Genomic DNA, 57671 nt, shown 5'->3' on the forward strand with positions numbered 1-57671 from the left:
CAACTACGCGCTGGTCGAAGGCGTACGCCAGACCCTGAAAGAGAAAGGCGTGAAACTGGTCATGGCGATCGTGCCGGCCAAGGTTCGCCTGTACCCGGAACACCTCGGTGATGTGAAACCGGCGAGCATCCACGCCAACCTCTATCAGGATTTCCACCACCGCGTAGCGGCCGACAAGATCCTCGCTCCCGACCTGCTCACGCCGTTCCAACAGGCCAAACAAAACGGTCAGCAAGTGTTCCTGCGCACCGACACCCACTGGACACCGGAAGGTGCCGAGATCGCCGCCAACACCCTGGCGAAAACCATCGCCGACAAGTTCCCGCTCAGCGGCGAACCGCAACGCTTCGTCACCACGCCAGCAGAGAAGGTCACCCACAAAGGCGATCTGCGTCTGTTCCTGCCGCTCGATCCGCTGTTCGAAAACCTGATGCCGGCGCAAGAGCCGCTGCAAAAGCGCAACACCGTCGCGGCTGGCGATCAGCCTGCCGGTGACGACGCACTGTTCGCCAGCAATGAAGTGCCGGTGGCACTGGTCGGCACCAGCTACAGCGCCAACCCCAACTGGAACTTCGTCGGTGCACTGAAACAAGCGCTGCACAGCGACGTGGTGAGCTACGCCGAAGACGGCCACGGCCCGATCCTGCCGATGCTCAGCTACCTGAAAAGCGATGACTTCAAGAACAGCCCGCCACAGGTGCTGATCTGGGAGTTTCCTGAACGATATCTGCCTGTGAACAACGAAATCGGCGACGCCGACCCGCAGTGGGTCGCAGAGCTTAAACAAGCCGGCGCACGCTCCGGGCTGGGTAGAAGCGTCGCGAGCGAAGACAAGACAAGGCAAAAACAGGCGAGGACGCGGAGTTTACGAGCTGTAAATGAGCAGTCCGAGCCTGTTTTTAACGCTGGATTGTCGAGCGCAGCAGCTTCTACACAGTCCGGCCAACAAAACGTAGCAAGCAACACTAACTCCGAGACGCCCGATCGGGCGCAAAACTGAAAGAGAGGTACACCATGACTTTCACTATTACTACTCCTCGTCGTCTCGCTAAAAGCTTCGCTCTGGTTGCTGGCCTCAGCGTGCTTTCCGTGCCTGCCTTTGCCGGTGGCGACGCCGCGCTCTACGGCCCGACCGCACCGAAAGGCTCGACCTTCGTCCGTGTCTACAACGCCAGCAACGCTGAAATCAGCGCCACCGTGGGCAGCACCAACCTGAGCGACGTTGCGCCACTGGCCAGCAGCGACTTCAGCTTCATGCCGGGCGGTGATTACAGCGCCAAGGTCGGCAGCCAGACCCTGCCGGTCAAACTCGCCGGTGACCACTACTACACCCTGGTCAACAACGCTTCCGGCGCGCCGCAACTGATCGAAGAGCCACCGTTCAAGAACAAGCAAAAGTCCTTGGTGCGCGTGCAGAACCTCAGCGACAAGCCGCTGACCCTGAAGACTGCAGACGGCAAGACCGACGTGGTGCCGAACGTCGCAGCCAAGGGCCGTGGCGAACGCGAAATCAACCCGGTGAAAGTCAGCCTGGCGCTGTACGAAGGCGACAAGAAAGTCGGCGACGTCAAGCCGGTTGCCCTGGAGCGCGGTGAAGCAGCAGTGCTGTACGTCACCGGTTCCGGCAGCAGCCTGTCGCCAGTCTGGGTGAAACGCCCGGTGTCGACGCGCTAACAAATTTCCCGAACTGACCCGGTTCCCTGTGGGAGCTGGCTTGCCAGCGATGCAGACACCTCGGTTCTGCAGATACACCGAGGTGATGCCATCGCTGGCAAGCCAGGCTCCCACAGGGACCGAGGTGAGCGTTCGGATACGAGACAAAAACAAGAGTGAAACGACACAGCGTTCGTGCCTCTAACCAATCGATTTTATGGAGTAAACAATATGATTCCGGTGATCTTGTCAGGTGGTAGCGGTTCACGTCTTTGGCCGCTTTCGCGTAAGCAGTTCCCTAAACAATTCCTCGCCCTGACCGGCGAACACACGCTGTTCCAGCAAACCCTGGAGCGCCTGGTGTTCGAAGGCATGGACACCCCAATCGTGGTCTGCAACAAGGATCACCGTTTTATCGTCAACGAGCAGTTGGCCAATCGTAACCTCGACTGCCAGCGCATCCTGATGGAACCGTTCGGCCGCAACACTGCGCCGGCCGTGGCGTTGACCGCGATGATGCTGGTCAATGAAGGTCGCGATGAGCTGATGCTGGTGCTGCCGGCCGACCACGTGCTGGAAGATCAGAAAGCCCTGCAACGCGCCCTCGCGCTGGCCACCGTCGCCGCCGAAAACGGCGAAATGGTGCTGTTCGGCGTACCGGCAACCAAACCGGAAACCGGTTACGGTTACATCAAATCCACCGCTGATTCGCTGCTGCCCGAAGGCGTCAGCCGCGTCTCGCACTTCGTCGAAAAACCCGACGTCAAACGCGCCACCGAGTACGTGCAATCCGGCGGTTATTTCTGGAACAGCGGCATGTTCCTGTTCCGCGCCAGCCGCTTCCTCGAAGAGCTGAAAAAGCACGATCCGGACATTTACGACACCTGCCTGCTGACCCTGGAGCGCAGCGAGCAGGATAACGACACCATCACCTTTGACGAAGCCACCTTCGCCTGCTGCCCGGACAACTCCATCGACTATTCCGTCATGGAAAAAACCCAGCGCGCCTGCGTCGTGCCACTGAGCGCCGGCTGGAGCGATGTCGGTTGCTGGTCGTCGCTGTGGGAAGTCAACGAGAAGGACGCCAACGGCAACGTCAGCAAAGGCGATGTGGTCATCCAGGACAGCAAGAACTGCATGATCCACGGCAACGGCAAACTGGTGTCGGTGATCGGTCTGGAAAACATTGTGGTGGTCGAAACCAAGGACGCCATGATGATCGCCCACAAGGACAAGGTTCAGGGCGTCAAGCAGATGGTCGCCACCCTCAACGAACAGGGCCGCAGCGAAACCCAGAACCACTGCGAGGTCTATCGTCCGTGGGGTTCCTACGACTCGGTGGACATGGGCGGGCGCTTCCAGGTCAAGCACATCTCGGTGAAACCCGGCGCATGCCTGTCACTGCAGATGCACCACCACCGCGCCGAACACTGGATCGTGGTCAGCGGCACCGCTGAGGTGACTTGCGACGAAAACGTGTTCCTGCTCTGCGAAAATCAGTCGACCTACATCCCGATTGCCTCGGTGCATCGCCTGCGCAACCCGGGCAAGATCCCGCTGGAAATCATCGAAGTGCAGTCGGGTTCGTACCTGGGCGAAGACGATATCGAGCGCTTTGAAGATATCTACGGCCGCTCCACCCCGATCGAACGCGGCGTGTCGGTGAAGACCATCGCGCAGTGATCGCTCTGCAATAAGTAGTCCCCGTCCAGCCCGCTGCGTCTCCCATCCGCAGCGGGTTGGGCGGTTTTTTTTCCATCAGAAGGGCTCCCATTTATCTGAATTACTGGGCCTGTATGCAACGATGTATTGGTTCGGAATCGGAGTAATGAATGTCATTTCCACAGTCATTGGTGGAATCATTACGACGAATCCAGACTGATCCAGAGTATCGCCACTCATCATCAAGCGGGCATCCAGCCTTCCTTTAGGGGTGAATTGAAAAGGAGCGTTCAACCCTAAGGTCTGCGCATTGATCTCTCGTTCCTTGAGATCCGGAATAGCCATCCGATACAGGTACGCCCTGGAGTCGCCATATCCTCCAGAAGCCTCATCCATGCCTGTCGACACGTAACCCGGGACAGGACTTCGTACGTGTTCGTTGGCCACGGTATTGATTTTTTTGCTGACTACGCCTTGCCGAAACTCCTCTTTGATTTTATCCCCTCTGTTGTCTCTGGGATAAAAACCGCCTGCCTCCCGGATCTTATCGGGTGGACGGTTATCTCCTCTCATGACCACAATCGCGCCATCATTATTGACCAGCAAAGAATGCGAGCCCACTTTCATCGTGCCAGTCGCGTATGACGGGAGCGGACCTGACGATTGCGAATCCAAACCCAGGTCAACCTGAGGCTTAGGTGGAGGAGGACGAGGAGGTGCCATGTTTCCCGACCCGGCGGCCTTTGGCAACGACGTAGCAGGCTGAGCCGGTATTAGAGCGGGCCGTGGAGGGACCAGGGGGCGTGCGGGAGCCGACATTGCGCCGGGTTTTGGTGGAATCGCCGGGCGAGTAGGTGGAGTAACGTTGGTTGCGTTACTCAAAACGCCTCTCTGACCCGAGCCAACTCCCGGTTTTTTATCTTCCGGTTTGAGCCCGTTTGCGTCCGTCAGCCTTATTGGATTGTTGCGCACCATACGGTACAGATTAAGGCCGTCTATAGCCCCCGCCGGGTCCGGATTAAGCCAGCGCTGCAACCACGGCATGTAATAGCGGTAACCGTAGTAGTACAGCCCCGTCGCATCCTGCTCCTTGCCCGAATAACGAATGGTTTTGTAACTGACTTCGGTGTCCTTGCTCCACGCCGTCTCACCAAACGGGTGAAATGTTTCCTGACTGATGATCCGGGCATCTTCGCCCAATTCCAGACTGGTCGATCCCAAATGATCAGTGAAGCTGTACCGATAGTGGTCATTGGAACCGCTCGGCGGTGCGCTTTCCCAATGCAGCACGCGCACACTGTTGAGCCCGCCATCGGCGATGATCACCTGCAGTTGTTCTGCAGTGCCGGTGTCGCTGCGCAGTTCAAGTCCTGGCAAATAACGCACGTCGGTAACCAGGCCACGGGCGTTTGTCTGCAACGAACGAGTCTTGCGCACCCGCAGACCCGCTCCGTCATAGACATACTGTTCAACGTCATTGCGGCCGCTGCCCCGTTCAACTGGAGTCACCGACCGCAGTTGATTACGCAGACTCCACGTCAGTGGCTGCCCTGCCTCCAACGCCCGCAAATTGCCGTGAGGATCGAATGCCGCTGCGATTGCCTCTTCAGTGGGCGGTACATCATCTTTGTAGGGCAGACAGCGATTGCTGAATCGAGCGGCTTTCAGCTTGCGGCCATTACGCGCGCCCACATGAGTCAACTCCAGCAGATTGCCAGACTCATCGTAGCGGTAGATCTGCCGGTAGTTGCTCAGCGCCGCCGGATCGACACGATCAATGGACGCTGGCCCCTGGCTTGCAGTACCCGCCTCCCAACCGGTCGCCTCACGCAATTGGTAGCGACTGTCGTAAATAAACCGGCTGATCGGATCGATGCGTTGATTGCCGAAATAGCGGATCGGCAGGGCCTTGTCCTCGATGCTCAGCACGTTGCCCATCGGGTCATAGTCATAGAGCAAATGCTGTAATGCTTCACCACCGTATCTGGCGGCGCAGCGCGTCAGCAAGCGCCCGTCTTCGGCTCGATAAGTCAGCGTCGTCACTACGCCATTGTCCGCGACTTGCTGCGTTACTTGTCCGTCGGCGTTGTAACGGATATCACTGAACAGCGTTCGGGATTCGGATTGATGCCTCAGTTGCAGGTGAGTAGCCCGCAAACGCCCATCGAGCGTCAACTCACTGCCTTGACGATTGCCCCGCGCATCGACTTGATCGAGCACCTGACCCACTGGCCCGAAGCGCCACCGGCTTGTAGCGCCCTCGCCGGCTTCAAGCAACCGTGTACGGTCTTCAATCAGTTCAGGCCAGTCCGGGGAAACCAGGTCCTCGGTGAAGTGCCGGGTGTTTTCGACGCATTGGCCACTGATCGCAAAGGTTTCGAACAACACACTGCCCGCAGGATCGTCATGACGGACCAACTGGCCGAGCTGATTTTTGCTCGGATCACCGGCACCGGGCCGGCCATACATAAAACGCTCGACGCACCGCTTCGGCGTTGATAAGCCCTCTTCGAACATCGCCACCGGGCGCAGCAACGAGTCATGCTCAATCTCGCGAAGGGTTTCCCGACTGTCCCAATCAAGCAGCACTTGCGACCCCATACCGTACAACGCGACTTGCATGCCGGCATCAACACTGTCCGAGCTCACCACCTGGCCGCTCAACGTGTAAACCGTGGCCAGATTGGCTGGGGTCAGTGGATCGGTCTTTTGCAGCGCCCACAAACGCGGATCCCACTGCGCGACGGCACGCCCGGCCGAGTCATGCAAGGTACGGTGGACGCGGGTTTGAGCGGGGCAACTATCATCGTCGCGCCAATAATCGACCGTGCGAATCGACAGCCCACGCGGGTCGCTCGCCAAAAGCGTTGGTGTGTTGTGATGTACGCCCATAAGTCTCGCTCCCTATGACAGCCCCATTGGGTCCCTGCGAAGACATCAAACAGCTCGAACCTCTGGTTGCCAACTGTCAGAAATTACAGTTCCGACCAGCGGTGCATTCGCATGACACGCGAATGTCCATTCCGGCAGCCCTTCGGTAGGATGGTGGCCACGTGTTCAAGGAGCGTACAAACATGTTCATCGGCGTCCTGCTGGTCATCACCTGGTTGATTCTGTTGTTGCGCTATCCGGCCAAGGCTTTGCCGGTGTCGGTCGCAGCCGCCATCGGTCTCGGTCTGGTGGCTGTCTGGGTGGTGTGGCTGGACAACCGCGAGATCAAGCAACTGGCGCGCCTCGAGATGCGCATTGTTTATGCACCCGAGCAATGCCCGGCCGATCGGCCGCTGCAACTGAAAATGAACAACGGCAACAGTGTGCCGCTGACCGAACTGCGCTGGCGCATCGCGGCCTATGCGCCGGGCGATACAGTCAATCTGGCCGACAACCAATACACCGCGCCACGCTATCGCGGCCCCGGCGAATTGCAGGCCGGCGGCAGTTGGGAAGACTGCTTGCCGATGCCGCCGCTGCGTCCCGGTTATCGCCCGCAGACGCTGGAGTTTCGCGCCGAGCGATTGCAGGGTAGTTTCTCCGACTGATCTCCCTCCTACTCTTTTTGCACAAGGAATGCGCCATGCCCGTTGCGTTGATTACCGGATGTTCCAGCGGCATCGGCCGCGCCCTTGCCGACGTATTCAAAAGCGCCGGTTTCGAAGTCTGGGCCACGGCGCGCAAGGCTGAAGACGTGGCGGCGTTGAGTGCGGCCGGATTCACCGCAGTGCAGCTCGACGTCAATGACGGCGCGGCGCTGGAACAACTGGGCGAACGAATCAACCAGCAGCATGGCGGCCTCGATGTGCTGATCAACAACGCCGGTTACGGGGCCATGGGCCCGTTGCTCGACGGCGGCGTACCGGCCATGCAACGCCAGTTCGAAACCAATGTGTTCTCGATTGTCGGTGTCACCCGCGCACTGTTCCCGGTACTGCGCCGTGCCAAGGGCCTGGTGGTGAATATCGGCAGTGTTTCCGGTGTGTTGGTCACCCCGTTTGCCGGTGCCTACTGCGCGTCTAAAGCGGCCGTGCATGCCTTGAGCGATGCGTTGCGCATGGAACTGGCGCCGTTCGGCATTCGCGTGATGGAAGTCCAACCCGGCGCCATCCAGTCGAGCTTCGCGAAAAACGCCGGCCACGAAGCCGAGCAACTGATCAATGAAAGCTCACCGTGGTTTCCCCTGCGTGAAGGCATTCGCGCGCGGGCCAAGGCTTCGCAGGACAAGCCGACTCCGGCCAGTGAATTTGCAACTGAACTGCTGAAAGCCGTGCAGCAGAGCAAACCGCCACGGTTGATCCGCATTGGCAATGGCTGCCGGGCGCTGCCGTTGTTGGCAGCGTTGTTGCCAAAGGGTTTGCTGGAGTCGACGTTAATGAAGCGGTTCGGTTTGCGCGGCAAACTCTGAGACCGGGTCGACGCCATCGCGAGCAGGCTCGCTCCTACAGGGGATCTCAGATCCAATGTCGGAGTGAGCCTGTTCGCGATGCAGACGACTCGGTCCATCAGTTATCCACAGCACTCTGCTTTACGACGACCGTGCAAGTAATCCCCGCCGCCAGCAACACCCCTTCCGGCACTTCATCAATGTGAATGCGCACCGGCACTCGCTGAGCCAACCGCACCCAGTTAAAGGTCGGGTTCACATCGGCGATCAGCTCGCGGCTCTCCGGATTGTCACGGTCGTAAATGCCACGGGAAATGCTTTCCACGTGCCCCTTCAAGACTTCACCGCTCATCAATTGCATATCGGCTTTATCCCCCACGCGAACGTGCGGCAGCTTGGTCTCTTCGAAAAAGCCATAAACCCAGAACGAGTTCATGTCGACCACGGCCATTTTCGCTTCGCCGATGCGTGCGTAGTCGCCGCGATGCACGTTGAGGTTGGTCACGTAGCCGTCGACCGCTGCACGGACTTCGGTGCGTTTGAGGTTGAGTTCGGCCGCCTCCAGTTGCGCCTGGGCATGTTGATAGTCGGCCAGCGCGGCGTCGGCGATGTTGCTGGCGTCGTCGCGGTTTTCCTTGGAGATCACCAGGTTATCCAGATCGGCGCGGCGATGGGCGTTGACCTTGCGCATCTCCCAGGTCGACTTGCGCGAAGCGACCAGCGACTGCGCCTGTTTCACCGCGATGCGGTAATGCTCCGGATCGATCTGCATCAACAGATCGCCCTTCTTCACCAACTGGTTGTCACGCACCGGTACATCGACCACTTCACCGGTGACGTCGGCAGCGACGTTGATGATGTCGGCGCGCACCCGCCCGTCGCGGGTCCACGGCGTGTTCATGTAATGCACCCACAAGGTCCGGCCGATCCACAGCGCCAGGGCCAGCACCAGCAGGGTCGCGAGCAGGCTGAAAAACTTTTTCATCAGATCGTTCTCAACGGTAGACAGTCAGCGCCATCGCGCCGAACAGACAGGTAAACAGACTCAGGCGCAGCAGCGCCGGGTGCCAGAAAAAGCGGTACAGATCGAACCCCGAGAGAAACCGGTCCACCGCCCAGGCCAGCGCCGCAGCGATGAAAAACATCAGGGTCATGGTCGGCATGTACACGCCGTGGAAAGCGATTTCACGAGGCATGGGCAAGTCCTTCGGGCTTGGCTGGAGCAAGAACGGCGAGCGGCGATTGCGGGTCGAGCAACGAGGTGCGGATAAAGTGCAGATAGCTCTTCACCCGACGCAACGCCGAGGTATCGAAATGCGGCGCGAACGGCTCGTCGGTCGCCGCCACACGGCTGATCGCGTGATCGACTGCCACCAATGCGCGCTCGAGATTGCTCGGGTTCGGTTGCAGAAACAGCCGCACCAGCGCGCGGCCCATCACCCGGATCGCCTGACGCCATGGCTGCGATTCGGCATAGGCCGGATGCACTGGCAAGATCGCCTGCTCCTTGCGCAACTCGATGATCGCGTGACCGACTTCGAGCACCACGAACATCCAGCGCAGCAGGTTCTTTTGCACCTTCGGTTCACCGGCCGCCAGACCGTAAGCCTGATGCAGCAAGTCGCGGGTGCGACTCTCGAAACTCGACGCCAGCCCTTTGAGTTTGCCGCTGATCGCATAGACCACCTGCCCGCGCAGATCCTGCTCCAGTCGGCGCCACAACCAGCGGCTGTTCGGCGGCAGAATAATTGCGCCCGCAGCTGCGCAGACCAGCATGCCCATGACCATGGCGATGTAGTCGTTGATGAAGGTGTACGGGTTGTAAATGGTCAGGTTGTCCGGCACCGAACCGGTGCTGAAGAAGATCAGCAAACCGAGGCCGACACCGGCATATTGCGGCCGTGAAGTGAGGAACGAACCGAGCACGATCACCGGCGCGAGCATCACGCACAGCAGGGGAAAACCATCGATCCACGGGAAGATGAAAAACATCTCGACGAAGCCGATCAACGCCCCGAGAAACGTGCCGCAAGCCATCTGAAACGCCATGCGTTTCGGGTTCGGCGTAGCAGCGGAAAGGCCCACGGTCGCGGCGGCAATCAGGGTCATCGTCGCGCCGCTCGGCCACGCGGTGGCGACCCAGTAACTGCCCAGCACAATGAGGATGAACGAGGCGCGAATCCCCGAGGCCGCCGCTGCCCACCAGTTGGTTTGCGGGGTGAACGGTTCGTCCCAGCGTTCGCGTTCGTGGCGGTGATCAGCCAGTGAGGCGTGAGTCTGTGCATAACTGTGCAGATCATCGACGAAGCGATAGAGCAACTCGTACGCCGTGTGGAAATCCAGTTGCTCGGCGTCGCTGGGTTCGCTCTCCTGGAAGATCGCGCGCAGGCTGCGCACCCGCGCCGGCAGACCATCCTTGTAAGTGGCCAGCGCTGTCGCCAGTCGCGCTGCATCGGGGCTGGTCAGGGCGCGGCCACTGAAGCCGTCGAGCACTTCAGCGAGGTCCTGCAAGCCCGGTCTGATCGCTGCAACGACGTGCTCCTCGCCATTTCCGCGCAAGCGTTCAAGCAACTGATGCAGCGCGTTGAAGCGCGTGGTGATGCCCATGAACTCGCTGTTCAATCGGCTGAGTCGACCGTTACGCCGACGCATGTGCGGGTCTTCGAACACCGTCACGCTGCGCAGCCCTTCCAGGCCCACGGCTTCGGCGATGAACCGCACGTTGCTCGCTTCGAAGGATTCGGTTTTGCTGCGCCCGCGCAAGCCATCGGTCACGAATAGCGCGAACACGCCGAAGCGCTGGTACAAGGCATTGCGCATGGCGGCACTGGCGGTTTGCGGCAGAATCGCCGCGCTGATCACGGTGGAGCAGAGAATCCCCAAGGAGATTTCCAGCACCCGCCACACCGCCGCCATAAACGCACCGTCCGGATGCGCCAGCGCCGGCAGTCCGACCATCGCGGCGGTGTAGCCGGCGAGGACAAAACCGTAGGCACGGAAGTTACGGCAACGCGCGGCACCGGCCGAACAGATACCGACCCAGATCGCCAGCGAGCCGAGGAACAGCTCGGTGTTTTGCGCGAACAAGGCGATCAGCGTGACCATCATCGCCGACCCAGCCAACGTGCCGAGGAAGCGATAGAAACTCTTGGCAAACACCTGACCGCTTTGCGGCTGCATGACGATGAACACGGTGATCATCGCCGTACGCGGTTGCGGCAACTCCAGACGCATGGCCAGCCAAAGGGTGAGGAATGCGGCGATCAACACCTTGAAAATGTAGACCCAGGTCACGCCATCGCTGCGCGCCCAGTCAAAGAAACCCCGACGCCATTCCAGGGAATAGAGCCAGCGCAGAGGTGCGGGCAAGGGAGTCATTTGGTCTTGCTCAATGATTGAGGACTGAAGAGTTTTCTGTGGTCACTGCAAAACCTGTGGTGAGGGGATTTATCCCCGACCGGCGGCGCAGCCGTCGTGAAACCAGTGAATGCGGTGAGCCTGAAAAAATGCGGTGGATGGTTTTGGGGCTGCTCCGCAGCCCATCGGGGATAAATCCCCTCGCCACAGGAACTCACCCTCCTCAGGTTTGGGTTCACCGCAGCAGCGCCGGGGTTTTCGGGGCTGCGGTTTTCTCGGCCGTCGGCACATCGTTACCGGCACCGAGGCCGCCACCCAGCGCCGTCACCAACTCGGCATGTGCACTCAACCGCGCCGCCTGCACCTGCTGCTGCACCTGCTGCTGCTTGAACAACAGCGTCTGCGCATTCAGCACGTTGAGGTAATCGGTGAGGCCGCGTTGATAGGCGATCATCGCGATGTCGTAAGTCTTCTGCGCCGTGGCCACGGACTCGGCGGCAAAGCCTTGCTGCTTGTCCATCGACTCACGACGGATCAACTGGTCAGAGATGTTCTTCAGCGCATTGACCAGCGTCTGGTTGTAATGCGCGACAGCGATGTCATAACCCGCCGACGCTTCACCCAACTCGGCACGCAGTCGGCCACCGTCGAAGATCGGCAACGAGATCGCCGGCCCGACGTTGTAGTTGAGTTTCTTGCCGGTCAGAAACTCCAGCGCGCCGCCCCCGGTCGCCATGTAACCGAGGCTGCCGACCAGATCGACGTTGGGATAAAAACCGGCATGCGCCACATCGATCCCGCGAGCCTGCGCCGCCACTTGCCAGCGACTGGCAACCACGTCCGGGCGTTGGCCGAGCAGTTCGGCCGGTAACGCTGACGGCAACTTCAGCGCCGCACCAAGGGACAGCGTCGGACGCTGCAATTGCGCGCCGGCTCCCGGTCCCTTGCCGGCAAGCGCGGCGATCTGGTTACGGCTGAGGGCAATTTCTTCATCCAGCGCATCCAGTTGCCGATGGGTTTCCGGCAACGGCGTCTCAGCCTGGCTGACTTCGAAATGCGTGCCGATCCCGCCGTTCAAACGCTTCTGCGCCAGATCAAGAATCTGCTGTTGCTGCGCAAGCGTCGCGGCGACGATGTCGCGCTGGGCGTAATGCAACGACAACTCGATGTAGGCGCGCACGATGTTGTTCTGCAATTCGAGCTGGGCCAATCGCGCTTCGGCGGCGCTCATGTGCGCCAGATCCACCGCGCGTTCGCTGGTATTGCTTTCACGGCCCCAGAGGTCGAGCGCGTAGCTGAAACCGAGCGCAGCGTTGTTGTCCCAGGTGGTGGTGTTGGCCAGCTCGCCCGGGCCGTAAAACTGATCGGTCGGCCAGTTGTGGCGCTTGAGTGTCGACTCGCCATTGATCTGCAACGACTCGGCCGCTTCGGCGACGCCGGCCATGGCTTTGGCCTGACGCACTCGTGCAGCGGCCATGGCCATGCTCGGGCTGTCTTGTATGGCGAGCTCGACCCAGCGGTTCAGTTGCGGGTCACCGTAGGCTTGCCACCATTGCGCGGTGGGCCAGTTTGCGTCACGGGCGGCGTGGGCGATGGCGTCGTCGGTGGCCAGGGTATTGGCCTCCAGCGCCTTGCCCTGCGGGGCAATTCCTTCGGTTGAGATGCAGCCGCCGATAACCAGGGAAAAAGCCAGAACACTGAGCGGCAAAAGCGCTCTGTTGATGCGACGCGGCACAGCTGCGAATTCCTGAGAAGAGGATAAGGCGAGGACTCGCTGTAGGCGCTGTCGCAGGCTGCGATCTTTTGATCTTGCTTCCCTTAAAACAAAATCAAAAGATCGCAGCCTGCGGCAGCGCCTACAGGGATCGGCGCAATTCTATGGAACGCCCTGTGCGGCGATAAGCTGGGATTTCTGTGAATCTTTGTTACGGTTAACGAGATAATCCTTAAGTCTGGGTCTCAGCCCCTGAAACTTCGTGTCACAATTTGCCATCTCCCTTGAGAGCACCCCATGGACACTTTGCAAAACATGCGCGCCTTCAGTTGCGTGGCCGAAGCCGGCAGCTTCACCGCCGCCGCCGTGCAACTCGACACCACCACCGCTAACGTTTCGCGCGCGGTCTCCAACCTGGAAGCCCACCTGCAAACCCGACTGCTTAACCGCACGACCCGGCGCATCGCCCTGACCGAGGCCGGCAAGCGTTACCTGCTGCGCTGCGAGCAGATCCTCGCCTACGTCGAAGAAGCCGAAGCCGAAGCCAGCGAGGCCCACGCCCGCCCGGCCGGGCAGTTGAAAGTGCACACCATGACCGGTATCGGCCAGCACTTCGTGATCGACGCCATCGCCCGCTACCGCAAGACCCACCCCGACGTGACCTTCGATCTGACCATGGCCAACCGCGTGCCGGATCTGCTCGACGAAGGCTACGACGTGTCGATCGTGCTGGCCCGCGAACTGCCGGACTCCGGTTTCGTCTCGCAACGCCTGGGCATCACCTACAGCATCGTCTGCGCCTCGCCGGCCTACGTGAAAGCCAACGGCTGCGCGCAAAAGCCCAGCGACCTGCTCAACCACGCCTGCCTGCGCCTGGTCAGCCCGGTGATCCCGCTGGAGAAATGGGCCTTCGACGGCCCGGAAGGCCAGGAAATGGTCACCATCAACAGCTCACCATTTCTGGTGAACTCCGCCGACGCGATGAAAACCGCAATCATCAGCGGCATGGGCGTCGGTGTGCTGCCGGTTTACGCAGCGATCGAAGGCCTGCGCAACGGCACGCTGGTGCGGGTGATGCCGAACTATCGCTCGCAGGAACTGAACCTGTATGCGATCTACCCATCACGGCAATACCTTGATGCAAAGATCAAGACCTGGGTCGAATACCTGCGCGGCTCGCTGCCAGAGATCCTCTCCGCGCATCAGGCCGAACTGGCCGCTTACGAGCTCAGCGGCAGCCTCGCCGGGGCTCGCGTCGCCAACTGACTTGGGCGATCAGCAGGGTGGGCAGTCGGCGAGAAATCGCTCGGCTGTCCTGCCGCCATCGCTGGCAAGCCAGCTCCCACAGGGCCTGCGTGGCCGGTGATTTTTAAACATCTCACCGCCCCCTGCAGGAGCTGCCGTAGGCTGCGATCTTTTGATGTTGATGTTTAAAAATCAACAGATCGCAGCCTACGGCAGCTCCTACATTGCGGCGATTTCGCGGAAGTTTCCGACAGGTTGTGTCGGTTGTCCGTCGGAAGTGTGGTGGGTAGGGTTTGAGTGTCGCTGACGAATCAGCGACCGGGTCTGGAAAACTCGATTTCAACAACCAAAGCTCATGACATACTGCGGCGCTTTTTCTGCTCGCAATGTTATGGCGGCTGTGCGCGGGAGGCCCTTGGGCCTGCCGGTTTTGGTGAGTTGGCCGGTTTTTCCAGTCCGCGCACAGCTGCCACCCTATCGTCTGGAAAACGAAAAGTGGCAGTTTCAACTCAACTTGCCGCGAGTACATTTCCCATGATCAAACACACCCCCTATCCGCCTGAAGCGGAGAACACCACCCCCTACGAATGCCCCGGCTCAAAGAAATTCCACGATGCCGCCGAGCGCGCCCTCGACCACTACTTCCAACCCAACGCACTAACGTTGCGCTCCCACAAACCCAGCACCATGTTCCTGGTCGCCCCGAATCAGGACAACGAAAGCCTGCTGGTCCACGCCTGCGAATCACTGGCACAAGCCAGCCTCATTAGCAGTGACATCGCCGCCTACATCGACCTCCCGCAACGGCGGACGATTCTGGCGATCCAGCAGATCATCATGCTCGCCGAACTGGCAGTGAACCGCGTGCTGGATAACGTCGACGTGACACCACCGACGCCACGCAGCTGATCCCCTGTGGGAACGGGCTTGTTAGCGAAAACGGTGGCTCAGTAAACATCATCGCCAAATGACACACCGCCATCGCGGGCAAGCCCGCTCCCACAGTTGGACTGAATACGCTTTGATTATTTCGTCTGATGTACGAGACCTGAAACGTTCTCGAACGCACCACTTGCGTCCAACTCTGGTTCTGTCGGGCTGTTTTGTACTTTCAAGCGGAAATCAGCGCTGAAAGTCCCAATCGTCGAGTCGAAGGTCACATTTACAGATCCACTGCCAAAAACAGCTGGATACGGAGTGAACTTCGTCCCGGCCTCATCAACCAACATATACAAAATGCTGGAAACCTTCCCACCCACTTCATATTTATGTTCGGCGCTGGCAATGTCATATTTAAAGTCAATCTGCAACAGCGCCGATCTTTGTTCATCAAACTTCTGCCTTGCAAGGACAGTTACTTCATTTTCATCCGTTACAAAAATCTCAACGTTACCGTCAAACCGTGAGAGCCCCGTGATGAACACATTAGCCTCACCTTTCACAGCCTTTTTAGACTTGGCACCCAGATAAAATGACCTCTTCATACAAGCTCCTTCAAGAAAAAAGAACAGCGCATCATTGCGCAGAAGAAGTCTGAACACATTGAACCCCCTGCACACCTGATAGAAATGACAGTCAACTAGAGCAATTCGCGATTAAAAAATGCATGGACCATTGACCAATGGACCTATACCAAAAATTTGATTACGAAGGCTTTTAGTGATGTTTATCGTGCTGGCCCCCTACACCTCGAGTAATAACCAACAGGCACTTCAGAGATAAACGCATCCAGTTTCGATAGGCTTCATTGGCAGGCCGCCAACAGTGGGATAGGCCACGCCCTTGGTCGGCTGTCAGGCCGCCATCGCTGGCAAGCCAGCTCCCACAAAAAACGAGTACACCCCGCACGCGGCGAATGCCGCCCCACTCAACACAATGAGCGTTAGCTCGAGTACCGCTCTTGATCTAAAAGGCCCGTCGGCAGGCTGAGTGGAGGGATTGATCCGGGGGTGGGAGCGTAGCGACCGTTTGGCGTAGCCAAATGCATCGAGAGGAGGTGCAGCGCAGCAAACCGTAGGCGATGCGCCCGGATCAATCCCGGAGCGAAGGAACCCGAGCCTAGGCGAGGGCCGAACGTCAGGGCACAGACCTTTGGTTACTTTGGGGCGTTTGCCAAAGTGACCCGCCGTAAGGGCGGAACCCTAAGCCGCCATCCCCCAAAAAACGGATATTCACCCAAAAAACCACCAACACGGTCGGCCCAAAGGCCGCCAGGAAATGTTAGCGTGCTTGGCAATAAAGCCCCAAAGCCGAGCCCAAAGCGATGAAAAAAACAGTCCTGGCCTTCAGCCGCATCACCCCCCCAATGATCGAACAACTAAAACAAGAGTTCGACGTCATCGTCCCCAACCCAAAAAACGGCGACATCAACGCCCAGTTCAACGAAGCCCTGCCCCACGCCCATGGCCTCATCGGCGTCGGCCGCAAACTCGGCAAAGCCCAACTCGAAACCGCCGAAAAACTCGAAGTGGTCTCCAGCGTCTCAGTCGGCTACGACAACTACGACCTCGACTACTTCAACGAACGCGGGATCATGCTCACCAACACCCCGGACGTGCTCACCGAAAGCACCGCCGACCTCGCCTTCACCCTGATCATGAGCAGCGCCCGCCGCGTCGCCGAACTCGATGCCTGGACCAAGGCCGGGCAATGGCAAGCCAGCGTCGGCGCTCCACTGTTCGGCACTGACGTGCACGGCAAGACCCTCGGTATCGTCGGCATGGGCAACATCGGCGCCGCCGTCGCCCGCCGCGGCCGGTTCGGCTTCAACATGCCGATTATCTACAGCGGCAACAGCCGCAAGACCGAACTGGAACAAGAACTCGGCGCGCAATTTCGCAGCCTCGACCAACTGCTGGCCGAAGCCGACTTCGTCTGCCTGGTGGTACCACTCAGCGACAAGACCCGCCACCTGATCAGCCATCGCGAACTGGCGCTGATGAAACCGGGCGCGATTCTGGTCAACATCTCTCGCGGCCCGGTCGTCGACGAACCTGCGCTGATCGAAGCGCTGCAAAACAACCGCATCCGAGGCGCCGGTCTGGACGTCTACGAAAAGGAACCGCTGGCCGAGTCGCCACTGTTCCAATTGAAAAACGCCGTGACCTTGCCGCACATCGGCTCTGCCACCCATGAAACCCGCGAAGCCATGGCCAATCGAGCCATCGCCAACCTGCGCAGTGCCTTGCTCGGGGAACGCCCGCAGGACCTGGTCAATCCGCAAGTCTGGCGCGGCTGATAAAACCGGCAAGTGCCAAACAGCACTTGCCCGTTAGTTACGCGCATACACAACTTGAAATTGAACAACACAACGGACCAAATATTAGCGCTATAAGCTCTCCATACTTATCAAACAAACGATAACCTGTTATGGAGAGCAAAAACCGTGAACACACTGACAACCGAAAAAATCATCCGCTACAGCAAAGTTATATTGATGGCTTACATCAGCTTCTTTGGACTGCTGGTGATGATTCACAATTTCACCGACTATAATTCAAACTACACATACGTGTCTCACATCCTGAGCATGGACACCACCACTGCAAGTGAGAGCATCAAATATCGAGCCATCGAATCACCGATGATTCATCACCGGATCTATTGGTTCATCATCACGATGGAGGTGACTTATACGGTGCTGTGTCTGATCGGCACTTATCAGCTGTATCGCAAGATCGATGAATCGGCAGACGCATTCCATGAAGCCAAGAAGTTCTCGATCATGGGCATACTGGTTGCAATATTCATCTATTACGTATGCCTGCAAACGGTGGGTGTCGAATGGTTCGACATGGACACTTCACAATCATGGAATGCCAAGGACTGGGCACGTCATATCGTTGATTTCATTTTTCCGGTGATGATTTACATCACATTGAAAGTCGAGCGCTGACATTCAGCGCTCATTCACTTCAAGCCAACTTTCCCTGCACCGGTGATACCACCGCTTTCGGTTTACGAAACACCAGCACGTTACCCAGCATGACCAATACCAGCCCGATCAATGCTGGCGCTGTCCACTGATAACCTTCGACAAACGCCGAGACGTTCAGCGCCACCACCGGGAACAATACCGTGCAATAAGCTGCGCGCTCCGGGCCCATACGCCCGACCAGCGTCAGGTACGCCGTGAAACCGATCACCGAACCGGGAATGACCAGATACAGCAGCGCCCCGACGTAACGCGACGACCAGTCCATGTCGAACGGAATGCCTTTGATCAGGCACCACACCGACAGCATTGCCGCACCGTAGGCCATGCCCCAGGCATTGGTGGTCAGTGGTTTCAGCCCGGCTTTCTGCTGCAGACTCGAGAGCATGTTGCCCGCCGAGAAACACAAGGTACCGCACAGCGCCAGACCGAGGCCGAGCAACGTCTGCGGGCTGGCGCTATGCCCGGCCAGTTCCGGCCAGAACAACAGGCCCAGACCAAACAACCCCAGCGCACCGCCCATCAATACGTTGCGGGCAATCCGTTGGCCGAAGAACACTCGCGCATTGAGGGCGTTCCACAGGGTTGCCGTGGAAAACACCACCGCCACCAGACCGCTGGGAATCCACTGGCTGGCGGTCAAAAAGCACATGAAGTTGACGCAGAACAGACACAGTCCCTGCGCCACGCAGATCAGGTGCCCGCGACGGTTCATCGGTTGCAACCGACGGCTGAGCAGCAACAACACGAACAGCACCAACGCCGCGAGGCCGAAGCGATAAACAATCGACACCGGAATCGCCACCACGCCCAACTGCCATTTCAAGGCAATCCAGGTGGTGCCCCAGATCAGCACGGTCAACAGATACAACGACAGATTCATAATGGAGAACTCCCGAAAACAATGCCAAGCGCTGTTGTGGCGAGGGGATTTATCCCCGATGGGCTGCGAAGCAGCCCCGGTTTTGTAAGTGCTGCGCACTCAAGCTCCCTCGCCACAGGATTTGCGCTGAATTGAGGATCAGGGTGCTGCACCAAGGATTGCAGCGCTTGCACAATCTTGCGCTTTTGTCCGGCGACTGGCTGGCAGCGCGACGTCTACGGAGTAGGATGCAAGGCGTTGGAGAGAACCGAACATGGCCGCAATCGATAACCTGCAAGTCTTCCAAGCGCTTAACCGCTCGCCGAACGCTCGCCTTGTGCACAGCGCCGAGCTCGGTGACGGCTTGGCTGCGGCTTTGTGGACCAACCACCACGATGCCCAGGAGTACGAAGCTCCGAGCCATCACACCCTCTCCTGCTATATCGCCGGCGGCACCGGCACGTTTCGTCGCGGTCAGCCGGGCCAGAAGGGTGGGCCGGACAAGCTGTGCATCCTGCCGGCGGATCATGAGTCGGGCTGGGTGATCAATGGCGATATCCGCCTGGCCCACCTGTATTTCAGCGCTGAACAATTCGCCATCGGTTGCGTGACGTTGCTCGATCGCGAGCCACGGGAAATGCAGTTACGCGAGCAGACTTTTCTCGAAGACCCGCAGCAAGCGCAGCGCTTTCGCCAGTTACTGACGTTGAACTGGGACGAGCCCGCCGAACGCTTGCTCACCAGTAGTCTTGCGCATGAATTGATCAGCCATACCTTGCTCAGTCAGGTCGGCACCCGTCAGGGTTTGCGCCTGAAGGGTGGACTGGCGCCGCACCAGCGTCGGCAGTTGGTGGAGTTCATAGACAGCCAGTTGGCCGAGCCGATCAGCCTTGGGCAATTGGCGGGATTGTGTGCGTTGTCGGAGTACCACTTTGCGCGGATGTTTCGCGTGAGCTTTGGCCTGCCACCGCATCAGTATGTGCTGGCGCGACGCTTGAGCCGGGCGCGGGAGTTGTTGCGCGGGACAGCGTTGCCACTGGGGGAAATTGCGCTAGCGTGTGGGTTTGCCAGCGCGAGCCATTTCACCAACCGGTTCCGTCAGGTGTTGGGCGGAACGCCCGGCGAGTATCGGCAGGCGTTTTCGCGTTAGAACCTAAATATTCAGTGCCTTTGACGACCTCTTCGCGAGCAGGCTCGCTCCCACATTTGAAATGCAATCCCTTGTGGGAGCGAGCCTGCTCGCGAAGAACGATGACGCGGTTTCGGCTCAGAACTCCAACGTGCTGGAAAGCGAAACCTGCCGCGAATCGCCCATCGACACAAAGAACCGGCTCGCCGCCGAGGTGTAGTAAGTACGGTCAAACAGGTTCTTCACATTGAGCTGAAACTTGACCTTTTGTCCTTCCACCTTGGTGTCGTAAGTCGCGAAGGCATCGGCGACGGTGTAGCTCGGCAGATCGAAATCGTTCACCGCGTTCCCCGCCCGCTCACCGACATAACGCGCCCCGGCACCAACACGCAATTGGTCGCCGCCAATGACGCTGCCGAAGTCATACACCGCCGACAATGAGCCGGAATTCTTCGCCACGTTCTGCAAGCGCTTGCCCTTGTAAGTCGGGTCTTCGGTGACTTCGGCATCGGTGTAGGCATAACTGCCGATCATGCTCCAGCGGTCACTCAGTTGACCGGTCAAGTCCACTTCCAGACCGCGCGAACGCACTTCACCGGCCGCGCTGTAAATCGTCGTCGGGCCTTCGGAATTGGCCACCAGCACGTTGCGTTTCTTGATGTCGAACAGCGCGACGTTACCGGTGATGCGCCCCGGCATATCCAGCCGCGCACCCAGCTCCCAGGATTTGGCTTCTTCCGGTGCGATGCTGCCGTCGAGCACGGTGCTGCTGCCGCTCAACGGGGCGATGGTCGAGTTGGGTTTGAACGATTCGGTGTAACTGCCGTAAAACGACAGCTCATCGGTGTAGCGATACACCAGGCCTGCGCGTGGCACCCATTTCTGCCCGTTGCTGTCGGTGTTGGCCTTGAACGGCACGCCTTTGCCGGCGTACTGGTCGTACTCCTGAAAGCGTCCGCCGGCGACCAGAATCCATTGGTCGTTGAGGTGAATCGAATCCTGCAGGAACACCGAATCGCTGCGCAGCAAATCGGTTTGCGCACTGTCGGCCGGGCTGACCGTGGTGCCTTCGACTTCGCGGCCATACACCGGGTTGAGGTAGCTGAAGGTGGTCAGGCTTTTCTGCCGGATCAGGTCGGCGCGGTAGATCTTGCGGTACTCGTCATCGACGCCGAACACCAGGTCATGCTGCATGCCCAGCACGTTGACCTTGCCCTCCAGGCTGGCGGTGGTGAAACGGTCGGTGCTGATCGCGCCGTGCGTGCCGTCCATGCTGCGGGTCAGCGTGCCTTTTTTGGTGTCGATGGCGGTCACGCGAACCTGGCTGGCGTCGTAGGTTTCGCGGTTCCAGCTGTAGCCGAAGTGAGCTTTCCAGTCGTCGTTGAGTTCGTGGTCGGCCTCGAAGTGATACAAGTCCGAACGCCCCTCCATGTCGTTGAACGGCTCGTCGAGACGCTCTTTGCGCGAGATGTCCAGCGGATGGTTGGTGCGCGGATCGATCAACGTGCCACGGTCGAACGGCGTAAGGAATTCCCGGTGTTCGTAGGCGAACAACAGCTTGGTGCGCTCGCCGTACCAGGCCAGCGATGGCGCGATCAAGGTTTCCCGGTGGGTGCCGAAGTTGCGCCAGTAATCTTCGTCGACGTGATCCACCACCATGCGATAGGCCAGCCCGGAATCGCCCAGCGCGCCCGTGCTGTCGAAGGTGCCGCCGCTGCCGTTCTTGCCGTCGCCGTAGGTTGAGCCGGTGAAGGTCAGTGCGTTGTACTGCTCAAGCTCGGGTTTCTTGCTGACCAGATTGACCACGCCACCCGGGTCCTGAATTCCGTACAACAGCGACGCCGGGCCTTTGAGCACTTCGACGCGATCGACCGTGGCGTTCATCCCACGGCCCTGCACGATCGGCATGCCGTCGCGCATGATCGAGCCATTGCGGTTGTCGCCGAAACCGCGCGTCATCACCGAATCCTGAGTGCTGCCCAAGGTGTTGCCTTGGGTGATGCCGCTGACGTTGGCCAGCGCATCGTCGAGATTACGCGGCGCCTGATCGCGGATAACCTGCGCCGGGATGACGTTGACGGTCTGCGGGATCTCCTGAAGCGAGGCCGATGAGCGCATCACCGAACTGGTTGCCGGCGGCTGATAACTCATCGACTCGTCGCGCATCGAGGTGATGGTGGTGGCGCCGAGGTTCAGCGCACCGGCAGTGGGTTGCGGCTCCAGCGCCAGGGTGTGGCTGTCGGTGCGACGGAAGTTCAGGCCGGAACCACTGAGCAGGCGTTGCAGCGCTTGCTCGGCGCTCATCTGCCCGTTCACGGCGGGAGCGGTGAGGCCGTACGGCGCTTCATCGGTGTAAACCACGCTCTGCCCGGTGACGCGGCTGAAGTCGCTCAGGGCCTGGGGCAGCGGTTTGGCGGCCAGGGAAAAGTTGAATTGCTGTTGCGCCTGACTGCTGACGGTTTCAGCGGCGAGCGCCACGCTCATTGGCAACAAGGCCAATGCCGAAAAGCTCAACGCTTGAACGCCCAACCACTGTTTGACCGAACCCGATTTTGCCCTGGACTTCATTGCTCAATGACCTGTGTAGAACCGCAACGGATGCGAATGACTCGCAGTTTCAGTCACTACACGGATGGGGCTCGGGTTTACCTCACCACAATATGAAAATATTTTTCAGGGAGTGTGTTGTCGGTGCCGGCGCCTTCGCGAGCAGGCTCGCTCCCACAGGGAACGCATTCCAAATGTAGGAGCGAGCCTGCTCGCGAAAGGGCCAGCCGCCTCAGCGCAAAATAATCAGATGCCCCAGCACCTGATGCTGTTCAAACCCCAACACCCCTTGCAGAGAGTAGAGAACAACCTGCGGATCCCTGCTCGGAAAACTGCCGCTGACCTTGCGCGCCGCCAGTTCATCGTTGAGCAAAACAATCCGCCCCGGGTAATAGCGCCGCAAGTCGGCCACCACATCAGCCAGCGTCGACTTGTAGTAAGTCAGCCAGCCCTGACGCCAGGCCAACTGCGCCTCGCTGTCCACCGCGTGCAGTTGCTGCGCCGAGCCCGCACCGTAGGCGACTTGCTGACCGGCCGTGAGAATCTGCTGCGCGGCGTCGCGATCCGCGGTCACGCCGACGCGTCCGGACAACACCGTAACCTGCGCACCGTGGGGTTGCAGACGCACTTCGAATTGCGTGCCGAGCACCCGCGCCTGGCCCTTTTCGGCCTCGACCACAAACGGCTCGCCGGTGTGAGTCACGCTGAAAAATCCGGCACCGCGGCGCAGTTGTACATGGCGCTCGCCATGGCTGAAATCCACGGCGATGGCGCTGTCGGCATCCAGCGTTACCTGCGACTGATCGGCCAGAGTCACGGTGCGAATTTCGCCGGGCGCGGAAACATAATCGGCCCCCAGATCATCCAGCCAGCGCTGCGGCTGCCAGCCCGTGCCGAGGCTGATCATCAGCAGCAGACACGCCGCCATCGCCAGCGCACCGGACCAACGCAACAGCTGCGGACGACGCGGGCGATCCATCGCCGCAAGATACCCCTGCAACGCCAGCGCCTCTTCATCGGCCAGCGTTTTCGCCGGCCCTTCGCTCAACTCCCAGACCACTTGTGCCTGTGCATAAGCCTCGGCGTGAGCCGGATCGGCACGCAGCCATTGGCTGAAAGTGAGTTGATCGCCAGCGCTGGGCCGGTCATGCAACAGGCTCAGCCAAGCAAAAGCTGCCTGTTCCTGAGCGGGCGTCGGGCTGCCACAGTCGGTGTGATTCACGGTGCTTTCCCTGGCGTGCGTGGCGCGGGTTCGCGCAGGCTGGCCTTGCAGGCCTCGAGGGCGCGCATCATATGTTTTTCCACGGCGCTTTGGGACAGGCCCATGGCTTTGGCGATGTCTGCGTACTTGCGGCCGTGGATGCGATTGAGCAAAAAGATCTGGCGGGTGCGTTCGGGCAATGCGCGCAGCGCCGCTTCGACATGGCGCAGATCGTTGCCGGCTTCCAGCGCTGCCTGCGGTTCGCTGCCGTGGCTGTGCGGCTCGTCCGGTTGCCAGCCTTCATTGACGCGCACCCGTGCGCCTTCGCTGCGCAAATGATCGATGGCGATGTTGCCGGCGCAGCGCAAAAGGTACGTGCTGAGTTCCTCAACCTGCACCAACGGTCGACGCCAGAAGCGCAGGAACAAATCCTGCACCAGATCCGCCGCCGTCGCCCGACAGCCGACGCGCCGGTTCACCAGCGCTTCCATCTGGGAACGCTGGGACAGAAACACCTGCAGAAAATGCGCACGCGCCCCGCGCGGCTCATCGTCGCGGGACTCCGGCGGCAAACCGATCAGCACTTCAGCACTGCGCCCATGCAGCGACCGGACTGACCAACAGGCTGACCCCGGCCAGTGCCAACGCCAGACGCGGGCGATACGGCAGCAACAACACCAGCGCCAGTGCGCTGAGCATCAGTACCGCGAACCAATCGACCAGTCCGAAACTCCAGCCGTTGCTCGACACCGCTGCTGACAATGACAAGGCCAGCAACAGCCACCCGCCGAGTTTCAACCCCTGACGGCGGCGCGCCGAGGATTTATAACCGAGCAACTCGTCATGGTGCCGAGGCATCGACAGGCACAGTGCGGTGAAACCGGCGTAGCAAAGCAACAGGGCCAACAGCATCAATTCGCTCCCTGCTCTAGCGTGACCGGCCGAGCCGTTTCGCGACGTGGTTTTTTCACGCCGACGGCGTTACCGGCGCGCTGCATTTTCCATGCGGCCCACGCCAGGAACAGCCCTGAACCGAGACAGGTCAGATCGAACCCGGCCAGCACCCAGTCACCTTGCGCAAGCGTTACGGCGAGATTCCACGGAGTGGTCAGCGCATTGATCAGCGGCACGGCGATAAACAGCAACGCCCCCAGCCCAAGCTGTTCAACCCAGGCTTTACGGCCGGGACGCAACAGCGCATGCACAACGCTCAAGCCCCAGGCGCTAAAGAACGCATTCACTTCCCAATCGGCGCGGCTCGCCAGCTCCACCGGCAACAGCCGATTGGCCAGGAAAAACACCGCCACCGCCGACACCAGTCCGGCCATGCTGGCAATGTTCAGCACTTCCACCAGCCGCAGTTCGAACGGCATCACACTGCTCTTGGCGTGTTTGAGCTGACGCTTGCCGAGCCAGATCACCAGCCCGGTGCCGATCATGGCCGTGCCGGCCAGACCACAAATGAAATACAGCCAGCGCAGCACCGGCCCGGCGAAATGGCCCATGTGCAGACCGTAGAAAGTGCCGCCCACCGCCATCGCCACAGGCTGATCCGGTGTGCTGCCGAGCATCTGCCCGCTGACGCCATTGAAGGTTACCGCGCTGCCGAAATCGTGAACCACACGATCACCGGCGCGGGACAGCACCACCGAGGCATTTTCATCGCCCGGACTGTTCACAGAGAGCCGCTTGGTGTTGCCGCCCGACCACTGCTCACTGGCCTTGGCCAACAGCGGCGCCATCGGCGCCAAAGGTGCAGAAATGCCGGCCCGCTCCGGCGTCTTCGAGGCGGGGAAAACCTCATCGTAGAACGCCCGCACATTCCCGTCGTAGGACGCCAGAATGCTCGCCGGCATGACCATCGACATGAAGATCACCAGACTGCTGTAGGTGATCATCAAATGAAACGGCAGCACCAGCACGCCCACGGCGTTATGCCCGTCGAGCCAGGAACGCTGGCCCTTGCGCGGGCGGAAGGTGAAGAAGTCCTTGAAGATTTTCTTGTGGGTGATGATCCCGGTGATCAGCGCAACGAACATCACCATCGCGGCGATCGTCGCCAGCCAGCGCCCCCACGGATAAGGCATTTGCAGCTGGAAGTGGAAGCGATAGAAGAACTCGCCGCCCAGGCTTTCGCGGCCCTGCACTTCGGCACCGGTTTGCGCGTCGAGAGTCTTCGATTCAAAACGGCCACGCTCGCCGGGTTTCGCCGGCGCTGACTGCCAGCGCACGGTCAGGCCGGGGTCGCGGGCATCGGGCAAGTCGATCAGCCAGCGCGAAGCACCGGCGGCGTGCTGCTGCAGATAGTCCTGCGCCAGGGAAAGGCTCGCCTCGCTATTGATCGGCCGCGCGGGAATTTCCGGGCGCATCCAGTGACTGGTCTCGTCATTGAAATAGGCCAGGGTGCCGGTCAGAAAAATCGCGAACAGCAGCCAGCCAAATACCAGTCCGACCCAGGTGTGCAGCCAGGCCATGGCCTGGCGGAAACCCTCTTTCATGCGTAACCCAGCCCACGGGCCGCGCCGGAGATGGTCGCCAGAATCACGCTCGGCACCAGCAAACCGACCCATGCCGACCACGCCGTGCGACAGGCAAAACACCACAGCACGGCGACCAGATAAACCAGGAAGGAAACGGTCATGCCAGTCACCACGGCTTCGGCGCGGTTCAACGGCAGCCACATTGTCAGGGTGACACTGGCCAGCGCGGCAACCAGATAGCTGCCAAATACCGCCGCCAGCACCCGTGAGGTGACAGCCAGACGATAGGACATGGGAAGTGTGGCGAGTTTGGCTTTCATGTTTCGACCCTGAAACGAAAATCGTCCGGCCGAGAAGCCGAACCAACAGGCGAGCAATATTAATGATAAATATTCTCATACGCAAAAGCATCTGATTGCCGGACACCGTGCTCGCGCCCTACAATGCGAACCATTCTTGTTCTCTAACGCATGTTTTCTCCGCATATCGTTGCGCCCGGAGTCATACCGTTGCCGTCCGCCCATCCCGTCGAATCGCTTTATCAAGCCCACCACAGCTGGCTGACCGGCTGGTTGCGGCGCAAACTCGGCTGCCCGGACAGCGCCGCGGACCTGGCGCAGGACACCTTCATCAAGGTGCTGACCGCCCGCGAACCGCCGGTGATCATCGAACCTCGCGCCTTTCTCACCACGCTCGCCAAGCGCGTTTTGTTCAATCACTACCGCCGTCAGGATCTCGAACGCGCCTACCTCGACACCCTCGCGCAGATGCCGGAAATGCTCGCGCCATCGGAAGAAGACAAAGCGATCATCCTGCAAACCCTGATGGAGCTCGATCAGTTGCTCGACGGTTTGCCGCGCCTGGTCAAACGCGCCTTTTTGCTGGCGCAGGTCGATGGCCTGACTTATTCGCAGATCGCCATCGAACTGGGCATTTCCGTCGCGACAGTCAAACGTCATCTGAACAAAGCGGCGATGCGCTGCTATTTCGCCCTATGAACCGCGTCGCGGATTTTTCTGCGCAAGTGGCCGAACAAGCCGTGCACTGGCTGATGGAAATGCAGCAAGGCGCGCTGTCGCCGCGCCAACAATTGGCCTGGCAACAATGGCTGGATGCGCACAGTGAACATCGGCGGGCGTGGGAACACATTCAGCGGGTCAACCAGCGCTTGCGCGGTGTGGCCTCGCCGCTGGCACACGCGGCATTGAATGCGCCGAAGTCCGGCAGTCGGCGTCAGGCGCTGAAATTACTGCTGATTCTCGGCGCCGGCTCAGCGGCTACCTGGGGCATGCGCGAACACAATCCGCTGCCGTCGCTGCTCGCCGACTACCGCAGCCCGATGGGTCAACGACGCAAGATTGCGTTGGGCGAAGGCAGTCAGTTGCAACTCAATACTGCCAGTGCGGTGGATGTCGATGGCGCGCAACGTCTGATCCGCTTGCTCGAAGGCGAGATCCTCCTGACCGCATCGCAATCGTTCGAAGTGCGGACTGCACACGGCACTCTAAGAACCCGGGACGCTCGCCTCAACGTGCGTCAGTTTGCTGATCGCACGCAGGTCGCCTTGTTCGAAGGACGGGCCGAACTGACAGCCAACGGACGCGCACCGCTGCTGCTGCCGGTCGCCCGTCAACTGAGTTTCACCTCCACGGTTGTCAGCGACACTCAACCGCTGGACGCCAACAGCGGCGCCTGGGCCGAGGGCATGTTGGTCGCGGCGCATATGCGTCTGGGTGACTTTCTCGATGAGCTGGGCCGCTACCGTCGCGGCCAACTCAGCTGCGACAAGAAGGTGGCCGACTTGCTGATCTCCGGGACTTATCCACTGGACGACAGCGAGCGGATTCTGGATCTGCTGGAAATCAGCTTGCCGGTGAAAGTGAAGCGCTTTACCCGTTATTGGGTAACCGTCGAAGCGCGGGTTTAACAGCAAAGGCTGCGATCTTTTGATCTTCAAAAAATAAATGAGCCGTTTTTCAGATCTGGCGTGACAGAGAAGGAAAGCCCCCTTGATTCAACCTTCTCAGGATCCGCCACCATGCACCCCACCCGCCTCACGCCACTGGCTCGCACCCTGCGCAACCTTGTCCTCGGCGCCAGCCTGAGTTTCGGCGCCCTGCCCACGGCAATGGCCGCCGACGCCAAGGCGTATCACATCGCGCCATCGTCGCTGGAAAACGCCCTTAACCAGTTTGGCCGTGAAGCCGGGGTGCTGATTTCGTTCGGCTCGCAGGTCACCAGTGGCGTACAAAGCCGTGGCCTGGAAGGCAACTACACCACTGAACAAGGTCTGGAGGCATTGCTCGAGGGCACCGGCCTGCAAGCGCGCGCCGAGGGCAACAATGCTTTCAGCCTGCAACCGGCGGGTGATACCGCGCTGGAGCTGGACACCTCGAAAGTCGTTGGCGACTGGCTCGGCGATGCGCAGCAAATCAATGTCTTCGAACACCCCGGCGCTCGCGATGTGATCCGTCGTGAAGAATTCGAACGCCAGGGCGCTATACAGGCGCGTGATGTGCTCAACCGCATTCCCGGCGTCAACGCCCCGGAAAACAATGGCACCGGCAGCCACGACATGGCGCTGAATTTCGGTATTCGCGGCCTCAACCCGCGCCTGGCGGCACGCTCGACTGTTCTGATGGACGGCATCCCGGTGCCGTTCGCACCGTACGGTCAGCCGCAACTTTCTTTCGCGCCGATCAGCATGGGCAACATGGATGCCGTGGACGTCGTGCGTGGCGGCGGCGCCGTGCGTTATGGCCCGCAGAACGTCGGCGGCGTGGTCAACTTCGTGACCCGGGCGATTCCCGACGAACCAACGGTCAAGGGCGGCTTCCAGACGGAAACCAGTCCGTCGTCCAGTCATGACGGCTTCAAGACCAGCGCCAATCTACTCGCCGGTGGCACCAACGAGAACGGGCTGGGTGGCGCGCTGCTGTATTCCGGTACCCGTGGCGGTGACTGGCGTGAACACAGCGACACCGAAATCGATGACCTGATCCTCAAGGGCAAATACCAGCTCGACGAGGCCAACAGCTTCAACGCCATGGCCCAGTATTACGAAGGCAAGGCGGACATGCCCGGCGGCCTGAATGTTGCCGATTACAATGCCGATCCGTATCAGTCCACGCGTCCGAAAGATCAGTTCTGGGGCCGTCGCACGATGTTCAACTTCGGCTATCGCTACCAGGAAGATCGCCGCGAATTCACCGCCAATACCTTCTTCACCAAAACCCTGCGCAGCGGTTATCTGGACCAGGGCACGTTCCTCTCACTGTCGCCGCGTGAATATTGGGTTCGCGGACTGGAAACCCGTTTCGCCCAAGGCTTCGACCTCGGCCCGACCAGCCATGAAGTCGGCGTCGGCTATCGCTACATCAACGAGGCCGGCCACGAGTTGCGCTATCGCACACCGATCGCCAGCAATGAATACCCGACCACCAATAGCCGCAACGACCGCGATACACGTGGCGGCACCGAAGCCAATGCGTTCTTCGTCGACGACCGCATCGACATCGGCAAATGGACGATCACCCCGGGCGTGCGCTACGAAATGATCGAGTCGCAGCAGACCAACAACCTGACCAACGTCAAATACAAGGGTGACTACAACACCGCACTGCCGGCGCTGAACGTGCTTTATCACCTGACCGACAGCTGGAATCTGTACGCCAACACCGAAGGCTCGTTCGGCAGCGTGCAATACAGCCAGATGCCCAACCGCGTGAGCAGCGGCGAAGTGAAACCGGAGAAGGCCCGCACCTGGGAACTCGGCACTCGCTACGACAACGGCGCGTTGCGTGCAGAGATCGGCGCGTTCCTGATCAACTTCGACAATCAGTACGAAAGCAACCAGACCAACGATTCGGTGATCGCCCGTGGCGAAACCCGTCATCAAGGCATCGAAACCAGCGTCAATTACGCTCTCGATGATTTGAGCCCGGCGCTGGCCGGTTTCGATGTCTACGCCTCTTACGCCTACGTCGACGCGACCATCCGTGAAGACGGGCCGAACAAAGGCAACCGCGTGCCGTTTTCTTCTAAGCACAAAGGCACCCTTGGCGTCGGCTACACCGAAGGGCCATGGAAGCTGAATCTGGACAGCAGCTTCCAGAGCGACCAGTTCGCCGACAATGCCAACACCTCGAAGGAAAGCGCGGACGGCAGTACCGGCAAGATCCCCGGCTACATGCTGTTCAGCAGCCGCGCCGGGTATGACTTCGGCCCGCAGTTATCGGATCTGAACGTCGCGGTGGGAGTGAAGAACATCTTCAACACGCAATACTTCACGCGCTCGTTCGATGACAACAACAAGGGCAAATATGTGGGTGAGCCGCGAACGGTTTATGTGCAGACCTCGGTAGCATTCTGATTCAGCCAGCCAACTGCCCTCTCCCACATTGGAATGCCTTCCAACCTGTGGGAGCGGGCTTGCTCGCGAAGAGGCCTGCCCAGTCAGGCCTGCCATCACTGCCCCTCTCTCACTCGGGACTTGGCCCAAGTGTCGATTGCAGATTCTCGGCAACCAGTCGGCCTTTGACCTGTTGCTCGTAGTCGTATGCACAGGCGATCAGTTCGCGCTCGCTCCACAGACGACCGACAAATATCAACGAGAACGGCTGGCCCTGTGGATAAACGCCACTGGGAACAACCACGCCCGGAATCCCGGCAATATTGATCACAGAGGCGGTCGTCGCGTCCATGAAGCCTTCATACACATCACCCAATGGCTCAAGCATTTGCGGAAACACCATCGCGTCCAGATTATTTTCATCCATGACCCGATTGAAAATGCGCAGATAGTTTTCCCGAAGATTGGCAAATCCGGAAAGATCCGGCGCAACCGTCGGTGTCTTGTAAGAGCCGGCGAGCACGGGTAACTGGGTCGTATAGTATTCAAGCGGCCCTTGCGCCTCGAACAGATTGACGCCAATCCGGGCCTGTAATTGCTCAAGCGAATGAACCTGCGCACTGTCCCCAAGGTTCTTCAGGTAAAGATCCAGATCATAGGCATGAGCATCGGAGCCGCGAGCGTCATAGTCACCACCAGCCGGTGCCATTTCAACTAATCCGGAACCGGCAAAAGGGTCGTCGATCAGAATGGCGCCCAATGCTTCAAGCTGTTTTACCGCCTTGTGGTACTGCTGTTTTGTTGCGTTAGGCAACGTCGAGAAAGACCCACTCCAGCCCGCGCCAAACAAGCCGATGCGTTTGCCCTTGAGGGCTCCCGTTTGCAAGCCGGATGAGTAACCTTGCTGAGGAATGTTGCCAAACGACGCCGTGGTTTTAGGATCGTCCAGCGTATAGCCCGCCAAGACGTCCAACGTCATTGCCGCATCCCGAACATTACGGGCGATCGGTCCCACCACATCACGTGTCGATCCCGCCTGTGGAACGACTCCGGAGTTTGGAATGAGACCAAATGTGGGTTTGATACCCACCAGGCTCTGCGCACCGGCGGGATTCTGGATGGAGCCGCCGGTTTCCTCTGCCAGCCCCACCACGGCAAAGTTGGCCGCGACAGCCGTCGCAGTGCCAGCGGACGAGCCACCCGGCGACCAGGAGCGATTGAGGGCGTTGTAAGTCACCCCGGCCCAACTGTCGTTGGCGTTGGCTGGGTTTCCAGAAAAAACCGGCACGTTGGTCTTGCCCAAAATGATCGCGCCGGCCGCCCGCAGACGCTGGACGACAGCAGCATCACGCTCAGGTATGAGGTCCATACCTCCAGCCTTTGATGAAAGGGGAGCGTAGCCCGCCGTAGAGGCAAACCCGGCCATGTCCATGGTGTCCTTCACGACCACCGGAATGCCCGCCATTGGCTCTAGCTGTTCTCCTGCTCGGCGTCGGTGATCAATTTCGCGAGCCTCATTCAGTGCCTTCGAGTTCATCGCAGTAAAGGCGTTGTAGTAAGGGTTGTATTGATCAATACGAGACAGAAAGGCTCGTGTCAGTTGCTCGGATGTATAACGTCCTTGTGCAAAGTCTTTATTGATTTGAGAAATAGTCAGTTCCCTGACATCGACTTCGTTGCCGTGAGCATAACTTGCGCACATCCCAAGTACCGACGTGGCAAACATCGCAAGTAAAATCCTGCGCGGGCTCCCAGTAGCATATTCCATTACAGCCTTCCTTGATCCGTACAACTTGTTAATTCAGATATTCAGCCCTCTTGTTTAAAACGTCTCGCCGCAGGAAAAATCAAAGACAACACTGTAAGCGTTTTAATACAAAGACCCGGATCACTCTCTGCCCGAGCCTATAAGCTGACTTTAACTAACATTAAAAACCACCATAAAAAAAACGGGCCTGCATTTGCAGGCCCGCTTTTATAGGGTGGCTTGGACTATCAGCGCATCAACTGTTGATCGCTGCCTGTTCATTCTCGTCAAACTCTTCCGCCAACAGTTTGTCATTGGCTTTGCCGGTGAATGGCACCACAGCGGCACGTGGTTTACCTCGCAGTTTGCCGAAAAGGTGCTCCAGTGCGTGCTCGAGTTTTTCGGCTGCACCGTCGATCGCCTGTTCCAGCGAATCGGCCTTGTGGGTCACGGAAATCGGTTGATGGCCTTTTGGCCGCGCTTCCAGTTGGCAGCGCATGTCATGGGGACCTGGTTTGTCACCGTTCTCGTCGCTCAGATGGACTTCGACACGGGTCAGGTCTTCTTCATAACGGTCGAGCGTGCTCTCAATGGTGGTGCGTACCCACTCCTCCAGTCGTTTACTGCCTTGAACATGGTTGTCGCTATTGACTTGGATTTGCATAGTTCATCCCTTATTTCAGCTAGCTCGCGAGAGGCCTTGAATTGAATTTCCTGACCTCTTGGTTACAACAATCGGCCCGACTGACGAACATTTCAACCCCTGAAAAAAGATAAATATTCATTCGCAAAAAAAGCCGGACAACCGAGCAAAGCACTGGTAAGGTCGGGAGTTGGGTCGCCTCGCAACCCTGCAAAATTTGCTCACAATTGCCCGTCATTCAACGGGTGCAAACTGCGAAAAATCCCCGCCTCTTCCACCAGCCAGTCATGCACCGCACGCACGCCCGGATGGCTCAGCGCGCCCGGCGCATAGAGCAACACGTAGCGTTTGTGGTTGGGCACTGACAGGCCGAACGGCACAATCAACGTGCCCCGCTCCAGCTCATCGTTGAGCAATGTGCGCCGCGCAATCGCTACGCCCATGCCGGCAATCGCCGCTTCGATGGTCAGGTGATTGCGATTGAAGGTATGCCCGCGCCGCACGTCGGCACCTTCGAAGCCGATGGCGTTGAGATAGAACTCCCACTCTGCGTATTCGTAACTGCCACGCCAGGCGGTGATGTCGTGCAGCAACGGAAAATGACCCAGATCCGCCGGCCCGTGCAGCGGTGGCCGTCCGCGCAACAGGCTCGGCGCGCACACCGGGAAAATCTGCTCATCGAGCAAGGCTGTGGATAACAGCCCCGGGTAACTGCCGTCGTTGAGATCGATCGCCAAGTCAAAGTCGCCCTCGTGCAACGGCACGCTGCTGTCCTCGGCCACCAGTCGCAACTGGATGTCCGGATAGCGCTGTTGCAAACGCGGCAAGCGCGGTGTCAGCCACTTGCTGAGGAACGACGGAATCGAACGCACGCGCAAGATCCCGCTGATCATTCCGGCATCGAGCCGACGCAATTCCGCATCGATGCTGCCATACGCTTCATTGACCGTAATCGCCAACCGCTGGCCTTCCGCGCTCAGCTCCACACCGCGTGCGCGTCGATGAAACAGGCGAAAGCCGAGGCGCTCCTCCAATTGGCGAATTTGCTGACTGACCGCCCCCGGGGTGATGTGCAGTTCTTCTGCGCAACGGGTGAACGACAGGTGCCGCGCGGCACAGGAAAACACCTGCAGCCAGACGTAGGTCTGGGCATGCAATTGACGACTCATCGTTTAGTCCTGCTAAAGGCTTACTTAGGAAGTTTCGTTAGTCACGTTGAAGCGAGGTAGGCAGTATCGCCGACATTGCGCTTGTCCTACAAAAAATGGCGGCGATTCCTACTCCATTGCTTGTAAGGCTTTAGCATGGCTATCAGTGTTTTCGATTTATTCAAGGTCGGTATCGGTCCGTCCAGCTCCCACACCGTCGGCCCGATGCGCGCCGCCGCGACCTTCGCCCAAGCGTTGATCGACCAGCATTTGCTGCTCGACGTGAAGCGTGTGGAAATCCGCTTGTACGGTTCGCTGTCAGCCACGGGCGTCGGCCACGCCACTGACCGGGCCACGGTCATGGGACTGATGGGCGAATGGCCCGACAGCATCGATCCGTCGACCATCGATCCGCGAATTCAGCAACTGCGCGAAACCGGCCTGCTTTCTCTGGCCGGGCAAAGAGAAATTGCCTTCAACTGGCAACGCGATCTCCTGCTGCTGGACGAAAGCCTGCCCTACCACCCCAACGCCATGTCGCTGACAGCCTTTGGCGAATCGGCCGAGCTGTTCACGCAAACGTACTACTCGGTCGGCGGCGGTTTCATCATTGAAGCGGCGGAAGCCGAGTCTGGCGTATCCCCGGCCGGCGATGTGGCGTTGCCCTACGATTTCTCCAGCGCCGCCGAGTTGCTGTCGCTGTGCAAGCGGCACAATCTGCGCGTATCCGAACTGATGATGGCCAATGAGCGGGCCTGGCGCAGCGACGATGAAATCCGTACAGGTTTGCTGCACATCTGGTCGGTGATGCGCGAGTGTGTCGAACAAGGTTTGCTTCACGAAGGCATTCTGCCCGGCGGTCTGAATGTGCCGCGTCGCGCGGCGAAACTGCACCGCAGCCTGCTGGAAATCGGCAAACCGAATGTCATCAGCTCGACGCTGTCGGCGATGGAATGGGTCAACCTGTTCGCCCTCGCCGTCAACGAAGAGAACGCCGCTGGCGGGCGTATGGTCACTGCGCCGACCAACGGCGCGGCCGGGATCATTCCGGCGGTTCTGCACTACTACATGAAATTCAACCCGGACGCGTCTGACGATGACGTCATCGCCTTCTTCATGGGCGCGGCGGCGGTCGGCATTCTGTGTAAGAAAAATGCCTCGATCTCCGGCGCCGAAGTCGGCTGCCAGGGTGAGGTCGGTTCGGCGTGCGCCATGGCCGCTGCAGGCCTGGCCGAAGTACTGGGCGCCACCCCGGAGCAATTGGAAAACGCCGCCGAAATCGGTCTGGAACATAACCTCGGCCTGACCTGCGACCCGGTCGGCGGACTTGTGCAAGTGCCGTGCATCGAGCGCAACGCCATCGCCGCAGTGAAGGCGATCAACGCCACGCAAATGGCCCTTCGCGGCGACGGCAACCACTTCATTTCCCTCGACCGGGTGATCCGCACCATGCGCGATACCGGCGCCGACATGCACGACAAATACAAAGAGACTTCACGGGGCGGCCTGGCGGTGAGCTGGGTGGAGTGCTGAGGAGCACTCCCTGACCGTCCGCAACACGTGAGCCCGAGCAAAAATAATAACGAGGCGATACCGATGACCGATGTACGTACACCTGCTGCCGAAAATCCCGCTGTAGACCTCACAGGCAAAACAGAAACCGCCCACAAGGGCTGGAGCAAATTCGACACCACCTGGATGCTTGGCCTGTACGGCACCGCCATCGGTGCCGGCACCTTGTTCCTGCCAATCAATGCTGGCGTCGGTGGTTTCTGGCCGCTACTGATTCTCGCCGTACTGGCGTTCCCGATGACGTTTTTTGCCCACCGGGGCCTGACCCGATTCGTCCTGTCCGGGCGTTCGGGGGACATCACCGAAGTGGTCGAAGAACACTTTGGCATCGGTGCCGGCAAACTGATCACGCTGTTGTATTTCTTCGCGATCTTCCCGATCCTGCTGGTGTACAGCGTGGCGCTGACCAACACCTTGAGCAGCTTCCTCGAACACCAGTTGCACATCGCCCCGCCACCCCGGGCGATCCTATCGCTGGCGTTGATTCTGGGTCTGATGGCCATCGTGCGCTGCGGCCAGAGCGTCATCGTCAAAGCCATGAGCGTGTTGGTTTACCCGTTCGTCGCCGCGTTGCTGTTGCTCGCCATCAGCCTGATCCCGAACTGGAACGGCGCGTTCTTCGCCAGTGCTCAAGAGGCGATGCCCATGTCAGTGTTCCTCAAGACATTGTGGCTGGCGATCCCGGTGATGGTGTTCTCGTTCAACCATTCGCCGATCATCTCGGCGTTCGCGGTTGACCAGAAGCAGCGCTACGGCGCGCAGGCCGAGCGCAAGAGCAGCGGCATCCTCGCCATGGCCCACGGCATGATGGTGGTGACGGTGATGTTCTTCTGTTTCAGCTGCGTACTGGCGCTGTCGCCGGCGGATCTTGCGGCAGCCAAGGCGCAGAATATTTCGATCCTGTCGTACCTGGCCAACCACTTCCAGACCCCGGTCATCGCTTACGCCGCGCCATTGATTGCACTGGTGGCGATCACCAAATCCTTCCTCGGCCACTACATCGGCGCCAGCGAAGGCTTCCAGGGCATGATCGTGAAAAGCCTGCGCAGTCGCGGCCGCGTGATGTCGGCAAGCTGGCTCAATCGCGCCACCGCGCTGTTCATGATCCTCAGTTGCTGGGCTGTGGCGACATTCAACCCAAGCATCCTCGGCATGATCGAAAACCTCGGCGGCCCAGTGATTGCCTGCCTGCTGTTCCTGATGCCGATGTACGCAATCCGCCGCGTGCCGGCCTTGCGCCAGTATTCGGGCCAGGCCTCCAACGTGTTTGTCGTGCTGATCGGCCTGATTGCACTGTCAGCGATCATCTTCTCGGTCGTGCCCTGAAACAGCCCGTAAATGAACAAGGCGAACCATAGGCTCGCCTTGTTTTTGTCCGGTTTTGTTGTTCGACAATTTTCCCGGCATGTCCCTTGCTATACCCCTGTAGGAGCTGTCGCAGACTGCGATCTTTTGACCTTCATGACCGAAATCAAAACACTGCAGATCAAAAGATCGTCCGAACGCGGCCCGAACCTGCGGCAGCCCCTACATGAAGCAACGATACAGACCACGGAATGGCCGATGATCCGGTTTGGCGAACCAACCCGATCACGGCCGGTCAACAACTGCACGTTCAATCAGGCGGTGACGCATCATGGACAATCCTTTTCAGATCATTACCGATGCCTTTGCGCCGGACTATCAGATCAACCTGAGCATTCAGGGCCTGGACGGCAGCATCATGCTGACCCTGTCCAACAGCGGCCGCATCGTTGCCAAACGGATGATCAGCGCCGAACAGCGCAATGACCCCAAACGCCTCAAGCTGCTGGTGCAGAGCATTCAATTCGGCATCGCCATCGAACAGGGCCACAGTGCCATGGCGATTCTTGAAGCGATGACCAGCGGCGACGGGCTCACCCCGCCACCGCCGCAGCTCAAAGGTCAGCCACGGCAAGTGGCCGGGCTTTAGAGTTCACCCTTTTCGACCTCGGGATGCTCACCGGACCCCGTACCAATCTTGCGTTGCGGGTGTTCGATCTTCACCGAAGGAAATTGCGACGAGGCGTAACGCACCACCATGATCGATAGCGCGAATCCCGTCTATTCTAATGGATTGCGTAGACAAGAGCTTCGTGAAATATTTGATCATAAAATTTTTAACTCTTTATATTTATTGATATTTTTCAAGTTTTCCGCATCTCGCGCTATGCGCTATGCGCATTTAGCTTCCATAGACAGCTTGATAGCTCTTAGCTACCATAAATAGAAAACTTAGGCACCGCCTATTTCGACAATCTAGAGAAAACAAATACAAGGAAGTCATCGTGAGCAAAAATACAAAGCCGTCTCAATCACATGACAAAATAGACAATCTCGAACAAATAATTCTATTTGCACACGGCAGAGACATTAACGAAGCTGAAACTCGACACAAAATAATCGACTTTATTCTTCACGACTTCCTGAGCTGGCCAAAAAACCGAGTATGCGTAGAAGAGTATATATCTCCTGGCTTCGCAGATTACGTTCTAAAAAAAACAAACAGTGACGATCTACTTTTTATAGAAGCTAAGCGGGCTGGAGTATTCTTCAACTTACCCATCGCATCGTCAACAACTGAAAAATCGTGTTTCATCGGAATAAAAAAATTAATCACAGACCAAAATATAAAATCCGCAATGGAGCAAGTTCGAACATACTGCTTTGACACCGGCTGCGAATATGCTTGCATCACTAACGGTATAGAGTGGATTTTTTTTAAGACCTTTGAAAAAGGGAAACGCTGGGAAACCTTACAAGCATTCGTGATTCGCTCGCTGGATTTTTTTAAACTTGAATACACCAAAGCAATAAATAATTTTTCCTTTACTGCGATCACTGAGAACTCCTCTCTCCCTATATTATTAAGCAGCGCCCCCCCCCTAAAGACCGCACCATATATTTCCCCAAAGAAAAAATACCATCTTATTCACACACCATTACAGCAAATAGACTAGCTTCAAAATTAAGACCCATAATAAATCGATATTTTGGTGTAATTAAAGATGATGACACAGAGTTCATGGAAAGGTGCTACGTATCACAACGTGAATATCAAGGCACCTCAGATGGAATGCGATCCCTTATTCACGATTCGCTATCGCCCTACTTTAGCTCATATGGCGTTCAACAATTAGATGACACCGGCAAAGGTGGGCGACTAGGCGGGCGACTTACAAAAAATATAAAAGAACAAAGAAAAGGCGAGGTGTTGGTTTTATTCGGAGGAAAAGGTGCTGGCAAATCGACCTTTATCAAGCGCCTTCTTCACCACAATGCACCCAGATGGCTTCGTGAGCACTCAGCGATTGCTATCATTGACTTACTGAAGACACCAGAAGACGTAGAAGTAATTAGGCTTGCTATCTGGAAAAACTTAGTCGAAAAATTAGATCACGACAAAATATTAGATTCAGAACGCAACACATTAATCAGCGAACTATTCAGCGACAAATTCGAAATAGCAAAAAAGCAGGATCTGGCAGGACTGACCGCATCGTCGGAAAGTTACAACATCAAGTTAAACTCATTAGTTTCTAACTGGAAAGCTGATCTGCCTTACTGCGCAGAAAGACTAGTTAATAGACTGGCTACCAAAGGAAAGGGAGCAATAATCGTAATTGACAACACAGACCAATACTCAACAACAGTGCAAGATTTCTGTTTTTCATCAGCTCAAGAAATCTCTGAACGTTTGCAAAGCATTGTGCTAATTTCAATGCGTGAAGAGCGCTTTTATGATTCAAAGATCCATGGCGTCTTAGATGCTTTCCAAAATTCGGGATTTCACATTAGCTCGCCAAAACCTGCGGAAGTTTTCAAAAAAAGGCTAGATTACACTGTTTCAATACTTATCGATGAGCGCAAAATAAGCTCTGAGAGCATCGAAGACTACAATTTAGACTTCACTCGCGACAGCTCGAAATACCTTCGAATCTTAAGTCGAGAGTTCTCAAACGAACAATCCCCATTAAACCAATTCCTGACTGCTTGCGCACATGGGGATATCCGTCTTTCGTTAGATTTGTTTAGAAGCTTTTTACTCTCTGGATATACAAATGTCGAGGAAATGATTTCAAACGGCAGCTGGATATTCAAGATACACCAAGTAATAAAACCGGTAATGATACCAAATCGTTATTTTTACGACGAAACTGTTAGCGACATACCCAACATTTATCAAATTCGTTCCATTCGACATGGCTCTCACTTCACAGGACTTCGAATCCTTCGAAAAATCTCCAAGGGCATTGACCCAAGCGCACCGCAATATGTTTCAGCGGCAGAACTAAAAGCATACTTCGCCGAAACATTTGGAATGCTTGATGACTTCAAACAAAATCTCGACACTCTTCTAAGGCACGGTTTTGTCGAGTCAAACAATCGACTCGACTCTTACTCAGAATCGGTTGACAGCGTTAAAATCACTAGCTACGGGCTATACATGCTAAACGAATTAGCATATTACTTTACATATCTAGACTTGGTGTGTACTGACTGCGGAATTTACGATGAAACCGTAAGCAACTACCTAACAGAAGCCGCTCGAAAGGAATACGGTCACTTTATAAAAGGTGAGCGCATGGAAAGAGTTGGAGTAAGACTGGAAAGGGTTGAAGAGTTCCTAAAGTACATTGAAAATGAAGAAAATAGAGAGCGCGAAACACATTCACTTGGAATGCCCAAGGAGGAAATGTTTACATTTAAAGCATCAGAAAGTTTTAGGGAAGAAAAAAAGCGGGTATTGAAAAGTGCAAAGCGCCAGAGCTTCAAACAGCATTAATCAATCACTATATTAAAACAAAGGCCAACAGCCATATTTTTTGAAAAAATACGACGGGGTCAACCCGTCGTAATGCACAAAAACAATCAGAGTTCGCCCTTTTCGACCTCGGGATGCTCACCGGACCCCGTACCAATCTTGCGTTGCGGGTGTTCGATCTTCACCGAAGGAAATTGCGACGAGGCGTAACGCACCACCAGGATCGACAACGCCAGCAGCAGAATCCCGCCGCACAGGTAGATGATGCCCATGTCCGGCGGGTTGTGGTGCGAGACGTTGGAGATCAGCAAACGCGTCAACGCAGTGATCGCCACGTAGATCAGGAAGCGCACCGGCATGTGGTTGGTCTTGAAATAAATCCCGACCATCGCGCCCAGTTCCAGATAGATGAACAGCAACAGAATGTCATCGATCTTGATGTGGCCTTCCTCGAGCATCCCGAGAAACTCCATCACCGCCGCCCACGCCGTCACCGCACCGATGGCGAACAACGCCAGATAGTGGAAGGTCTCGACGAACAGGTTGCCCAGGGACTCGGCCAGTTGATGCACGTTTTGCCGCAGTTTCTCGGCCCAGTTGATTTTCACGATGAAGTTCCTTAGCCCGATCAGAGCGGATGATGCGTGGTGGACGTGACGGTTTTTCTGCACGCTTACAGTTTCATGCAGAAAAGAGGCCACGCCATCATGGCGAGCCGCCGCAAAACACGCGCCGTGGCGTTTGGTCGCACCGCGCGCATCAATGTTCGGCGAGGCTGACAAACCTCAAATCCGGTCTACATTGAAAAGCCGCTACCCAAAGCGCAGGGATTCGCTTATCCTTTTCGCTGTATATAGATACAGTGGTCGCAAAGACAACTAAATGTGAAGGCATGTGAGGTGGTGAATGGCCGTCGAAGTGGTATACCGCAGCAGCCGAGATCTGGAGCGCTTGTTCATGGATAAAGCCGAAGCTGACCGTCATGACAAAATGCTCGAACTGGCCGAGATGCTGTCTGAAGTGTTGCAAAAAGCCGTGCCGTCGCTGAACGAGCAGCAGGTTGAAGAAGTCGGCATCTACATGGCGAAGAATCGCGATGTGTTTGCCAAGGCGTTCAAGAGCCAGCCTGATGCGCTGTCGGAGCTGATCAATGCGCCGGCAGAGGCAGAGGCAGTGGCTGACGTTGCTGATGCGGCGGAACCGGCTGAAGCGCCGGTCAAACCTGCAAAAGCGGCGAAAGCAGCCAAGTAACACCGTTCAAATCGGAAAGATCGCAGCCGCCGAACGCTGCGATCTTTTGCTTTTCAGCGATATAAAACCCGCTCGGCCAACTCATCCGCCACCCGCGCCGGCGAACGCTTCTCTGCCTGCGCATGGGCAAATACTTCGGTCAGCCGTGAACTGATTTTCGAAAGATGCGCGGTTATCGTGGTCAATTCCTCGCCGCGATGTTTCAGCGAGACATAAATCAGTCCCCCGGCATTGATCACATAGTCCGGCGCATAAAGAATGCCGCGCCGCTCCAGTTGATCAGCGACATCCAGATGCGTCAGCTGATTATTCGCCGACCCGGCCACCGCCGAGCAACGCAGTTGCGTGACCGTGTGACTGTTGAGCACCCCACCCAATCCACACGGCGCGAGAATGTCACACGGTGTGCTGAGCAACGCATCGTTGGCGATCGGGTGCGCATTGAGCTGTTCCATCGCCAGTTGCACCTTGCCGTGGTCGATGTCGCTGACCAGCAATTCGGCTCCGGCCGCATGTAATTGCTCGGCCAGCGCGTAACCGACATTTCCCAGACCCTGGATCGCCACGCGCAAGCCTTCCAGATTGTCGCTGCCCAACCGTGCCATCGCCGTGGCGCGAATCCCGGTGAACACGCCCATGGCCGCATGCGGCGCAGGATCCCCCGCCGAGGTGGTGCTGGTGACGTGCTGGGTTTGCTGGGCAATGCAATCCATGTCCGCTACCGACGTGCCGCTGTCGATGGCGGTGATGTAGCGGCCATCGAGCTGATCGATGCAACGGCCGAAGGCTTCGAACAGCGCGCCACGATTTTCCACATGCACCGGACGCACGATCACTGCAACGCCACCGCCCTGCGGCAAGCCGGCCAGCGCGGCTTTGTAGCTCATGCCCTGAGCGAGGCGAATCGCGTCTTCGACCGCCGATTCATCATTGGGATAGGCAAGATAACGACATCCGCCCAGGGCTGGCCCGAGACGACTGTTATGGATGGCAATGACCGCCTTCAACCCGGTAACCGGGTCAACGCTAAGGTGCAGCGATTCCAGGCGAGTGCTTTGCATGAGCGCAAACATCGTTGGGCTCCCGAATCACTTCTTGTAGAACGCCAGTATAGGCTTGCGCCTGAAAATTGCTGGAGCGCACCGGAATAAGCGCAGCCGCTGACAAGCGCTTTGCGGCATAACCCAAGACGCGCATAACCACGCACTGGACGAATGGCGCGGACGGGGCTAAAACGAGGCATTCCCCGGAGATTGTGATGAGTCCGCGCCAACGTTTTTTCGAGTGTCTACACCGTTCGCCGCCCGCGCTGTTCGAAGCCGCGCTGTGGATGGCCGCCGAGCACGAAAAAGCCCTCGATCCAGAAGCGCTGCTGCAAGCGTTCAAGGAGTTGCAACAACGGGTCAGCTACGGCTTGCCGATGCTGCCCGTCAGCGAGTTGGCGCAGCCGTTATTGCGGCGCATGACCGATCTGGGTTTTGCCCAGGATGACTTTTTGCCGCTACGTCCGCAGGCAGCTCTGCTGCATAAAGTGTTGCAGACCAAGCGCGGTCAGCCATTGACGTTGGCGCTGATTGCCCTGGAACTGGCACGCGCTCTGGAAATTCCGCTGGTTGGAGTCAACTTCCCCGGGCATTTCCTGCTGCGAGTGCCCGGAGCCGATCACTTGCTTGACCCTTGCGGTGGTCGACGCCTGTATCCCAATGACTGTCGCGAATTGCTGCAACGCCAGTACGGGCCGAACATGAAGCTCAACGCCGAGCATTTGCTGACGGCGACGCCGGTGCAGATGCTTCAGCGCCTGTCGCGCAACTTGCGACAGCTGCACCTGACCCACGATGACTTCATCGCCGCGCTGATCGACGCCGAGCGCGTGCTCGAACTGGGCAATGCCGGCGTTGCTGATTACCTTGCCCGCGCCAGTCTGTATCAACGGCTCGACTGCCCGAACGCCGAGCGTTTCGATCTGGAGCACGCGCTGTTGCTCAGTGACGATCCGATCCAGCGCTTGCGCCTGACCGAGCGCCTCGGCCACCTCCCGCCGAGTTCTGTTGTCCATTAACAGCAAAAGATCGCAGCCTGCGGCAGCTCCTACAGGTTTCACGCGAATCCCAATGTAGGAGCTGCCGCAGGCTGCGATCTTTTGATCTTCAGGATTTTATAGATTCCCCAACCGGTGTAACCGCAGTGACATCCAGAGGCGAACGCACCTGAATGATCAACAACGCCGCAATCACCGCCGGGATCGCGCAGAAGAAGAAAATCTGCTCGACCGGAATGTGCATCGCCAACAACAGACTGCCAAACAGCGGCCCGAGAATCGAACCGAATCGCCCCACACCCAGCGCCCAGCCAGTCCCGGTCGCACGAACGTGCGCGGGGTAGAAATTACTCGCGAACGCATTCAGCGTCAGCTGTCCGCCGATGATGCAGAACCCTGCGGCAAACACGCAGGCCACCAGATAACGCGGATTGTCGTGATTGAACCCAAGCAGAATCGTGCACAGCGCCGCGCCCGCCAGTACGCCGGACAGCAGGCGCACTTTGTGCTTCAAGCGATCGGCGAACCAGGCCATGCAGATCGCACCCAACGTACCGGCGAACAGGAACATCGACGTCACCAGATTGGCCTCGTTGAGTTTCAGGCCACTTTCCAGCAGCAGCGACGGCAGCCAACTGATCATGAAATACAGCAGAATCAGGCTGACAAAAAACGTCGCCCAGATCAGCAATGTCGGCCGTGCGTAACCGTTGCGGAACAACTCGACCACTGTCAGTTTGCTGCCTTGCTCGCGCTCGTTTTGCTCGATAGACGCGGCCGGTGGTTGCCAGTCCGGCAGCATCTGCGCGGTGACTTTACGCAGGCGCGTATACGGCGGTGCGTCACGCAGCAGACGCGGTAGCGACTCGGGAAGCATCCACCAGAGAAACGGAAACAGCAGCAACGGCGTCACGCCACCCGCTAGAAACACTGTCTGCCAGCCGAACTGGTCGATGAACCCGGCCGCAACAAACCCACCCGCCGCGCCGCCAAACGAGAAGCCGCACGCGGCCAGCGTCACCATCAATGTACGCAGGCGCGGTGGAGAGTATTCCGACATCAACGCCATGGCGCTGGGCATCGCGCCGCCCATGCCGATCCCGCAAATGAAGCGCGCAATCATCAGCGTATTCAGCGAGTCGGCGAACACCATCAGCACGGTGAGGGTGGCGTAGATCAGTACGCAGGCCAGCAGAATCCGGCGCACGCCGAAACGGTCGGCCAGAGGAGTGACAGCGAGGGAGCCGAGGGTAAGACCGAGCAAGTTGGCACTGAACACCGGGCCGAACGCAGATTTCTCCAGGCCCCAATCCTGCGCCAGCGCCGGCACCACATAACCGAGCACCTGGGCGTCGTAACCGTCGGTGACCAGCAACAAGGCGAGCAGGATCAAGAGCAACCACTGATATCGGGACACAGGACGGGCGTCGAGTGCCGCCCGGAAGCTGGCAATCTGGTTGTGCATCGCAAGGTACCTGTTTTGTTTTTATGATTTTTGGTGTGGTTCAACGCCGAACCGTGTGGGAGCGAGCCTGCTCGCGAAGGCGGTGTCAGCTAAATGAATGGTGGCTGACACTCAGTCTTCGCGAGCAGGCTCGCTCCCACAGGGGAATTACGGGGTGTCAGGTTGATTCGCGGGGTGCGCCTTGATGAACGCCGGATGTTCCGCGGCCAATGCCGCAACCCGGCGGATTCGCGGGTAAGCCTCCAGCGAAACATTGAACCGCTCGGCCGCATACAACTGCGGGATCAGGTAGACATCAGCCACGCACGGCCACTCGCCGAAACAGAAACCACTGTCGCCGATCAACTGCTCCACCGTGGCCAGGCCTTGGCCGATCCAGTGACTGATCCACTCCACCACCTGCGGCTCTTCGTGCCCCAACTGACGCAAGCGATTGAGCACGCTGACGTTGTGCAGCGGATGCACATCGCAGCCGATCACTGCCGCCACGCCACGCACATGGGCGCGCGCGGCGAAGTCCTGCGGCAACAACGGCACCTGTGGATAACGCTCTTCCAGATACTCGATGATCGCCGGCGACTGGATCAGCAATTCGCCTTCATCGGTGCGTAAGGCCGGCACTCGGCCTTGTGGATTGATCGCAAGGTACGCCGCTTGCCGATGCTCGCCACCGGCCGGCGCGATCAGATTGACCGGCAATGCCTGATAGTCGAGGCCCTTGAGCGCCAGCGCGATCCGCACCCGATAAGACGAGGTCGAACGGTAATAGGTATAGAGGTCCATGAGCCGCTCCTGTCAGCGTGCCGCCAATACTATGCCGCGGCACTCGCCGAAGCCGATGGAGGCAAAACCGTCGCGAGCGCAACGGGCGCGCAGGATGATTTCGTCACCGTCCTCAAGGAATTTGCGCACTTCGCCGGACGCCAGTTCGATCGGCTTTTTGCCACCCTCGGTGATTTCCAGCAGGCTGCCGAATTGACCGCTTTCAGGGCCGGACAACGTGCCCGAACCAAACAGGTCACCGGCCTGCAACTGGCAACCGTTGACGCTGTGGTGCGCGACCATTTGCGCAACGGTCCAGTACATGTAGCGGGTGTTGCTCAGGGTCAGGCGATGGGCTGGCAGGTTTTGCTCGCGCATGCGCTCGGTGAGCAGCAACACTTCCAGTTCGATGTCGAACGCACCGCCCTGCTGATCGCGCTTGTCGGACAGATACGGCAGCGGCTGCGGATCACCTTCAGGACGCGCAGGTTGCGCGGTGCGGAAGGGTGCCAGCGCCTCGGCGGTGACGACCCACGGAGAAACGCTGGTGATAAAACTCTTCGACAGGAACGGACCCAGTGGCTGGTATTCCCAGGCCTGGATATCACGGGCCGACCAGTCGTTGAGCAGACAGAAACCGGCGATGTGCTCGGCGGCATCACCGATGGCAATAGACTCGCCCATCTCGTTGCCCTGACCGATCCAGATACCCAGTTCCAGTTCATAGTCCAGTCGCGCGCAGGGGCCGAAAGTCGGCTCTGTCGCACCCGCCGGCAAGGTCTGGCCTTTCGGACGACGCACGTCGGTGCCGGACGCGCGCACGGTGGAGGCGCGGCCGTGATAGCCGATCGGTACGTGTTTATAGTTCGGCAGCAACGGGTTGTCCGGGCGGAACAGTTTGCCGACGTTCTGCGCATGTTCGATACCGACATAGAAGTCGGTGTAATCGCTGATGCGCGCCGGCAGATGCATCTGGCAATCGGCAGCCAGCGGCAGCAATTTAGCGCCTTGAGCTTTGATGTTGCCGCGATGGGTGCTGCCTTCGCTGAACAATTCCAGCAGACGCTCGCGCAAGGCCACCCGCGCTTCGCGGCCGAGTTCGAAGAACGCATTCAACTGGCCGCCGTGCATGGCTTCGACCGCGCTGCGTGCGGCGCCATCGAACAGCCCGGCCTCAAGCGCCACTTGCAGATCGAAGACGTGCTCACCGATGGCAACACCGGCACGCGGCGCCGAACCGTTGATGCTGAACACGCCCAGTGGCAGGTTCTGCAACGGGAAATCAGTGTGGCCGTTGGCCGAGGCAACCCAACTGCGGGTGATCGAATTCTGAGTCATGGGTTATCTCCGGGTCGGGTCGAACGTGGCGGGCAGCGTGGCCCAGCAAGCGTCGTAATTGGATTGCAGTTGTGGGCATTCGAGGGCGAAGCGGCTTGGGCGCAGCACTTGGCTGGTCTCGAACATGAAGGCCATGGTGTTGTCGATCTTCGCCGGTGCAAGCGCGGCGTTGATCGCTTTGGTGCAGGTTTCGCCATCCGGGCCGTGGGCGCTCATGCAGCTGTGCAGTGACGCACCGCCGGGCACGAAACCTTCAGCCTTGGCATCGTATTCACCCTGGATCAGGCCCATGAATTCGTTCATCAGGTTGCGGTGGAACCACGGTGGACGGAAGGTGTTCTCGGCGACCATCCAGCGTGGCGGGAAGATCACGAAATCGAGGTTGGCCAACCCGTGCACACTGGTCGGTGAAGTCAGCACCGTGAAGATCGACGGGTCCGGGTGATCGAAGCTGACCGTGCCGATGGTGTTGAACCGGCGCAGGTCGTATTTGTACGGCACGTTGTTGCCATGCCAGGCGACCACGTTCAACGGTGAGTGATTGAGTTCGGTGCCCCACAACTGGCCGAGGAATTTCTGCACCAGCGTCGTCGGTTGTTGCAGGTTTTCGTAGGCGGCGACCGGGGTCAGAAAGTCACGCGGATTGGCCAGGCCATTGCTGCCGATCGGCCCGAGGTCGGGCAGGCGCAGCGGCGCGCCGTGGTTCTCGGCGATGTAACCGCGAGCCTGCGGATCGAGCAGTTCAACGCGGAATTTCAGCCCGCGTGGCAGCACGGCGATTTCCAGCGGCGCGACGTCCAGCACGCCCAGCTCAGTGGCAATCCGCAGGCGCCCGAGTTGCGGCACTAGCAGCATTTCGCCGTCGGCGTTGAAGAACACGCGTTCCATCGAACGGTTGGCGGCGTAGTTATAGATGCTGATCCCGGCGGGTTTATCGGCCGCAGAGTTGGCCGCCATGCTCACCAGACCGTCGATGAAATCGGTCGGCTCGCCCGGCATGTCCAGCGCGTTCCAGCGCAGGCGATTGGGGGTCACTTCACCCAACGGGCCACCGGCCAGTTGCCGTTCCAGTTTGACGAACGCCGGGTGATTGGCCGATGGCTGGATCCGGTACATCCAGGTACGCCGCGCTTCACTGCGGGTCATGGTGAACGCAGTGCCGGAGAACAATTCGGTGTAGAGGCCGTACGGTGCTTTTTGCGGGGAGTTCTGGCCGACGGGCAGCGCGCCGGGCAACGCTTCAGTGCTGAATTCGTTGCCGAAACCGGACTGATAAGCCAGCGACGACGCGGTTGAATCGAGGTTCATGGAGCCTCCTGAACAGGGAGTCGGCAGTGGCCCATCGCTCTGGCTCAGAGGTTTCGGCACGCCGGGGTTGTTATTATCGTAATTCGATTACGCATAACGTAATTTGCTCGCTATCCAGCGTCAAGCTATAAAGACGCCCATTCGATTCGGATCCCGGCAGCCTCATGGAAAAAACCAGCGACAGTAACGGCAAACAGAAAGTGCGTTCCGCCGAAGTCGGTACCGACATCCTCAAGGCTTTGGCCGAGTTGTCGCCTTCCACTTCGCTGTCGCGCCTGGCCGAACATGTGCAGATGCCGGCGAGCAAAGTGCATCGCTATTTGCAGGCATTGATCGCCTCGGGGTTTGCCGAGCAGAACACCGCGACCAACCATTACGGTTTGGGTCGTGAAGCGCTGCGCGTGGGCCTGGCCGCCCTCAACAGTATGGACGTGCTGAAAGTCGCCGCCCTGCCGCTGGCCGAATTGCGCGACGAACTCAACGAAACCTGTTTTTTGGCGGTGTGGGGCAATCAGGGTGCGACCGTGGTGCACATCGAACCGGCGGTGCGCGCGGTGACGGTGGTGACGCAATTGGGCTCAGTGTTGCCGTTGCTCAGCTCCTCCACCGGACTGGTGTTCAGCGCCTACCTGCCGCATCGGGAAACCGACGAATTACGTGAGCAGGAAATCGCTGTTGCCAATCATCCGCTGGCCGATGAAAAGGCTTATGCCACGTTGTGTGAACAGATTCGCGAACGCGGTCTGCATCATGTGCACGGTTTGCTGATGCCGGGTGTGGATGCCTTGTCGGCACCCGTGTTCAATGCGGTTGGGCAAGTTGCAGCGGTGCTGACCATCGTCGGCCCGACTTCGTTGTTCCACGCCGACGAAAACGGCCCGGCGGCGCAGCGGTTGTTGGCTGCGACGCGGGCCGTGAGTTGGCGGATGGGATTCGAGACGCCTGCGTTCTGAAAGTTCAGGCAGGCTCATCGAACCCAGGCACAAACTCGCCAAGCGCACGTTGCAAACAAGCCCGTAAAATAACTTCAAATGCAGGCATGTCTTTCAAGTGACCCGTCAGTGCGGCCAGCGCCTCACCCACTTTACCGAACCCAGCGTTATCTAGACTACGAACTTCCATTTAAGAATCCCTTTTCAGATACAAAGCAGTTACCCCAAACAACTGGCCTTGACGAAAATTCCAGCAAGTTATTGAAACCGAAGCGTGGCGGTTCATTTCAGACGCGGCCACCGAACCACTTCGAAAGACTTTCAATGCAAAAATACTAGAACACCATGCCCAATGACTTGGCGCTCGCAACCGCTTGGGTTCGTCGTGCGACCCCTAACTTCCCATGTATGCGTCTGGCGTGGGTTTTTACCGTATGCAGAGAAATAAACAGCTGATCGGCAATTTGTTGATTGGAATATCCCTTGGCGATCAGGCCTAAAACTTCCAGCTCACGGAGACTGAGCAGTCCGCTACCGCTCAGGGTATTGGCACCGGGCAATTCCAGTGGCTCTTTATCCAGGGCTTTCAACAGCCCGGGCTGGCGCAGATTCAGTTCGCGCAACGCCTGATGCAAACAGTGATGACTGGTCAGCTCTATCCCCTGCTGTAAGTGACGTCGCGCCATAAGTTGATCGCCTTGAATAAAGGCAGACTCGGCCAACGCCAGATGAAGGTCGGTTTCCAGCGAAAGCATCTTGCGTTGATGCGCCGCTTCCAGCAAACGCTGGAGGCGGCCGAGCGGGTTGTGCGCTGTACGCAAGCCAACTTGCGCAATGATCAGCAAGTATTCAATCCGTGGGATCAACTCAAGTGTTGCGGGTGGCGCCTGCAAGGCGTCCGATCCTTGATAGTGCCGCAGCAGCCGTGTCATCGCCTCACATGCCAGTTCAGGACGTCTTTGCTGTAACCAGAACTGGCTGCTGACTTGTAGTAACACCCCACGGTAAACCGTTTCCGGAATCTGCCGTTGCTGCATCAAACGTTCCGCATCACGTAGCCAAACGAACGCCTTTTGATAGTCCGTCTGATTGGCAGCCAGTTGTGCCAGTCCCAGGTAGCCATACAGAACCCGCTTGTCTTGATTGCGTTTGCAATCCTCCAGCCCGGACTGAAAAAACTCCGCTGCCGAGGCATCCAGCCCCTGACTCAGCGCAAGGCGCCCGCGACGCAGGGCGATCCTTCCCAGCAGCGGCGTCAGCCTGTTCGGTTGCCTGTCGAGTAAATCATGCACACCCGCCAAAAGGCTTTCTGCCCGAAGCGCCGCACCTCGTTGTTCAAGCAATTGCCCGTGATCGAGTTCAAGCAGCGCTTCGAATGCCAACGAGCCTTGCGCCCGCGCCAGACACAGCGCCTGGCGATTCAGCGCATGAGCCAGATCCAGCTCACCACGCAACAGAGCCTGTTGAGTCATCCCGGACAAACACATCACCCGCGCAGTCCAGTGATCGGGATCGAGTGCCTCCAGCGCCTGCGAAAAATGTCCGTGAGCGCAATCCATCTGACCCGTCAAATGGAGTAACCAACCCTGCAACGTTTGCCATCGTGCAATCAATTGCAGCTCAAGCCTTGCCGAAGGCTGGGGCATGAACCGCGACAGGTGTCCGATGCAGTGCATCGCCTGTTCAAAGCGCCCGGCAAAAAGTAATGCTGCGGTGACCAGTCCCACCAGTTGCGGGTTGCTGAAGGTCAGCTCTTGCCCCTGCTGCTCATGCAATCGCAACAACAGCACCACCGTCTGCTCTTCGAACAGATGCTCAAAGCTGAAGTGCTGCAACAGGCTGACGGCGATTTCATACTCTTCGGCAAGCAATGCCTGCTCGAAGGCCGAACGCCAATCCTGCCGCCAGGAAAACCACTGGCAGGCCCGCCGATGCCAGGAGCGACTGGCGGGCCATTGCTCGTCATGCATCACCCGTGACAGCGGGGGAAAGATCTGCCACCAATCGGCCGAGTCGTTCCACGGTTCGACGAAGCAGCCGAGCACTTGCAAGGTGCGCAGATACTGCGCGCCCTCCCCGGCACCGAACAAATGCTCACACAGCTCGGCATTGAAGCGCGGTAGATGGGCCAATACTCGCCAGACTTCGACCAACTCCGGTGTCAGGCTGTTGAAGAGTTCGTGTTGCAGATAATCCAGCAGCGTGTCCACCCGCTGCTGTGGCTGATTGCCTTGCGACCAGTCGCACTTTTGCAACAGGGCCATGCGCACACCCGCGCACCAGCCGCCCGTGCGCTGGACGATGCGCGCGGCAACGCTAACGGCCTGCTCGGACGACAAGTGCCGCAAGGCCAACGCGATCTCTTCTTCGGTGAGCGCCAGTGTCGGGCTTTCGCACTCGTACAGTTCATCATCGAGCAGCAGGCGGGGCCAGTTGCATTGCGGGCGTCGACGCGTGCCGATCCACCAGACCAATGCCGGGCTGCTGACCGTCAGCAAACGATCAAGCAATGCGTCCAGAGCTGGATCCGGCAGTCGGCAGTAGTCATCGATAAACAGCCAGGTCGGCCTCGACCAGCGACTCAGCGCCGCGATCAGAGCGGATTCCGTTGTTTCGGCCAGCCCCAACGCCTGCGCCAGGCGCAGACAAAATTCGCTGGCACTCAATACCGCCCCCGCCAGCGGCAACCAGCAGACTTCGCAGTGTTGCGGCGCTTGTAGCAAGCACTCGGCAAGCAGCGCACTCTTGCCGCTGCCCGCCGGTGCGCAGATCAGCCTGACCCGCGCCATCGATTCAAGCAATGGCTCGCTCAATCGAGCGCGGGGTTGATGATGGGAGGACAGTCTGGGCAAAAATCCGGGGCGATCCAGACACGGCGTCATGGCAGTCATCGGGCAAGCCTTTTTATAGTTGTGGGTTCACCCTAGCCCTCTCCCGACAGCTTGTTGACGAGTATTCAGCACGCTGATTGGCGGCCATAAAAAAGGCGACCGTGCGGTCGCCTTTTGTACGGCTGATGTATCTGATCCGTTACCGCACCCCCTCTGCGCGAAGGGCTGATGGCGTGTAGTCGGCAGCCTTGGCTTCGAAGCCGAATTCGAAACTGTGCTTCTCTTCGTTCTTCATCCCCAGGGCAATGTAGCGGCCGGCGATGATGTCGTAGAGCGCTTCGAGGGTGTAGGCCTGCGCCTGGTGATCGTAGTAATACTGCGCGTGACCTTCGGCGACACGCCACAGTTGTCCGCGACCGTCGTAATGGTCGACCAGCGCGACCTGCCAGCTGTCTTCGTCGATGTACATGTGGCGTTTGGCGTAGATGTGCCGCTCGCTCGGTTTGACCGTGCCGATGACTTCCCACACGCGGTGCAGTTCATAGCGGGTCAGGTCCTGGTTGATGTGCCCGGCCTTGACGATGTCGTCGTACTTGAGCTTCGGCGAGTCGAGTTTGTAGCTGTTGTACGGGATGTACATTTCCTTCTTGCCGACCAGTTTCCAGTCGTAACGGTCCGGGGCGCCGGAGAACATGTCGAAGTTGTCCGAAGTGCGCAGGCCATCGGCCGCGGTGCCTGGGCCGTCATACGCCACTTGTGGTGCACGACGTACGCGGCGCTGCCCGGCGTTATAGATCCACGCCAGACGCGGCTCTTTCACTTGATCGAGGGTCTCGTGCACCAGCAGCACGTTACCCGCCAGGCGCGCCGGAGCGGTCACCGATTGCTTGAAGAAAGTCAGCACGTTGGCGGCTTTTTCCGGATCGAGATCCTTCATCAGTTGCGGCACGGCGATCTCTTCTTCGAAGCGGATCGGCGTGTAGCTGCCGTTGGTCTGCGGGGTTACCTGAGTGATGATCCGCTTGACGTTGCCGCCGTGGTAACGGGTGATGTGGTTCCACAACACCTCGACGCCGTTCTTCGGAATCGGGAAGGCGTAGTAGCGGTTGCCGGTGAAATTGGCCAGACCGTTACCGTCGTTGATCGTGGTCACGTTGAGCGCACTGCGCTTGGCCGATTCGTAGATTTCCGGCGGCACGGCGACGGTGCGGTGGGTCGGATAGACCGGGATCTTGTAGGTTTCCGGGTAGCGTTTGAACATCGCCACCTGGCCGTCGGAGAGTTTGTCCTTGTACTTGTCGACGTTGGCCGGGGTGATGGTGAACAACGGTTTCTCATTGGCGAACGGGTCAGCAAGGAAGCCTTTGCTGTCCACCGCCCCGGCGTTTTTCGGGATGCCGCCGGTCCAGGCCGGGATCGAGCCGTCAGCGTTGCCGGCCTTCTCGGCGCCGAGCGGGGTCAGGCTAGTGCCGAGTTTGTTGGCCTCGTCCGGCGACACCGCCGCCATCACATTGGCCGCCAGCAGACTCAGGGCCAGCACACCGCATTGCAGAATCATTTTGCGCATTGCTTTCATCCTTCTCGGGCAGATCAGAAGTTCACGCCGAAGCTCAGAGCGACGAAGTCACGGTCTTCGAGGACGTTGTAATCGCCGCCGAAAAAGTCGGTGTAACTGAGGCTCGCGGTATAGGTGTTGCGGTAGTCGGCATCGACGCCGACGCTGATCGCTTTGGCGCCTTCGTTGAACAGGCCGTTGGGGCCGTAACCGGCGACGTCGTGCGACCACGACAGGTTGGGTTTGAGGTTGATCCCGCCGATCACGTTGGCGTAATCGAGAATCGCCCGGGCGCGGTAGCCCCACGAAGTCGAGGTGACAAAACCGTCGGTATCGCCACCGAAACCGTACTGGCCATACACCGAGTCACGGCCATAACGCAGCTTGCTGCGCGGCTCCAGACCACCGACGTGCACCACCGCCGCTTCCCCGACCACGGTCAGGCGTTCAGCACCCAGGACCTGATCGAAGAAATGCGTGAGAGTGCTCTGGACCTGCGTGACTTCTTTACGGCGATAACCCTTGTTGTCCGCGCCCGGCGTAGTCGCAATCGGTGAAGCAGCACCACCGGCAATCGGGTTGAGCAGCGCCAGTGTCAGGTCATTGGTGTTGACCTGCACCGGAGCGTTGGGCCGGTAGCTGATCTCACCGGTCCACGCGGTGCCGGTGGGCAACGTGGTGGAGAAACTCGCGCCATACAGACGAATATCTTCGGGGTATTCAAGGTAATACCCACCGCGCCCGAGCATCACGCTTTGTGCCAGGCCCGAACCGCTGCCCGGCGCCAGGCCGTTGGCGATGCCGACCATGCCCGGCAACGCCGCGAGGGTCGAAAGCCCTGCGGTGGTGGTGCCCACCGTTGGCGTGCGGCTGTGGTAATTCATGAAGTAGAGACCGTATTCGGTATCGTCGCCGAGCCAGCGCAACGCCGTACCCCACTGCCCGGAATCCCGCGCATCGCGGTCGCCGCCACGGGGGATGACCACGCCTTCGCGGGTCACCTGAATGCCTTGGCCGAAGGCTTGGGTCAGCGGCACAAACGGCGCGATCGCCGGGTTGCCGACGGTGTAGCCGTTGTTGCAACCGTCTGCCGCCACGTCGACACCGAAGAAGGTGCCGCAGTTGTCGAGAACGGTCTGATCCCATTCCAGTTGGTAGAAACCTTCGACGGTCAGTTGATCGGTCAGGCCTTGCGAACCGAACAACATGTTTACCGGAATCAGGCCTTCCTTGATCTCCGCACCGGGGCGACGAAACGCCGAAACGTCGATCGGGTTGATGCTGTTGATCGAGTTGCCGATGAAGGTACTTTCACCCCAGCTCACCACCTGCTTGCCGGCGCGCACGGTGCCCGGCAGGTCGGCAATGGAGTAGTTGTGATAGACGAAGGCATCGAGAATCTGCGCGCCGGAAGACTTCGCGCCCTCCTTGCGGCCCTTGTCGCTGATCGGCTTGAACTCGCGGTCTTCATCCTTGAGTTCGAAGTCATACCAATACTTGCCACGGACAAACACACCGGTATCGCCGTACTTCAGTTCGAGGTCATGAATACCTTTGAAGATTTTCGAAAAGGTTTCGCCCTTCTTGAAGTTCAGGCGTCCGTCATCACCGGTCGAGGATTGCCCGGTACCACCATTGACCGTGCCGACCAGCGACTTGTCGGCATCGCGCATCCCCCAACTCGCACCAACCGACAGCGACGAGTCGAACGTGCCCTCGATTTCCCCGATGTTGAACGAAACCGCGTGCGCCTGGGCACAGCAACCCAGAGCCACCGCGGCGGCCAGCGCCTGCGGTGTGAAGATGGCGCGCATTGTTTTTGTTGTCATGCGTCTTCCCCGGTGAGTGACAGAAGGCCCCACCCTACTGCCGCCCGACGGGGTAGATAAGCGCACCAAGGAGGTATTCGCGTTGTCGCCCGAAAGGATGAACGCCCTTGTGGGCCGGGGCTTTGCGCAAGCCATGGATCGGCTGGATGGAGGATCATCAGCCAGGCGCATAGGGCCGCTGATGACGGATGACTGTTGCATGCCCCGTAACAGTGCATGTCTGGAATCGGTATTTTTCCTACAGACTCAACACCTTATTCTGAGCGGGCTTTCACGGGACACGCCGCAAAGCACGCAGCACTGGCCTCGAGCAACTCAGGTTATTGCTGACAGATTTCAGATGAATCGAACCATTCGGTTTATCGCCCTGGTGTTCACTGACGTTGATTTGTAGCTCCTTGATCCAACGTCTTACCTTGGCCGCTGCGTTTGCAGCGGCCTTTTTTATGCCTGTTGAAAACACCGCCCTACAGCGTTTTCCGAGATTGCTATCGGAGATTTCTTTTCGCGCGGAAGAATTCCACGTCCGCCGTTAATAGCCCGCGAAAGTTCTCTCAAATCAACGCCTCTTTACTTACATCTTTCTCAGATTTAGTAACCCCGGCTTTGTTGTAACTTGAAACGTATCAAACATTCGCTGGTGCCACGAACGTAACTAGCGGTCGTGATTGCATTTTTCAGCGACTTATCACGCACATTCAAAAGGACATGAATATGCAAAAGCCTCCACCGTGGGAATTGACCGAACCTGTTCATACAAAAGGCATAGCGCCTGCTGGCATGCAGCCCGCTAAAGGTACTATCGGGAGTTATCGCTATAACGGCACTTTCGGCACAACTCGAAATTCTGCTCGTTACCAACCGATATTGCAAAGTCACATCGGCATTCTCGAACGAGAGTTCCAGACCAGCACTGCAAACATCCCCCAGTCAATTGAGGTGCAATTAGCAGCAACGCGTCAGGAAGAATCAACTCATCCACTGCCACCGGCAGCAGCGATAATCCGCGAACTCGGAGTGCGCAATAAACTTATCCAACGTACGAGCGCAGAACTGCAACATCAGACGAATCTGTCCCACAGCTTTTATGGGAGCGACCCCACCAGTAAAAGCGCCGATCAATTCCTTTCCCGCGCACTGGTTGTCGATAAAGTGCTGAGGCCCGATGGGCCTGGCATGAACCTGTGGAAACAATCCTACCGTGCAGCGCTGCAAGCAAAACTGCTGACTCAACAACTGGCGCTTTTGCACCAACAGCAAGTCAACGTGCACAACTGGCTGGCAAACGTACAAGCCAATGATCAAGCGCAGGCTGCGGCGGCAGAAGTGGCGCGCCAGGCGGCAGAACAGGCACGGGTCGCGGCAGAACAACAACGGCAGAGAGAAGTTGCCGAAGTAGCACGTATGGAGCGGGTATCACTAGCTGAACTGGCAGAGGCTCAGCGCTTGGCCAAAGAACGTACCCGTATCGCATCCGAGCAACAGGTGAAGGACCTTCGCGACGCCGCACGGCGCGAACATGAGCATTACTTGGCACAGAAAAAAGCACGGATCGCAGCATTGGCAGAGGCTCGACGCTCCGCAGCCGATCAGGTAGCAGCAGAACGTGCACGATTTGAAGTAAAAGCAGAAACATTGCGCCGCGCTGAGGCTGAAAGGGGACTTAGCGAAATAGCGCAACGTACCCAAAAAGCAGAACGGTGGCGTCTGCGCGAAAGAGCACTGCGCGCAGAAGAGGCTTTGTATCGCGCGCAAGCTGAAAAAGCGCGCCGCGAGAGGATATTGCAGGGCATTTTGGAGGCCCAGGAAAAAAACCGGCAACAAGCATTGCTGGATGCTCTGGCAGAACCTGCGCGACAAGCAGAACAAGCTCGCTTGAGAACCCAGTGGCTGGCACAGACAGAGGCTCGCTGGCACAACCCGGTGTTCGCCAACGTCGGCTCCGCCGCA

46 protein-coding genes and 3 pseudogenes (1 of these 49 running past the window's edge) are annotated in these 57671 nt (G+C 58.5%); 22 read left to right on the forward strand and 27 right to left on the reverse strand.

Annotated elements, in window-relative coordinates:
- From ACIOWE_RS08470 to ACIOWE_RS08480, 3 genes and pseudogenes are all read left to right on the forward strand, one after another.
- Positions 1-799: pseudogene (locus ACIOWE_RS08470) on the forward strand (alginate O-acetyltransferase); the annotation flags it as partial.
- A gap of 215 nt (positions 800-1014) precedes the next feature.
- The gene (locus ACIOWE_RS08475; protein ID WP_401389785.1) at positions 1015-1674 is read left to right on the forward strand and encodes an alginate O-acetyltransferase AlgF; all 660 of its coding nucleotides are present in this window, start codon (positions 1015-1017) and stop codon (positions 1672-1674) included.
- A gap of 210 nt (positions 1675-1884) precedes the next feature.
- Positions 1885-3336 (forward strand): mannose-1-phosphate guanylyltransferase/mannose-6-phosphate isomerase, encoded by a 1452-nt coding sequence (locus tag ACIOWE_RS08480; RefSeq protein WP_166216126.1) that lies wholly within the window; start codon positions 1885-1887, stop codon positions 3334-3336.
- 75 nt (positions 3337-3411) lie between these two features.
- On the opposite strand, the gene ACIOWE_RS08485 is transcribed toward ACIOWE_RS08480, so the two are convergent.
- Positions 3412-6207, reverse strand: coding sequence for an RHS repeat domain-containing protein (locus tag ACIOWE_RS08485; RefSeq protein WP_401389789.1), 2796 nt, complete (start codon positions 6205-6207; stop codon positions 3412-3414).
- Positions 6208-6389: 182 nt separating this feature from the next.
- Between ACIOWE_RS08485 and ACIOWE_RS08490 the strand changes: the two genes are divergently transcribed.
- Both ACIOWE_RS08490 and ACIOWE_RS08495 read left to right on the forward strand, forming a co-directional pair.
- Positions 6390-6854 carry a multidrug transporter gene (locus ACIOWE_RS08490; RefSeq protein WP_123534243.1) on the forward strand — a complete coding sequence of 155 codons (465 nt, stop codon included), beginning with the start codon at positions 6390-6392 and terminating at the stop codon, positions 6852-6854.
- A gap of 35 nt (positions 6855-6889) precedes the next feature.
- Positions 6890-7714 carry an SDR family oxidoreductase gene (locus ACIOWE_RS08495; RefSeq protein WP_401389792.1) on the forward strand — a complete coding sequence of 275 codons (825 nt, stop codon included), beginning with the start codon at positions 6890-6892 and terminating at the stop codon, positions 7712-7714.
- A 97-nt stretch (positions 7715-7811) separates the two neighbouring features.
- Here the strand turns inward: ACIOWE_RS08495 and ACIOWE_RS08500 are convergent, their stop codons facing one another.
- The 4 genes from ACIOWE_RS08500 to ACIOWE_RS08515 form a co-directional block, all read right to left on the reverse strand.
- Positions 7812-8678, reverse strand: coding sequence for an efflux RND transporter periplasmic adaptor subunit (locus tag ACIOWE_RS08500; protein WP_401389795.1), 867 nt, complete (start codon positions 8676-8678; stop codon positions 7812-7814).
- Positions 8679-8688: 10 nt separating this feature from the next.
- The gene (locus tag ACIOWE_RS08505; RefSeq protein WP_007914106.1) at positions 8689-8889 is read right to left on the reverse strand and encodes a DUF1656 domain-containing protein; all 201 of its coding nucleotides are present in this window, start codon (positions 8887-8889) and stop codon (positions 8689-8691) included.
- Complete coding sequence (locus ACIOWE_RS08510; RefSeq protein ID WP_401389798.1) at positions 8879-11071, reverse strand: FUSC family protein; 2193 nt, start codon at positions 11069-11071, stop codon at positions 8879-8881. Before ACIOWE_RS08510 ends, ACIOWE_RS08505 begins: the two co-directional genes overlap by 11 nt.
- 214 nt (positions 11072-11285) lie before the next feature.
- Positions 11286-12785, reverse strand: a complete 1500-nt coding sequence (locus ACIOWE_RS08515) for an efflux transporter outer membrane subunit (protein ID WP_401389801.1) — start codon at positions 12783-12785, stop codon at positions 11286-11288.
- Positions 12786-13061: 276 nt separating this feature from the next.
- Here ACIOWE_RS08515 and ACIOWE_RS08520 point away from each other — a divergent pair, with 276 nt between their 5' ends.
- Both ACIOWE_RS08520 and ACIOWE_RS08525 read left to right on the forward strand, forming a co-directional pair.
- On the forward strand, positions 13062-14030 hold the full coding sequence (locus ACIOWE_RS08520) for a LysR family transcriptional regulator (RefSeq protein ID WP_401389804.1): 969 nt from the start codon (positions 13062-13064) through the stop codon (positions 14028-14030).
- Between the two features lie 513 nt (positions 14031-14543).
- A complete protein-coding gene (locus ACIOWE_RS08525; RefSeq protein ID WP_401389806.1) occupies positions 14544-14918 on the forward strand; it encodes a DUF6124 family protein in 375 nt (124 codons plus the stop codon).
- A 116-nt stretch (positions 14919-15034) separates the two neighbouring features.
- On the opposite strand, the gene ACIOWE_RS08530 is transcribed toward ACIOWE_RS08525, so the two are convergent.
- The gene (locus tag ACIOWE_RS08530) at positions 15035-15550 is read right to left on the reverse strand and encodes a hypothetical protein (protein WP_401389809.1); all 516 of its coding nucleotides are present in this window, start codon (positions 15548-15550) and stop codon (positions 15035-15037) included.
- 722 nt (positions 15551-16272) lie between these two features.
- On the opposite strand from ACIOWE_RS08530, the gene ACIOWE_RS08535 reads away from it, so the two are divergent.
- Entirely contained in the window at positions 16273-17247 is a 975-nt protein-coding gene (locus ACIOWE_RS08535; RefSeq protein WP_401389812.1) for a 2-hydroxyacid dehydrogenase, read from the forward strand.
- A gap of 147 nt (positions 17248-17394) precedes the next feature.
- Complete coding sequence (locus ACIOWE_RS08540) at positions 17395-17904, forward strand: DUF2165 family protein (protein WP_401389815.1); 510 nt, start codon at positions 17395-17397, stop codon at positions 17902-17904.
- 19 nt (positions 17905-17923) lie between these two features.
- On the opposite strand, the gene ACIOWE_RS08545 is transcribed toward ACIOWE_RS08540, so the two are convergent.
- Positions 17924-18826, reverse strand: a complete 903-nt coding sequence (locus ACIOWE_RS08545) for a DMT family transporter (RefSeq protein WP_401389818.1) — start codon at positions 18824-18826, stop codon at positions 17924-17926.
- Positions 18827-19079: 253 nt separating this feature from the next.
- On the opposite strand from ACIOWE_RS08545, the gene ACIOWE_RS08550 reads away from it, so the two are divergent.
- Positions 19080-19955, forward strand: a complete 876-nt coding sequence (locus ACIOWE_RS08550; protein ID WP_401389821.1) for a helix-turn-helix domain-containing protein — start codon at positions 19080-19082, stop codon at positions 19953-19955.
- 117 nt (positions 19956-20072) lie between these two features.
- On the opposite strand, the gene ACIOWE_RS08555 is transcribed toward ACIOWE_RS08550, so the two are convergent.
- From ACIOWE_RS08555 to ACIOWE_RS08580, 6 genes are all read right to left on the reverse strand, one after another.
- On the reverse strand, positions 20073-22502 hold the full coding sequence (locus ACIOWE_RS08555; protein ID WP_401389824.1) for a TonB-dependent siderophore receptor: 2430 nt from the start codon (positions 22500-22502) through the stop codon (positions 20073-20075).
- A gap of 211 nt (positions 22503-22713) precedes the next feature.
- Positions 22714-23703 (reverse strand): FecR family protein, encoded by a 990-nt coding sequence (locus ACIOWE_RS08560; RefSeq protein ID WP_401389827.1) that lies wholly within the window; start codon positions 23701-23703, stop codon positions 22714-22716.
- Positions 23700-24266 carry an RNA polymerase sigma factor gene (locus ACIOWE_RS08565; RefSeq protein ID WP_401389830.1) on the reverse strand — a complete coding sequence of 189 codons (567 nt, stop codon included), beginning with the start codon at positions 24264-24266 and terminating at the stop codon, positions 23700-23702. The genes ACIOWE_RS08560 and ACIOWE_RS08565 overlap by 4 nt, the downstream gene beginning before the upstream one ends.
- Before the next feature lies 1 nt (position 24267).
- Positions 24268-24594, reverse strand: a complete 327-nt coding sequence (locus ACIOWE_RS08570; protein ID WP_401389833.1) for a DUF3325 domain-containing protein — start codon at positions 24592-24594, stop codon at positions 24268-24270.
- A complete protein-coding gene (locus ACIOWE_RS08575) occupies positions 24594-26180 on the reverse strand; it encodes a PepSY-associated TM helix domain-containing protein (RefSeq protein WP_401389836.1) in 1587 nt (528 codons plus the stop codon). Before ACIOWE_RS08575 ends, ACIOWE_RS08570 begins: the two co-directional genes overlap by 1 nt.
- Positions 26177-26482 (reverse strand): DUF3649 domain-containing protein, encoded by a 306-nt coding sequence (locus tag ACIOWE_RS08580; protein ID WP_401389839.1) that lies wholly within the window; start codon positions 26480-26482, stop codon positions 26177-26179. The genes ACIOWE_RS08575 and ACIOWE_RS08580 overlap by 4 nt, the downstream gene beginning before the upstream one ends.
- Positions 26483-26671: 189 nt before the next feature.
- Between ACIOWE_RS08580 and ACIOWE_RS08585 the strand changes: the two genes are divergently transcribed.
- The 3 genes from ACIOWE_RS08585 to fecA all read left to right on the forward strand — a co-directional run bounded on the left by ACIOWE_RS08585 (position 26672) and on the right by fecA (position 30534).
- On the forward strand, positions 26672-27160 hold the full coding sequence (locus ACIOWE_RS08585) for a sigma-70 family RNA polymerase sigma factor (protein WP_401389842.1): 489 nt from the start codon (positions 26672-26674) through the stop codon (positions 27158-27160).
- The gene (locus tag ACIOWE_RS08590) at positions 27157-28089 is read left to right on the forward strand and encodes a FecR domain-containing protein (protein ID WP_401389845.1); all 933 of its coding nucleotides are present in this window, start codon (positions 27157-27159) and stop codon (positions 28087-28089) included. The genes ACIOWE_RS08585 and ACIOWE_RS08590 overlap by 4 nt, the downstream gene beginning before the upstream one ends.
- A 111-nt stretch (positions 28090-28200) precedes the next feature.
- Entirely contained in the window at positions 28201-30534 is a 2334-nt protein-coding gene (gene fecA / locus ACIOWE_RS08595) for a TonB-dependent Fe(3+) dicitrate receptor FecA (protein ID WP_401389848.1), read from the forward strand.
- A gap of 109 nt (positions 30535-30643) precedes the next feature.
- Here fecA and ACIOWE_RS08600 read toward each other — a convergent pair whose 3' ends face one another.
- The 3 genes from ACIOWE_RS08600 to ACIOWE_RS08610 all read right to left on the reverse strand — a co-directional run bounded on the left by ACIOWE_RS08600 (position 30644) and on the right by ACIOWE_RS08610 (position 34072).
- Positions 30644-32281 carry an amidase gene (locus ACIOWE_RS08600; RefSeq protein ID WP_401389851.1) on the reverse strand — a complete coding sequence of 546 codons (1638 nt, stop codon included), beginning with the start codon at positions 32279-32281 and terminating at the stop codon, positions 30644-30646.
- A 235-nt stretch (positions 32282-32516) separates the two neighbouring features.
- On the reverse strand, positions 32517-32924 hold the full coding sequence (locus ACIOWE_RS08605) for an HPF/RaiA family ribosome-associated protein (protein ID WP_053117239.1): 408 nt from the start codon (positions 32922-32924) through the stop codon (positions 32517-32519).
- 200 nt (positions 32925-33124) lie between these two features.
- Positions 33125-34072 carry a LysR substrate-binding domain-containing protein gene (locus ACIOWE_RS08610; RefSeq protein ID WP_401389854.1) on the reverse strand — a complete coding sequence of 316 codons (948 nt, stop codon included), beginning with the start codon at positions 34070-34072 and terminating at the stop codon, positions 33125-33127.
- A 135-nt stretch (positions 34073-34207) separates the two neighbouring features.
- Between ACIOWE_RS08610 and ACIOWE_RS08615 the strand changes: the two genes are divergently transcribed.
- The 3 genes from ACIOWE_RS08615 (at position 34208) to ACIOWE_RS08625 (ending at position 37577) form a co-directional block, all read left to right on the forward strand.
- Positions 34208-35584: an L-serine ammonia-lyase gene (locus ACIOWE_RS08615; RefSeq protein WP_401389856.1), complete on the forward strand. Its 1377-nt coding sequence runs from the start codon at positions 34208-34210 to the stop codon at positions 35582-35584.
- Between the two features lie 63 nt (positions 35585-35647).
- A complete protein-coding gene (locus ACIOWE_RS08620) occupies positions 35648-36949 on the forward strand; it encodes a serine/threonine transporter (RefSeq protein ID WP_401389859.1) in 1302 nt (433 codons plus the stop codon).
- A 310-nt stretch (positions 36950-37259) separates the two neighbouring features.
- The gene (locus ACIOWE_RS08625) at positions 37260-37577 is read left to right on the forward strand and encodes a DUF3509 domain-containing protein (RefSeq protein WP_401389862.1); all 318 of its coding nucleotides are present in this window, start codon (positions 37260-37262) and stop codon (positions 37575-37577) included.
- On the opposite strand, the pseudogene ACIOWE_RS08630 reads toward ACIOWE_RS08625, so the two are convergent.
- Positions 37574-37699: pseudogene (locus tag ACIOWE_RS08630) on the reverse strand (phosphate-starvation-inducible protein PsiE); the annotation flags it as partial. The gene ACIOWE_RS08625 and the pseudogene ACIOWE_RS08630 sit on opposite strands and share 4 nt — an antisense overlap.
- Positions 37700-37932: 233 nt before the next feature.
- Here ACIOWE_RS08630 and ACIOWE_RS08635 point away from each other — a divergent pair.
- Complete coding sequence (locus tag ACIOWE_RS08635) at positions 37933-38604, forward strand: hypothetical protein (RefSeq protein ID WP_401389865.1); 672 nt, start codon at positions 37933-37935, stop codon at positions 38602-38604.
- 65 nt (positions 38605-38669) lie between these two features.
- Entirely contained in the window at positions 38670-40430 is a 1761-nt protein-coding gene (locus ACIOWE_RS08640) for a hypothetical protein (RefSeq protein WP_401389868.1), read from the forward strand.
- An 86-nt stretch (positions 40431-40516) separates the two neighbouring features.
- Here ACIOWE_RS08640 and ACIOWE_RS08645 read toward each other — a convergent pair whose 3' ends face one another.
- Positions 40517-41017 (reverse strand): phosphate-starvation-inducible protein PsiE, encoded by a 501-nt coding sequence (locus ACIOWE_RS08645; protein ID WP_201235210.1) that lies wholly within the window; start codon positions 41015-41017, stop codon positions 40517-40519.
- A gap of 298 nt (positions 41018-41315) precedes the next feature.
- On the opposite strand from ACIOWE_RS08645, the pseudogene ACIOWE_RS08650 reads away from it, so the two are divergent.
- Positions 41316-41579, forward strand: a pseudogene (locus ACIOWE_RS08650) (YebG family protein); the annotation flags it as partial.
- A gap of 134 nt (positions 41580-41713) precedes the next feature.
- On the opposite strand, the gene ACIOWE_RS08655 reads toward ACIOWE_RS08650, so the two are convergent.
- Complete coding sequence (locus ACIOWE_RS08655) at positions 41714-42733, reverse strand: Leu/Phe/Val dehydrogenase (protein ID WP_401389872.1); 1020 nt, start codon at positions 42731-42733, stop codon at positions 41714-41716.
- Between the two features lie 185 nt (positions 42734-42918).
- On the opposite strand from ACIOWE_RS08655, the gene ACIOWE_RS08660 reads away from it, so the two are divergent.
- Complete coding sequence (locus tag ACIOWE_RS08660) at positions 42919-43722, forward strand: SirB1 family protein (protein ID WP_401389875.1); 804 nt, start codon at positions 42919-42921, stop codon at positions 43720-43722.
- A gap of 88 nt (positions 43723-43810) precedes the next feature.
- Here ACIOWE_RS08660 and ACIOWE_RS08665 read toward each other — a convergent pair whose 3' ends face one another.
- The 4 genes from ACIOWE_RS08665 to hmgA all read right to left on the reverse strand — a co-directional run bounded on the left by ACIOWE_RS08665 (position 43811) and on the right by hmgA (position 48574).
- Positions 43811-45166, reverse strand: coding sequence for an MFS transporter (locus ACIOWE_RS08665; RefSeq protein WP_401389878.1), 1356 nt, complete (start codon positions 45164-45166; stop codon positions 43811-43813).
- A gap of 147 nt (positions 45167-45313) precedes the next feature.
- Positions 45314-45949: a maleylacetoacetate isomerase gene (gene maiA, locus ACIOWE_RS08670; RefSeq protein WP_401389881.1), complete on the reverse strand. Its 636-nt coding sequence runs from the start codon at positions 45947-45949 to the stop codon at positions 45314-45316.
- A 12-nt stretch (positions 45950-45961) separates the two neighbouring features.
- On the reverse strand, positions 45962-47266 hold the full coding sequence (gene fahA / locus ACIOWE_RS08675; RefSeq protein ID WP_401389884.1) for a fumarylacetoacetase: 1305 nt from the start codon (positions 47264-47266) through the stop codon (positions 45962-45964).
- A 3-nt stretch (positions 47267-47269) separates the two neighbouring features.
- Entirely contained in the window at positions 47270-48574 is a 1305-nt protein-coding gene (gene hmgA, locus ACIOWE_RS08680) for a homogentisate 1,2-dioxygenase (protein ID WP_401389887.1), read from the reverse strand.
- 164 nt (positions 48575-48738) lie between these two features.
- Between hmgA and ACIOWE_RS08685 the strand changes: the two genes are divergently transcribed.
- Complete coding sequence (locus ACIOWE_RS08685) at positions 48739-49527, forward strand: IclR family transcriptional regulator (protein ID WP_401389890.1); 789 nt, start codon at positions 48739-48741, stop codon at positions 49525-49527.
- A gap of 4 nt (positions 49528-49531) precedes the next feature.
- Here ACIOWE_RS08685 and ACIOWE_RS08690 read toward each other — a convergent pair whose 3' ends face one another.
- The 4 genes from ACIOWE_RS08690 to ACIOWE_RS08705 all read right to left on the reverse strand — a co-directional run bounded on the left by ACIOWE_RS08690 (position 49532) and on the right by ACIOWE_RS08705 (position 55721).
- A complete protein-coding gene (locus ACIOWE_RS08690; RefSeq protein ID WP_401389893.1) occupies positions 49532-49696 on the reverse strand; it encodes a hypothetical protein in 165 nt (54 codons plus the stop codon).
- 145 nt (positions 49697-49841) lie between these two features.
- Complete coding sequence (locus ACIOWE_RS08695) at positions 49842-52397, reverse strand: LuxR C-terminal-related transcriptional regulator (RefSeq protein WP_401389896.1); 2556 nt, start codon at positions 52395-52397, stop codon at positions 49842-49844.
- Positions 52398-52536: 139 nt separating this feature from the next.
- On the reverse strand, positions 52537-53904 hold the full coding sequence (locus tag ACIOWE_RS08700) for a DUF1329 domain-containing protein (RefSeq protein ID WP_201235231.1): 1368 nt from the start codon (positions 53902-53904) through the stop codon (positions 52537-52539).
- Positions 53905-53927: 23 nt separating this feature from the next.
- A complete protein-coding gene (locus ACIOWE_RS08705; protein ID WP_401389900.1) occupies positions 53928-55721 on the reverse strand; it encodes a DUF1302 domain-containing protein in 1794 nt (597 codons plus the stop codon).
- A 714-nt stretch (positions 55722-56435) separates the two neighbouring features.
- Between ACIOWE_RS08705 and ACIOWE_RS08710 the strand changes: the two genes are divergently transcribed.
- On the forward strand, positions 56436-57671 hold the 5' portion of the coding sequence (locus ACIOWE_RS08710) for an S-type pyocin domain-containing protein (RefSeq protein ID WP_401389903.1). Its footprint extends 1056 nt past the window's final position; only the first 1236 of its 2292 coding nucleotides appear in the window; its start codon is at positions 56436-56438; its stop codon lies beyond the right edge, outside the window.

It is taken from the genome of Pseudomonas sp. NPDC087598 (genome assembly GCF_044743525.1).
Lineage (GTDB): Bacteria > Pseudomonadota > Gammaproteobacteria > Pseudomonadales > Pseudomonadaceae > Aquipseudomonas.

What these genes read in the sequence shown, in the direction of transcription:
- ACIOWE_RS08475 (WP_401389785.1), top strand. Translation starts at nt 1,015, where the DNA reads ATGACTTTCACTATTACTACTCCTCGTCGTCTCGCTAAAAGCTTCGCT.
- ACIOWE_RS08480 (WP_166216126.1), top strand. Translation starts at nt 1,885, where the DNA reads ATGATTCCGGTGATCTTGTCAGGTGGTAGCGGTTCACGTCTTTGGCCG.
- ACIOWE_RS08485 (WP_401389789.1), bottom strand. Translation starts at nt 6,207, where the DNA reads ATGGGCGTACATCACAACACACCAACGCTTTTGGCGAGCGACCCGCGT.
- ACIOWE_RS08490 (WP_123534243.1), top strand. Translation starts at nt 6,390, where the DNA reads ATGTTCATCGGCGTCCTGCTGGTCATCACCTGGTTGATTCTGTTGTTG.
- ACIOWE_RS08495 (WP_401389792.1), top strand. Translation starts at nt 6,890, where the DNA reads ATGCCCGTTGCGTTGATTACCGGATGTTCCAGCGGCATCGGCCGCGCC.
- ACIOWE_RS08500 (WP_401389795.1), bottom strand. Translation starts at nt 8,678, where the DNA reads ATGAAAAAGTTTTTCAGCCTGCTCGCGACCCTGCTGGTGCTGGCCCTG.
- ACIOWE_RS08505 (WP_007914106.1), bottom strand. Translation starts at nt 8,889, where the DNA reads ATGCCTCGTGAAATCGCTTTCCACGGCGTGTACATGCCGACCATGACC.
- ACIOWE_RS08510 (WP_401389798.1), bottom strand. Translation starts at nt 11,071, where the DNA reads ATGACTCCCTTGCCCGCACCTCTGCGCTGGCTCTATTCCCTGGAATGG.
- ACIOWE_RS08520 (WP_401389804.1), top strand. Translation starts at nt 13,062, where the DNA reads ATGGACACTTTGCAAAACATGCGCGCCTTCAGTTGCGTGGCCGAAGCC.
- ACIOWE_RS08525 (WP_401389806.1), top strand. Translation starts at nt 14,544, where the DNA reads ATGATCAAACACACCCCCTATCCGCCTGAAGCGGAGAACACCACCCCC.
- ACIOWE_RS08535 (WP_401389812.1), top strand. Translation starts at nt 16,273, where the DNA reads ATGAAAAAAACAGTCCTGGCCTTCAGCCGCATCACCCCCCCAATGATC.
- ACIOWE_RS08545 (WP_401389818.1), bottom strand. Translation starts at nt 18,826, where the DNA reads ATGAATCTGTCGTTGTATCTGTTGACCGTGCTGATCTGGGGCACCACC.
- ACIOWE_RS08550 (WP_401389821.1), top strand. Translation starts at nt 19,080, where the DNA reads ATGGCCGCAATCGATAACCTGCAAGTCTTCCAAGCGCTTAACCGCTCG.
- ACIOWE_RS08555 (WP_401389824.1), bottom strand. Translation starts at nt 22,502, where the DNA reads ATGAAGTCCAGGGCAAAATCGGGTTCGGTCAAACAGTGGTTGGGCGTT.
- ACIOWE_RS08570 (WP_401389833.1), bottom strand. Translation starts at nt 24,594, where the DNA reads ATGCTGTTGGCCCTGTTGCTTTGCTACGCCGGTTTCACCGCACTGTGC.
- ACIOWE_RS08575 (WP_401389836.1), bottom strand. Translation starts at nt 26,180, where the DNA reads ATGAAAGAGGGTTTCCGCCAGGCCATGGCCTGGCTGCACACCTGGGTC.
- ACIOWE_RS08580 (WP_401389839.1), bottom strand. Translation starts at nt 26,482, where the DNA reads ATGAAAGCCAAACTCGCCACACTTCCCATGTCCTATCGTCTGGCTGTC.
- ACIOWE_RS08590 (WP_401389845.1), top strand. Translation starts at nt 27,157, where the DNA reads ATGAACCGCGTCGCGGATTTTTCTGCGCAAGTGGCCGAACAAGCCGTG.
- fecA (WP_401389848.1), top strand. Translation starts at nt 28,201, where the DNA reads ATGCACCCCACCCGCCTCACGCCACTGGCTCGCACCCTGCGCAACCTT.
- ACIOWE_RS08600 (WP_401389851.1), bottom strand. Translation starts at nt 32,281, where the DNA reads ATGGAATATGCTACTGGGAGCCCGCGCAGGATTTTACTTGCGATGTTT.
- ACIOWE_RS08605 (WP_053117239.1), bottom strand. Translation starts at nt 32,924, where the DNA reads ATGCAAATCCAAGTCAATAGCGACAACCATGTTCAAGGCAGTAAACGA.
- ACIOWE_RS08610 (WP_401389854.1), bottom strand. Translation starts at nt 34,072, where the DNA reads ATGAGTCGTCAATTGCATGCCCAGACCTACGTCTGGCTGCAGGTGTTT.
- ACIOWE_RS08615 (WP_401389856.1), top strand. Translation starts at nt 34,208, where the DNA reads ATGGCTATCAGTGTTTTCGATTTATTCAAGGTCGGTATCGGTCCGTCC.
- ACIOWE_RS08620 (WP_401389859.1), top strand. Translation starts at nt 35,648, where the DNA reads ATGACCGATGTACGTACACCTGCTGCCGAAAATCCCGCTGTAGACCTC.
- ACIOWE_RS08625 (WP_401389862.1), top strand. Translation starts at nt 37,260, where the DNA reads ATGGACAATCCTTTTCAGATCATTACCGATGCCTTTGCGCCGGACTAT.
- ACIOWE_RS08640 (WP_401389868.1), top strand. Translation starts at nt 38,670, where the DNA reads ATGGAAAGGTGCTACGTATCACAACGTGAATATCAAGGCACCTCAGAT.
- ACIOWE_RS08655 (WP_401389872.1), bottom strand. Translation starts at nt 42,733, where the DNA reads ATGTTTGCGCTCATGCAAAGCACTCGCCTGGAATCGCTGCACCTTAGC.
- ACIOWE_RS08660 (WP_401389875.1), top strand. Translation starts at nt 42,919, where the DNA reads ATGAGTCCGCGCCAACGTTTTTTCGAGTGTCTACACCGTTCGCCGCCC.
- ACIOWE_RS08665 (WP_401389878.1), bottom strand. Translation starts at nt 45,166, where the DNA reads ATGCACAACCAGATTGCCAGCTTCCGGGCGGCACTCGACGCCCGTCCT.
- maiA (WP_401389881.1), bottom strand. Translation starts at nt 45,949, where the DNA reads ATGGACCTCTATACCTATTACCGTTCGACCTCGTCTTATCGGGTGCGG.
- fahA (WP_401389884.1), bottom strand. Translation starts at nt 47,266, where the DNA reads ATGACTCAGAATTCGATCACCCGCAGTTGGGTTGCCTCGGCCAACGGC.
- hmgA (WP_401389887.1), bottom strand. Translation starts at nt 48,574, where the DNA reads ATGAACCTCGATTCAACCGCGTCGTCGCTGGCTTATCAGTCCGGTTTC.
- ACIOWE_RS08685 (WP_401389890.1), top strand. Translation starts at nt 48,739, where the DNA reads ATGGAAAAAACCAGCGACAGTAACGGCAAACAGAAAGTGCGTTCCGCC.
- ACIOWE_RS08690 (WP_401389893.1), bottom strand. Translation starts at nt 49,696, where the DNA reads ATGGAAGTTCGTAGTCTAGATAACGCTGGGTTCGGTAAAGTGGGTGAG.
- ACIOWE_RS08695 (WP_401389896.1), bottom strand. Translation starts at nt 52,397, where the DNA reads ATGACTGCCATGACGCCGTGTCTGGATCGCCCCGGATTTTTGCCCAGA.
- ACIOWE_RS08700 (WP_201235231.1), bottom strand. Translation starts at nt 53,904, where the DNA reads ATGCGCAAAATGATTCTGCAATGCGGTGTGCTGGCCCTGAGTCTGCTG.
- ACIOWE_RS08705 (WP_401389900.1), bottom strand. Translation starts at nt 55,721, where the DNA reads ATGACAACAAAAACAATGCGCGCCATCTTCACACCGCAGGCGCTGGCC.